58 protein-coding genes, 1 tRNA gene and 2 pseudogenes (1 of these 61 only partly in view) are annotated in these 54,204 nt (G+C 73.9%); 30 read left to right on the top strand and 31 right to left on the bottom strand.

What is annotated here, in order from left to right; translation table 11 throughout:
* The first annotated feature begins 38 nt into the window (after window positions 1-38).
* Entirely contained in the window at window positions 39-932 is an 894-nt protein-coding gene (locus Q3W71_RS06870; protein WP_302918412.1) for a sterol desaturase family protein, read from the top strand.
* 6 nt (window positions 933-938) lie between these two features.
* On the opposite strand, the gene Q3W71_RS06875 is transcribed toward Q3W71_RS06870, so the two are convergent.
* Window positions 939-1,436, bottom strand: a complete 498-nt coding sequence (locus Q3W71_RS06875; protein WP_302918413.1) for an SRPBCC family protein — start codon at window positions 1,434-1,436, stop codon at window positions 939-941.
* A gap of 401 nt (window positions 1,437-1,837) precedes the next feature.
* Window positions 1,838-2,200 (bottom strand): annotated as a pseudogene (locus Q3W71_RS30940) (DivIVA domain-containing protein); the annotation flags it as partial.
* A 258-nt stretch (window positions 2,201-2,458) separates the two neighbouring features.
* On the opposite strand from Q3W71_RS30940, the gene folP reads away from it, so the two are divergent.
* Window positions 2,459-3,328, top strand: coding sequence for a dihydropteroate synthase (folP, locus tag Q3W71_RS06885; RefSeq protein WP_302918415.1), 870 nt, complete (start codon window positions 2,459-2,461; stop codon window positions 3,326-3,328).
* Window positions 3,329-3,343: 15 nt separating this feature from the next.
* Here folP and ndhC read toward each other — a convergent pair whose 3' ends face one another.
* On the bottom strand, window positions 3,344-3,718 hold the full coding sequence (ndhC, locus tag Q3W71_RS06890; protein WP_302918416.1) for an NADH-quinone oxidoreductase subunit A: 375 nt from the start codon (window positions 3,716-3,718) through the stop codon (window positions 3,344-3,346).
* A 129-nt stretch (window positions 3,719-3,847) separates the two neighbouring features.
* Here ndhC and Q3W71_RS06895 point away from each other — a divergent pair, with 129 nt between their 5' ends.
* The 3 genes from Q3W71_RS06895 (at window position 3,848) to Q3W71_RS06905 (ending at window position 8,442) form a co-directional block, all read left to right on the top strand.
* Window positions 3,848-5,251, top strand: a complete 1,404-nt coding sequence (locus Q3W71_RS06895) for a hypothetical protein (RefSeq protein ID WP_302918417.1) — start codon at window positions 3,848-3,850, stop codon at window positions 5,249-5,251.
* Window positions 5,252-5,567: 316 nt separating this feature from the next.
* A complete protein-coding gene (locus tag Q3W71_RS06900; protein WP_302918418.1) occupies window positions 5,568-7,415 on the top strand; it encodes a 2-oxoacid:acceptor oxidoreductase subunit alpha in 1,848 nt (615 codons plus the stop codon).
* The gene (locus Q3W71_RS06905; protein ID WP_302918419.1) at window positions 7,408-8,442 is read left to right on the top strand and encodes a 2-oxoacid:ferredoxin oxidoreductase subunit beta; all 1,035 of its coding nucleotides are present in this window, start codon (window positions 7,408-7,410) and stop codon (window positions 8,440-8,442) included. The genes Q3W71_RS06900 and Q3W71_RS06905 overlap by 8 nt, the downstream gene beginning before the upstream one ends.
* A gap of 80 nt (window positions 8,443-8,522) precedes the next feature.
* Here Q3W71_RS06905 and Q3W71_RS06910 read toward each other — a convergent pair whose 3' ends face one another.
* Window positions 8,523-9,167, bottom strand: a complete 645-nt coding sequence (locus tag Q3W71_RS06910; protein WP_302918420.1) for an FMN-dependent NADH-azoreductase — start codon at window positions 9,165-9,167, stop codon at window positions 8,523-8,525.
* Window positions 9,168-9,250: 83 nt separating this feature from the next.
* Here Q3W71_RS06910 and Q3W71_RS06915 point away from each other — a divergent pair, with 83 nt between their 5' ends.
* Entirely contained in the window at window positions 9,251-9,739 is a 489-nt protein-coding gene (locus tag Q3W71_RS06915; protein ID WP_302918421.1) for a MarR family winged helix-turn-helix transcriptional regulator, read from the top strand.
* Between the two features lie 12 nt (window positions 9,740-9,751).
* Here Q3W71_RS06915 and Q3W71_RS06920 read toward each other — a convergent pair whose 3' ends face one another.
* Window positions 9,752-10,765, bottom strand: a complete 1,014-nt coding sequence (locus tag Q3W71_RS06920) for a TrkA family potassium uptake protein (RefSeq protein ID WP_302918422.1) — start codon at window positions 10,763-10,765, stop codon at window positions 9,752-9,754.
* Window positions 10,766-10,932: 167 nt separating this feature from the next.
* Between Q3W71_RS06920 and Q3W71_RS06925 the strand changes: the two genes are divergently transcribed.
* From Q3W71_RS06925 to Q3W71_RS06935, 3 genes are all read left to right on the top strand, one after another.
* Window positions 10,933-11,544 carry a helix-turn-helix domain-containing protein gene (locus Q3W71_RS06925; RefSeq protein WP_302918423.1) on the top strand — a complete coding sequence of 204 codons (612 nt, stop codon included), beginning with the start codon at window positions 10,933-10,935 and terminating at the stop codon, window positions 11,542-11,544.
* 134 nt (window positions 11,545-11,678) lie between these two features.
* Window positions 11,679-12,278, top strand: a complete 600-nt coding sequence (locus Q3W71_RS06930; RefSeq protein ID WP_302918424.1) for a ClpP family protease — start codon at window positions 11,679-11,681, stop codon at window positions 12,276-12,278.
* A gap of 429 nt (window positions 12,279-12,707) precedes the next feature.
* Window positions 12,708-13,373 carry a class I SAM-dependent methyltransferase gene (locus tag Q3W71_RS06935; RefSeq protein WP_302918425.1) on the top strand — a complete coding sequence of 222 codons (666 nt, stop codon included), beginning with the start codon at window positions 12,708-12,710 and terminating at the stop codon, window positions 13,371-13,373.
* Window positions 13,374-13,424: 51 nt separating this feature from the next.
* Here Q3W71_RS06935 and Q3W71_RS06940 read toward each other — a convergent pair whose 3' ends face one another.
* A complete protein-coding gene (locus Q3W71_RS06940; protein WP_302918426.1) occupies window positions 13,425-14,396 on the bottom strand; it encodes a zinc-binding dehydrogenase in 972 nt (323 codons plus the stop codon).
* Window positions 14,397-14,513: 117 nt separating this feature from the next.
* Here Q3W71_RS06940 and Q3W71_RS06945 point away from each other — a divergent pair, with 117 nt between their 5' ends.
* Entirely contained in the window at window positions 14,514-14,963 is a 450-nt protein-coding gene (locus Q3W71_RS06945) for an SRPBCC family protein (RefSeq protein ID WP_302918427.1), read from the top strand.
* Here the strand turns inward: Q3W71_RS06945 and Q3W71_RS06950 are convergent.
* The 3 genes from Q3W71_RS06950 to Q3W71_RS06960 all read right to left on the bottom strand — a co-directional run bounded on the left by Q3W71_RS06950 (window position 14,960) and on the right by Q3W71_RS06960 (window position 17,396).
* A complete protein-coding gene (locus Q3W71_RS06950) occupies window positions 14,960-15,367 on the bottom strand; it encodes an STAS domain-containing protein (protein ID WP_302918428.1) in 408 nt (135 codons plus the stop codon). The two genes, Q3W71_RS06945 and Q3W71_RS06950, sit on opposite strands and share 4 nt — an antisense overlap.
* 242 nt (window positions 15,368-15,609) lie before the next feature.
* Entirely contained in the window at window positions 15,610-16,890 is a 1,281-nt protein-coding gene (locus Q3W71_RS06955; RefSeq protein WP_302918429.1) for a low temperature requirement protein A, read from the bottom strand.
* A 119-nt stretch (window positions 16,891-17,009) separates the two neighbouring features.
* Window positions 17,010-17,396, bottom strand: coding sequence for a helix-turn-helix domain-containing protein (locus Q3W71_RS06960; protein WP_302918430.1), 387 nt, complete (start codon window positions 17,394-17,396; stop codon window positions 17,010-17,012).
* Window positions 17,397-17,499: 103 nt separating this feature from the next.
* Between Q3W71_RS06960 and Q3W71_RS06965 the strand changes: the two genes are divergently transcribed.
* Window positions 17,500-18,123: an NAD(P)-dependent oxidoreductase gene (locus Q3W71_RS06965; protein WP_302918431.1), complete on the top strand. Its 624-nt coding sequence runs from the start codon at window positions 17,500-17,502 to the stop codon at window positions 18,121-18,123.
* A complete protein-coding gene (locus Q3W71_RS06970) occupies window positions 18,120-18,590 on the top strand; it encodes a nitroreductase family deazaflavin-dependent oxidoreductase (RefSeq protein WP_302918432.1) in 471 nt (156 codons plus the stop codon). Before Q3W71_RS06965 ends, Q3W71_RS06970 begins: the two co-directional genes overlap by 4 nt.
* A 1,374-nt stretch (window positions 18,591-19,964) precedes the next feature.
* Here the strand turns inward: Q3W71_RS06970 and Q3W71_RS06975 are convergent.
* Window positions 19,965-20,234, bottom strand: a complete 270-nt coding sequence (locus Q3W71_RS06975) for a hypothetical protein (protein ID WP_302918433.1) — start codon at window positions 20,232-20,234, stop codon at window positions 19,965-19,967.
* Between the two features lie 51 nt (window positions 20,235-20,285).
* Between Q3W71_RS06975 and Q3W71_RS06980 the strand changes: the two genes are divergently transcribed.
* On the top strand, window positions 20,286-21,296 hold the full coding sequence (locus tag Q3W71_RS06980) for a site-specific integrase (RefSeq protein ID WP_302918434.1): 1,011 nt from the start codon (window positions 20,286-20,288) through the stop codon (window positions 21,294-21,296).
* A gap of 21 nt (window positions 21,297-21,317) precedes the next feature.
* On the opposite strand, the gene Q3W71_RS06985 is transcribed toward Q3W71_RS06980, so the two are convergent.
* Window positions 21,318-21,393: transfer RNA gene (locus Q3W71_RS06985), tRNA-Arg, on the bottom strand.
* 325 nt (window positions 21,394-21,718) lie between these two features.
* On the opposite strand from Q3W71_RS06985, the gene Q3W71_RS06990 reads away from it, so the two are divergent.
* Window positions 21,719-22,432 carry a GAF and ANTAR domain-containing protein gene (locus tag Q3W71_RS06990; protein ID WP_302918435.1) on the top strand — a complete coding sequence of 238 codons (714 nt, stop codon included), beginning with the start codon at window positions 21,719-21,721 and terminating at the stop codon, window positions 22,430-22,432.
* Between the two features lie 262 nt (window positions 22,433-22,694).
* Window positions 22,695-23,102, top strand: a complete 408-nt coding sequence (locus Q3W71_RS06995) for an STAS domain-containing protein (protein WP_302918436.1) — start codon at window positions 22,695-22,697, stop codon at window positions 23,100-23,102.
* A 184-nt stretch (window positions 23,103-23,286) separates the two neighbouring features.
* On the opposite strand, the gene Q3W71_RS07000 is transcribed toward Q3W71_RS06995, so the two are convergent.
* Both Q3W71_RS07000 and Q3W71_RS07005 read right to left on the bottom strand, forming a co-directional pair.
* A complete protein-coding gene (locus tag Q3W71_RS07000) occupies window positions 23,287-23,997 on the bottom strand; it encodes a GAF and ANTAR domain-containing protein (protein WP_302918742.1) in 711 nt (236 codons plus the stop codon).
* Window positions 23,998-24,166: 169 nt separating this feature from the next.
* Window positions 24,167-24,616 carry an STAS domain-containing protein gene (locus Q3W71_RS07005; RefSeq protein ID WP_302918437.1) on the bottom strand — a complete coding sequence of 150 codons (450 nt, stop codon included), beginning with the start codon at window positions 24,614-24,616 and terminating at the stop codon, window positions 24,167-24,169.
* A 335-nt stretch (window positions 24,617-24,951) separates the two neighbouring features.
* On the opposite strand from Q3W71_RS07005, the pseudogene Q3W71_RS07010 reads away from it, so the two are divergent.
* Window positions 24,952-25,137 (top strand): annotated as a pseudogene (locus tag Q3W71_RS07010) (ANTAR domain-containing protein); the annotation flags it as partial.
* Window positions 25,138-25,211: 74 nt separating this feature from the next.
* On the opposite strand, the gene Q3W71_RS07015 reads toward Q3W71_RS07010, so the two are convergent.
* Window positions 25,212-25,643 carry an SRPBCC domain-containing protein gene (locus Q3W71_RS07015; protein ID WP_302918438.1) on the bottom strand — a complete coding sequence of 144 codons (432 nt, stop codon included), beginning with the start codon at window positions 25,641-25,643 and terminating at the stop codon, window positions 25,212-25,214.
* Complete coding sequence (locus Q3W71_RS07020; RefSeq protein ID WP_302918439.1) at window positions 25,640-26,035, bottom strand: RidA family protein; 396 nt, start codon at window positions 26,033-26,035, stop codon at window positions 25,640-25,642. Before Q3W71_RS07020 ends, Q3W71_RS07015 begins: the two co-directional genes overlap by 4 nt.
* 62 nt (window positions 26,036-26,097) lie before the next feature.
* Between Q3W71_RS07020 and Q3W71_RS07025 the strand changes: the two genes are divergently transcribed.
* A complete protein-coding gene (locus Q3W71_RS07025; protein WP_302918440.1) occupies window positions 26,098-27,036 on the top strand; it encodes a YafY family protein in 939 nt (312 codons plus the stop codon).
* An 87-nt stretch (window positions 27,037-27,123) separates the two neighbouring features.
* Window positions 27,124-27,501: a membrane protein insertion efficiency factor YidD gene (gene yidD / locus Q3W71_RS07030; RefSeq protein ID WP_302918441.1), complete on the top strand. Its 378-nt coding sequence runs from the start codon at window positions 27,124-27,126 to the stop codon at window positions 27,499-27,501.
* Between the two features lie 40 nt (window positions 27,502-27,541).
* On the opposite strand, the gene Q3W71_RS07035 is transcribed toward yidD, so the two are convergent.
* Window positions 27,542-28,000 (bottom strand): hypothetical protein, encoded by a 459-nt coding sequence (locus Q3W71_RS07035; RefSeq protein WP_302918442.1) that lies wholly within the window; start codon window positions 27,998-28,000, stop codon window positions 27,542-27,544.
* A gap of 2 nt (window positions 28,001-28,002) precedes the next feature.
* Window positions 28,003-30,438 (bottom strand): molybdopterin oxidoreductase family protein, encoded by a 2,436-nt coding sequence (locus Q3W71_RS07040; RefSeq protein ID WP_302918443.1) that lies wholly within the window; start codon window positions 30,436-30,438, stop codon window positions 28,003-28,005.
* Window positions 30,439-30,745: 307 nt separating this feature from the next.
* On the opposite strand from Q3W71_RS07040, the gene Q3W71_RS07045 reads away from it, so the two are divergent.
* Window positions 30,746-30,904 carry a hypothetical protein gene (locus tag Q3W71_RS07045; protein WP_302918444.1) on the top strand — a complete coding sequence of 53 codons (159 nt, stop codon included), beginning with the start codon at window positions 30,746-30,748 and terminating at the stop codon, window positions 30,902-30,904.
* A gap of 74 nt (window positions 30,905-30,978) precedes the next feature.
* On the opposite strand, the gene Q3W71_RS07050 is transcribed toward Q3W71_RS07045, so the two are convergent.
* Entirely contained in the window at window positions 30,979-31,386 is a 408-nt protein-coding gene (locus Q3W71_RS07050; protein WP_302918445.1) for a four-helix bundle copper-binding protein, read from the bottom strand.
* A 154-nt stretch (window positions 31,387-31,540) separates the two neighbouring features.
* Between Q3W71_RS07050 and Q3W71_RS07055 the strand changes: the two genes are divergently transcribed.
* Together Q3W71_RS07055 and Q3W71_RS07060 are read left to right on the top strand one after the other, a co-directional pair.
* A complete protein-coding gene (locus Q3W71_RS07055; protein ID WP_302918446.1) occupies window positions 31,541-32,044 on the top strand; it encodes an ATP-binding protein in 504 nt (167 codons plus the stop codon).
* Window positions 32,045-32,089: 45 nt separating this feature from the next.
* Window positions 32,090-32,614 carry a DUF421 domain-containing protein gene (locus Q3W71_RS07060; RefSeq protein ID WP_302918447.1) on the top strand — a complete coding sequence of 175 codons (525 nt, stop codon included), beginning with the start codon at window positions 32,090-32,092 and terminating at the stop codon, window positions 32,612-32,614.
* Between the two features lie 25 nt (window positions 32,615-32,639).
* Here the strand turns inward: Q3W71_RS07060 and Q3W71_RS07065 are convergent, their stop codons facing one another.
* Window positions 32,640-33,548 carry an LLM class flavin-dependent oxidoreductase gene (locus tag Q3W71_RS07065; protein ID WP_302918448.1) on the bottom strand — a complete coding sequence of 303 codons (909 nt, stop codon included), beginning with the start codon at window positions 33,546-33,548 and terminating at the stop codon, window positions 32,640-32,642.
* A 223-nt stretch (window positions 33,549-33,771) separates the two neighbouring features.
* Between Q3W71_RS07065 and Q3W71_RS07070 the strand changes: the two genes are divergently transcribed.
* The 3 genes from Q3W71_RS07070 (at window position 33,772) to Q3W71_RS07080 (ending at window position 36,769) form a co-directional block, all read left to right on the top strand.
* Window positions 33,772-34,872 carry an L-dopachrome tautomerase-related protein gene (locus tag Q3W71_RS07070; RefSeq protein WP_302918449.1) on the top strand — a complete coding sequence of 367 codons (1,101 nt, stop codon included), beginning with the start codon at window positions 33,772-33,774 and terminating at the stop codon, window positions 34,870-34,872.
* Window positions 34,873-34,976: 104 nt separating this feature from the next.
* Window positions 34,977-35,810 (top strand): MEDS domain-containing protein, encoded by an 834-nt coding sequence (locus Q3W71_RS07075; RefSeq protein WP_302918450.1) that lies wholly within the window; start codon window positions 34,977-34,979, stop codon window positions 35,808-35,810.
* Entirely contained in the window at window positions 35,807-36,769 is a 963-nt protein-coding gene (locus tag Q3W71_RS07080) for a sensor histidine kinase (protein ID WP_302918451.1), read from the top strand. Before Q3W71_RS07075 ends, Q3W71_RS07080 begins: the two co-directional genes overlap by 4 nt.
* Before the next feature lie 113 nt (window positions 36,770-36,882).
* On the opposite strand, the gene Q3W71_RS07085 is transcribed toward Q3W71_RS07080, so the two are convergent.
* Window positions 36,883-37,329 (bottom strand): DUF4383 domain-containing protein, encoded by a 447-nt coding sequence (locus Q3W71_RS07085; RefSeq protein ID WP_302918452.1) that lies wholly within the window; start codon window positions 37,327-37,329, stop codon window positions 36,883-36,885.
* Window positions 37,330-37,601: 272 nt separating this feature from the next.
* On the opposite strand from Q3W71_RS07085, the gene Q3W71_RS07090 reads away from it, so the two are divergent.
* Window positions 37,602-38,489, top strand: coding sequence for an NAD(P)-dependent oxidoreductase (locus tag Q3W71_RS07090; RefSeq protein ID WP_302918453.1), 888 nt, complete (start codon window positions 37,602-37,604; stop codon window positions 38,487-38,489).
* Between the two features lie 233 nt (window positions 38,490-38,722).
* Here Q3W71_RS07090 and Q3W71_RS07095 read toward each other — a convergent pair whose 3' ends face one another.
* From Q3W71_RS07095 to hflX, 3 genes are all read right to left on the bottom strand, one after another.
* Entirely contained in the window at window positions 38,723-39,043 is a 321-nt protein-coding gene (locus Q3W71_RS07095; RefSeq protein ID WP_302918454.1) for a TraR/DksA family transcriptional regulator, read from the bottom strand.
* A 515-nt stretch (window positions 39,044-39,558) separates the two neighbouring features.
* Window positions 39,559-40,806 carry a CdaR family transcriptional regulator gene (locus tag Q3W71_RS07100; protein ID WP_302918455.1) on the bottom strand — a complete coding sequence of 416 codons (1,248 nt, stop codon included), beginning with the start codon at window positions 40,804-40,806 and terminating at the stop codon, window positions 39,559-39,561.
* A gap of 79 nt (window positions 40,807-40,885) precedes the next feature.
* A complete protein-coding gene (gene hflX, locus Q3W71_RS07105; protein ID WP_302918456.1) occupies window positions 40,886-42,037 on the bottom strand; it encodes a GTPase HflX in 1,152 nt (383 codons plus the stop codon).
* 190 nt (window positions 42,038-42,227) lie between these two features.
* Here hflX and Q3W71_RS07110 point away from each other — a divergent pair, with 190 nt between their 5' ends.
* From Q3W71_RS07110 to Q3W71_RS07125, 4 genes are all read left to right on the top strand, one after another.
* Window positions 42,228-43,469, top strand: coding sequence for a DUF2786 domain-containing protein (locus Q3W71_RS07110; protein WP_302918457.1), 1,242 nt, complete (start codon window positions 42,228-42,230; stop codon window positions 43,467-43,469).
* 103 nt (window positions 43,470-43,572) lie between these two features.
* On the top strand, window positions 43,573-43,938 hold the full coding sequence (locus Q3W71_RS07115) for a YciI family protein (protein ID WP_302918458.1): 366 nt from the start codon (window positions 43,573-43,575) through the stop codon (window positions 43,936-43,938).
* Window positions 43,935-45,200, top strand: coding sequence for an RNA polymerase sigma factor (locus Q3W71_RS07120; protein ID WP_302918459.1), 1,266 nt, complete (start codon window positions 43,935-43,937; stop codon window positions 45,198-45,200). Before Q3W71_RS07115 ends, Q3W71_RS07120 begins: the two co-directional genes overlap by 4 nt.
* Window positions 45,197-45,805, top strand: a complete 609-nt coding sequence (locus tag Q3W71_RS07125; RefSeq protein ID WP_302918460.1) for a dihydrofolate reductase family protein — start codon at window positions 45,197-45,199, stop codon at window positions 45,803-45,805. The genes Q3W71_RS07120 and Q3W71_RS07125 overlap by 4 nt, the downstream gene beginning before the upstream one ends.
* Window positions 45,806-45,853: 48 nt before the next feature.
* Here the strand turns inward: Q3W71_RS07125 and Q3W71_RS07130 are convergent, their stop codons facing one another.
* The 7 genes from Q3W71_RS07130 to Q3W71_RS07160 form a co-directional block, all read right to left on the bottom strand.
* Window positions 45,854-47,398: an alpha/beta hydrolase gene (locus Q3W71_RS07130; RefSeq protein WP_302918461.1), complete on the bottom strand. Its 1,545-nt coding sequence runs from the start codon at window positions 47,396-47,398 to the stop codon at window positions 45,854-45,856.
* Window positions 47,399-47,516: 118 nt separating this feature from the next.
* The gene (locus Q3W71_RS07135) at window positions 47,517-47,786 is read right to left on the bottom strand and encodes a hypothetical protein (RefSeq protein WP_302918462.1); all 270 of its coding nucleotides are present in this window, start codon (window positions 47,784-47,786) and stop codon (window positions 47,517-47,519) included.
* A gap of 6 nt (window positions 47,787-47,792) precedes the next feature.
* Window positions 47,793-48,137, bottom strand: coding sequence for an ArsR family transcriptional regulator (locus Q3W71_RS07140; protein WP_302918463.1), 345 nt, complete (start codon window positions 48,135-48,137; stop codon window positions 47,793-47,795).
* Window positions 48,138-48,332: 195 nt separating this feature from the next.
* Window positions 48,333-48,506, bottom strand: a complete 174-nt coding sequence (locus Q3W71_RS07145; RefSeq protein ID WP_109899906.1) for a CsbD family protein — start codon at window positions 48,504-48,506, stop codon at window positions 48,333-48,335.
* 158 nt (window positions 48,507-48,664) lie between these two features.
* Window positions 48,665-50,920, bottom strand: a complete 2,256-nt coding sequence (locus Q3W71_RS07150) for a cation-translocating P-type ATPase (protein WP_302918464.1) — start codon at window positions 50,918-50,920, stop codon at window positions 48,665-48,667.
* Between the two features lie 10 nt (window positions 50,921-50,930).
* On the bottom strand, window positions 50,931-51,926 hold the full coding sequence (locus Q3W71_RS07155) for a hypothetical protein (protein ID WP_302918465.1): 996 nt from the start codon (window positions 51,924-51,926) through the stop codon (window positions 50,931-50,933).
* A 34-nt stretch (window positions 51,927-51,960) separates the two neighbouring features.
* Window positions 51,961-52,170 carry a heavy-metal-associated domain-containing protein gene (locus Q3W71_RS07160; protein WP_302918467.1) on the bottom strand — a complete coding sequence of 70 codons (210 nt, stop codon included), beginning with the start codon at window positions 52,168-52,170 and terminating at the stop codon, window positions 51,961-51,963.
* Between the two features lie 148 nt (window positions 52,171-52,318).
* On the opposite strand from Q3W71_RS07160, the gene Q3W71_RS07165 reads away from it, so the two are divergent.
* Window positions 52,319-52,615 (top strand): metal-sensitive transcriptional regulator, encoded by a 297-nt coding sequence (locus tag Q3W71_RS07165; protein ID WP_088997186.1) that lies wholly within the window; start codon window positions 52,319-52,321, stop codon window positions 52,613-52,615.
* Here the strand turns inward: Q3W71_RS07165 and Q3W71_RS07170 are convergent.
* A protein-coding gene (locus tag Q3W71_RS07170) for a heavy metal translocating P-type ATPase (RefSeq protein ID WP_302918468.1) crosses the window boundary here: on the bottom strand, window positions 52,599-54,204 show its 3' portion. Its footprint extends 554 nt past the window's final position; only the last 1,606 of its 2,160 coding nucleotides appear in the window; the start codon falls outside the window, past its right edge; it ends in the stop codon at window positions 52,599-52,601. The two genes, Q3W71_RS07165 and Q3W71_RS07170, sit on opposite strands and share 17 nt — an antisense overlap.

Below are 54,204 nucleotides of genomic sequence, written 5' to 3' on the forward strand. Positions count from 1 at the left end.
CCGGCGCACCGGCGGCACCGAGAGCGGGAGGCGGCACCGTGAAGGATTTCCCCGACATCATCGCCTGGTCGATCCCGGCCTTCCTGCTGCTCGTCGTGCTGGAACGGGTCTCCTACCTGCTGCACCGCGACGACGACGAGGTCGGCTACGGGGCGGCCGACACCGCCACCAGCCTGGCCATGGGGCTGGGCAGCGTCTTCACCGACCTGCTCTGGAAGATCCCGATCGCCGCCGCGTACGCGCTGCTCTATGCGCTCACCCCGCTGCGGGTCGCCGAGGTGTGGTGGAGCTGGCCGCTGATCGTGCTCGCCCAGGACTTCTGCTACTACTGGTCGCACCGGGGCCACCACGTGATCCGGATCCTCTGGGCCACCCACGTGGTGCACCACTCGTCCCAGCGCTTCAACCTCTCCACCGCGCTGCGCCAGCCGTGGACCAGCGTGACCGGCTGGGTGTTCTACATCCCGATGATCCTGCTCGGGGTGCACCCGGCGGTGGTGGCGTTCGCCGGCTCGGTCAACCTGCTCTACCAGTTCTGGATCCACACCGAGCGGATCGACAAGCTCCCCCGCTGGTACGAGGCGGTGTTCAACACCCCGTCGCACCACCGGGTGCACCACGCCTCGCAGGGCGGCTACCTGGACCGCAACTTCGGCGGCATCCTGATCGTCTGGGACCGGCTGTTCGGCACCTTCGCGCCCGAGCGGGAACGCTGCGTCTACGGGCTGACCAAGAACATCGAGACCTACAACCCGCTCCGGGTGGCCTTCCACGAGTACGTCTCGATCGCCCGGGACCTGCGGACCGCGGTGGGCTGGCGGCACCGGGCGGGGGTGCTGTTCCGCTCACCCGGTTGGCAGCCCGCCGCCGCGCCCGCGCCGGCCGCGCCGCCGGCCGCCCCGGCGCCGCCCGCCCCGGTCACCACCCGCTGAGCGGGGTCAGGGCAGGCGGCCCTGCTCGACCAGCCGGGCGAACTTCTTCAGCGCCTGGGTGAGGCCGAACTTCGAACCGGGCCAGAGCACCGGCCAGGCCACCCGGCCGGCGGTACCGCCCGGCAGGTGGAACCACTCGTGCCAGACCACCTGGGTGCGGTCCCGCTCCAACTGGGTGCAGCGCAGTACGCCGGGGCCGCGCAGCAGCCGCCCGCAGTGCACCACCCGCACCTCGTACGGCGGGTCCACCTGGACCACCCGCATCTCGTCCCGGACCAGGGCGGGGCCGACCGCGGTGACCGCCTCGACCAGGCTGCCCTCGCCGCCGTCGCCCTCGATCACCCGCACCCGGGTGAACGGGATCCACTCGGACTGCCGCTCCCACGCGGTCAGTGCCGCGAAGACCCGGCCGGCCGGCGCGTTGACGATCACCGTGGCGGTCACCTCGCCGGCGCCCGGAGAGGCCGCCTCGCGCAGGTCGTCCGCTCCGTCGGCTCCGCTCACACCGGCTCCGACCGGGCCACCGGCCCGTGCCGGCCGTCCTCCGGCTCGCCCGGCGCGTCCTCGGTGTCGGCCGGTGGCTGATGGACCCCTCCGGCCCCGTTCTCGCTCGGCGGCGCGGCCGCGGCAGCCGGCGTGCCGGTGGCCGCCGGACCCGCTGCGGTGACGGTCCCGGCCGGCTCGCTGGCCGGCGCGGGCCGGGCGAAATCCGATTCGGTCACGGGCCGGGCGGTGGTGGTCCCGGCCGACTCGCCGGCCGGCTCGGTGGCCGACGCCGGCCGGGCGAAGGCGTCCCGCCCGGTCGCCGCCGGCTCGGCGAACACGACGGGCTCGGAGACGGCGGGCCCGTCGGACCCGGTGGGCTCGGTGGCGCCGGCCGCCGGAGCGGGCTCGGGCTGACCGGCGCTGCCGGCGGCCTGCTCGCGGGCCCGGCGCAGGGCGTCGGCGTCCGCGATCCGCCCCTCGCGCAGCGCGGTGACCTCCGCCTCCAGCACCCCGATCAGCTCGGACTTGTAGCCGATGTCGTACGCCGCCCGCCGCATCGCCTGGTCGACCTGGGCCATCCGGTAGCCGCGCAGGGCGGTGTCGAACCGGACCTCGCCGACGTCCGACTCGCGCAGTGGTCGGGCGCCCGGCAGGGGTACCGCCCGGCCGTCCGGCTCGACCGGCACCAGGCCGGGATCCCGGCCGCTGACCAGCACCGTCACCCCGAACACCACCGCCGCGACGGTCAGCGCCACGACCAGCAGGAGCAGAACCTGACCCATGCACAGATCGTGGCATGTCGAACGGGCCGGAGCGACCCCACCACCCACCCCGCCGTCGGATCCACCGGTTCCGGCGGGTCGGCCGGCACCGGTCGAGCGCGACACCACCGACGTCGAGCAGGGCGAACGTGGAGGGCCCACGAACCGCCCACCCGGGGCGCCGTCCGTCCCGGGTGGGCGGAGGTGCCGGCCGGTGACCGGATAGCGTCGGGATCGGCCGGCGACGGGCGGTCGGCGGCGCGGAACTCGGGAGGCGGCATGGCCGGAGCGCTTCGGCTCGGTGCGCGGACGTTCGACGCCGGTGAGCTGGTGGTGATGGCGATCGTCAACCGCACCCCGGACTCGTTCTTCGACCGGGGCGCGACCTTCGCCGCCGACAGCGCGCTGCGGGCGGTGGAGCGGGCGGTCGAGGAGGGCGCCGAGATCATCGACATCGGCGGGGTCAAGGCCGGCCCGGGCGCCGAGGTCGACGTGACCGAGGAGATCCGCCGGACGGTGGACACCATCGCCGCGGTCCGGGCCGCCTTCCCGGAGGTGGTCATCTCGATCGACACCTGGCGGGCCGAGGTGGCGGTGGAGGCGGTGGCCGCCGGGGCCGACCTGCTCAACGACACCTGGTCCGGCGCCGACCCGGCGCTGGCCCAGGTGGCGGCCGACACCGGCGCCGGACTGGTCTGCTCGCACGCCGGCGGGCTGGCGCCGCGGACCCGGCCGCACCGCGCGGCCTTCGACGACGTGGTGGCCGACGTGCTCGCCACGGTGACCGGGCTCGCCGACCGGGCGGTCGCGCTCGGCGTACGCCGGGACGGCATCCTGATCGACCCGGCGCACGACTTCGGCAAGAACACCCGCCACTCGCTGGAGATCACCCGCCGGCTGGACGAGCTCACCCGCACCGGCTGGCCGTTGCTGGTCGCCCTGTCGAACAAGGACTTCGTCGGCGAGACGCTGGACCTGCCGGTGCCCGAGCGGCTGGAGGGCACGCTGGCGGCGACCGCCGTCTCCGCCTGGCTGGGCGCCCGGGTGTTCCGGGCCCACCAGGTGCGCCAGACCCGCCGGGTGCTCGACATGGTCGCCTCGATCCGGGGCGACCGGCCGCCCGCGGCGGCCCGCCGCGGCCTGGCCTGATCCCCGCCGCCCGGGTCAGGTCCAGCGCAGGATGTTCCGGCGCCAGGCGTAGAGGATGCCGAGCGCCAGCACCGCCACGAAGATCGCCATCTCCACCACGGTGACCATCCCGAACCCCGGCCGGTCGAAGACCACCGCCCAGGGGAAGAGGAAGACCGACTCCACCGCGAACAGCACGTACAGGTACGCGTACACGTAGTACCGGATCTGCATCTGCGCCCAGTCGGCACCGACCGGATCGAGGCCGCACTCGTAGGTGGCCCGCTTCCCGGGCGGATCAGCCGGACGGGCAGGACGTAACACCCGGTTGGCCGAGAACGCCATGACAAAGAAGAGGACGCTGGCGAGCAGCAGCAGCCCGAGCGTCGCGTACGAGCCCAGGTAGGTCACGCCCGGCAGCCTACCGCCCGACGCCGGCCGACCGTTCCGGACACGTTACGAATTTGTTTTCCGCTGGGACTAGTGCTCTGGGGCAAATGTCACGAATATTAAGCTCCAACCCTGGTCACCGGAGGACAGATGGCCCGCGCAGACGTATCGCCCGCCCGGCGGGCGCGCAGCCGGCGCCTCGTGCCGCTGCTGGCGGTTCCGCTCGCGCTCGGGCTGGCGCTCACCGTGCTGCCCGGCTGGGCGACCGCCGCCGCGCCGGCCGCCCTGGTGACCGCGCCCGGCACCGCGCCCGCCGACGAGCCGGACGACCAGACGCCGACCGCGGACCCGACCGACCCCGTGCCGACGACCGCGCCGCCGACCAGCCCGGAGACCACCCCGCCGGCGACGCCCACCGCCGATCCCGAGCCCACCGCCACCGACACCGGCGCTCCGACCACCGGGCCGCCGGCCACCGCCGGGCCCGCCACGCCCGTGCCGGTGCCGCCGCCGGTCCGGCCGTCCGCGCCCGGGCCGGGCACCCCGCCGGGCAGCCCGCTCGGCGTCCGGGTCAGCACCGGCGACATCCAGCTCTCCGGCCGGTACTGGAACGCCGCCAGCACGGTGGCCACGCTCCGGGTCAGCATCACCAACACCGGCACGGCGCGGGCCCGGATCCGACTCGGCTACACCCTGCCCGCCGGACTGTCCGACGCGGGCACCGCGGGCTGCGTCGCGACCGGGGGCGGCGAGCACCGGTGTGGCGAGTGGACCACCGCGCCGGGCGCGCGGTTCAGCACCCGACTGAAGGTCCGCGTCAGCGGCACCGCCTGGCGGAACATGCCGCTGAGCGGCTCGGTCCGGGTCACCGCGACCGCGCCCGGCACCGCCGGCCCGGTCACCGACAACGAGGGCTTCGCGGTGCTCTTCCCGCCCGGCCCGCCGGTGCCCGGCATCACGTTGCAGGCCGACGAGGTCGCCTTCGACATCAGCGGCGGGGCCGCTGAACTCGCGGTCCGGCTGGGCAACACCGGCCGGGTGGACGCCAGCGGCCGGATCGAGGTGGTCCTGCCGGACGGGGTGAGCGTGCCGACGCCCCCGGCGGGATGCGCGGCGGCGGCCGGCCGGACCCGGTGCGAGGTCGGCACCGTGCCGGCCGGGCGGAGCGCCGAGCTGCGCCTGCCGGTGGTCGCGACGCCGGAGGCGCAGCGCGCCGCCCCGCTCTCCGGCGCGGTGGTCGGGCACCTGGACCCGCGCCAGGGCCGGACCCGGCAGGTGCAGATGAGCTTCCGGATCACCGCCGCGGCCGCCCTGACCACACAGGTCGCCGCGGCACCCGGGCCGACCGGGTCGCAGGGGGTGGTGGCCGCCACCGCACCGGTGCTCGACCGCGCGAGCGCCGGGTTGAGTTCGGTGCAGCGCACCGCGATCCTGTTGATCGCCGTCTCCGCGCTGCTGGTGGTGCTCGCCCTGACGCTGGCCACCGTCTCGCTGCGCCGCCGGATGACGACGCCGGTGGCCGAGCCGGCGGCGACGCCCGCTACCCCGGAGTGACCCGCCCGGCCGACCCGCCAGGACCGGGCGACGGCGGCGGGGCCGGCCGCCAGCGGTGATCTGAATTACGGCGGGCAGGGCAAAATGCCGTATTGCCGGACAAACAGCGACCATTTCCGGTCCCAGTCGGCGGACCTCCCGGGAGGTTGGCCGGTCGATCCGACGTAGGCTCTCAGATGAGGAACGACAGCGGGCCGGACCAGTCACGGACGGCCGGTGCGGCGGTGCGTCAAGGAGGTCACGTGGCCGGGCAAGGCGAGGTCACCATCAGTTTCAGCCGCCCGCGCGACCGCGCTGAGCGAAGCGAGGTGCAGGCGTGACGAAGCAGATCCGTCAGCTGGACCGGGTGGTGATCCGGTTCGCCGGCGACTCGGGCGACGGCATGCAGCTGACCGGCGACCGGTTCACCTCGGAGACGGCGCAGCTCGGCAACGACATCTCCACCCTGCCGAACTTCCCGGCGGAGATCCGGGCCCCTGCCGGGACCCTGCCCGGGGTGTCCAGCTTCCAGGTGCACTTCGCCGACTACGACATCCTCACGCCCGGTGACGCGCCGAACGTGCTGGTGGCGATGAACCCGGCGGCGCTGAAGGCCAACCTGGCCGACCTGCCCCGCGGCGCGGACATCATCGTCAACACCGACGAGTTCACCAAGCGCAACCTGGCCAAGGTCGGCTACCAGGTGAACCCGCTGGACGACGACTCGCTGGCCGGCTACGTGGTGCACCCGGTGGCGCTGACGTCGATGACCATCGGTGCGCTGGCCGACCAGGCGGTGTCCAAGAAGGACGCCGAGCGGGCCAAGAACATGTTCGCACTCGGCCTGCTCTCCTGGATGTACTCCCGGCCGTACGAGTCGACGCTGCGGTTCCTGGAGCGCAAGTTCGCGGCCCGGCCGGAGCTGGTGGCCGCGAACGTCGCCGCCTTCCGGGCCGGCTGGAACTTCGGTGAGACGACCGAGGACTTCGCGGTCCGCTACGAGGTCAAGCCGGCGAAGATGCAGCCCGGCACGTACCGCAACATCACCGGCAACGCGGCCCTGTCGCTCGGCCTGGTGGCCGCGGGCGTCCGCTCCGGGCTGCCGGTCTTCCTGGGCGCCTACCCGATCACGCCGGCCTCGGACATCCTGCACGAGCTGAGCAAGCACAAGAAGTTCGGCGTGCTCACCATGCAGGCCGAGGACGAGATCGCGGCGGTCGGCGCGGCGCTGGGCGCCTCCTACGGCGGCTCGCTGGGCGTGACCACCACCTCCGGCCCAGGCGTGGCGCTCAAGAGCGAGACGATCTCCCTGGCGGTGGCGCTGGAGCTGCCGCTGGTCATCGTGGACGTGCAGCGCGCCGGGCCGTCGACCGGCATGCCGACCAAGACCGAGCAGGCCGACCTCAACATGGCCCTCTACGGGCGGCACGGCGAGGCGCCGGTCGCGGTGATCGCCCCGAAGTCGCCGTCCGACTGCTTCTACGCCGCCCTGGAGGCGGCCCGGATCGCGCTCACCTACCGCACGCCGGTGATCCTGCTGTCGGACAACTACGTGGCCAACGGCTCCGAGCCGTGGCTGCTGCCCGACGTGGAGTCCCTGCCCGACCTGCGGGTGGAGTTCGCCACCACGCCCAACGGCGAGGACGGCACCACCTTCCTGCCGTACCTGCGGGACCCGCAGACCCTGGCGCGGCCGTGGGCCATCCCCGGCACCCCGGGCCTGGAGCACCGGATCGGCGGGCTGGAGAAGGCCGACAAGACCGGTGACATCTCCTACGACCCGGCCAACCACGACTTCATGGTCCGCACCCGCGCCGCCCGGATCGAGACGATCCCGGTCCCCGACGTCGAGGTCGAGGACCCGGACGGCGACGCCCGCGTCCTGGTGCTCGGCTGGGGTTCGACGTACGGGCCGATCGGCGCGGCCTGCCGCGCCCTGCGCCAGCGCGGGCTGCCGGTCGCGCAGGCGCACCTGCGGCACCTGGCGCCCATGCCGGCCAACCTCGGTGAGGTGCTGCGCTCCTACGACCGGGTGGTCATCCCCGAGATGAACCTCGGCCAGCTGGCGCACGTGATCCGGGCGAAGTACCTGGTCGACGCGATCGGCTACAACCAGGTCCGCGGCCTGCCGTTCACCGCCGCGGAGCTGGAGACGATGCTGGAAGAGGTCCTGAAGAATGTCTGAGCCCGTCGCGCTGAAGCTCACCGCCAAGGACTTCAAGTCCGACCAGGAGGTGCGCTGGTGCCCCGGCTGCGGTGACTACGCCATCCTCGCCGCCGTGCAGCAGTTCATGCCCGAGCTGAACATCCCGCGCGAGCGGATCGTCTTCGTCTCCGGCATCGGCTGCTCGTCCCGCTTCCCGTACTACATGAACACCTACGGGATGCACTCCATCCACGGCCGCGCCCCGGCGATCGCCACCGGCCTGTCCGCCACCCGGCCGGACCTGTCCGTCTGGGTCGTCACCGGCGACGGCGACGCCCTCTCCATCGGCGGCAACCATCTCATCCACGCGCTGCGCCGCAACGTCAACCTGAAGATCCTGCTGTTCAACAACCGGATCTACGGCCTCACCAAGGGGCAGTACTCCCCGACCTCCGAGGTCGGCAAGATCACCAAGTCGACGCCGGTCGGGTCGGCGGACGCGCCGTTCAACCCGATCTCCCTGGCGCTCGGCGCCGAGGCGACCTTCGTCGGCCGCACCATCGACTCCGACCGCAAGCACCTGCAGTCCGTGCTGCGGGCGGCGGCGGAGCACCAGGGCTCGGCGTTCGTGGAGATCTACCAGAACTGCAACATCTTCAACGACGGCGCCTTCGACCAGCTCAAGGAGCCGGCCACCCGGGACGACTACCTGATCCGCCTGGAGCACGGGCAGCCGATCACCTTCGGCCGCGACGGCCAGTTCTGCGTCGTCCACCCGCCGGGCGGGTTCGGCCTGGAGGTACGGGAGACGGCGGCCACCAGCCCCGACGAGATCGTCGTGCACGACGCCACGGTCACCGACCCGGCGTACGCGTTCGCGCTGTCCCGGTTGCCCGGCCTCGACCTGCGCAACACCCCGATCGGCGTGTTCCGCTCGGTCCAGCGGCCCTCCTACGACAGCGTGGTGCAGGAGCAGCTCGCCACCGCCCGGGCGAAGGTCACCGACACCCCGGAACAGCAGCTCGCCGGCCTGCTCAACAGCGGCGACACCTGGACGATCCTCTGATCCGCCGCTGAGTCTCCACGGCAAAGGGTGGGCGTCCCCGCGCGGGGACGCCCACCCTTTCCGTTGTCCGGACGGGCACGTCAGCCGACCGAGGCCGGCACCCAGAGCTCGTCGATGGCGCGCTCGGCCGCCGCCAGGCTCTCCTCGTGCAGCGAGATCAGCTCGGCCATGGCCGGGACCACCGGGGCCAGGGTCAGCTCGGCGGTGATGAAGCGCGGTTGCATCCCGGTCTGCGACAGGCCGTGGGGCAGCCAGGGCTCGGCGTGGTCCCAGCCCTCCCGCGGGGTACCCGTGCCGTAGCCGCCACCCCGGCTGGCCAGCACGATGAACTCCCGGTCGCCCAGCAGTCCGGCGCCGGTCGCCGGGTCGTACGCGATGCCCGGCGCGATGAGGTGGTCGACCCAGGTCTTCACGCTGCTCGGGGCGCCGTAGTTGTAGAGCGGGAGCCCGAGCAGGACGGTGTCGGCCCGCTTCACCTCGTCCACCAGCCGCTCGGTCAGCTCCCAGGATGCGCGCTGCTCCGCGGTGTGCTGGTCGACCGGCACCAGCCGGGCCAGCCCGCCGGCCTCGTCCAGGTGCGGCAGCGGCTGCCGACCCAGGTCCCGGTAGGTCACCGTGCCGTCCGGGTGGGCGGCCCGCCAGGCCGCGGCCGCCCGGGCGGTGAGCCGGCGGCTGACCGACTGCTCGCCCCGGATGCTCGAGTCGATGTGCAACAGGTGTGGCATTTGGCTAACCCTTCACAGATGGTTTGTGTAGCACCAACCATTTATAGCAGGCCGATGTTCCTCCCGTAGGTAGACTGGGTCACATGTCTGCCCTGCCGGTCGGCCAGTCGGAGCGCCGGTCCGGGGCGCTCCTCGACTACCTGGCCCGGCGGATGCGGCTGCGGTCGGAGTCGGTGCTCGCGCCACTCGGCCTGCGCCCCCGGCACCTGGTCGCGCTCACCGTGCTGCGCGACGCGGGCGGCATCAGTCAGCAGGGGCTGGCCAGCACCCTCCAGATCGACAGCACGAACGTGGTCGGGCTGCTCAACGACCTGGAGGCGGCACACCTGGTGGAGCGGCGGCGCTCACCGGAGGACCGCCGCCGGCACGACGTGTTCCTCACCGAGACCGGCGCGATCCGGCTCGGCGAGGCCGAATGCGCCCTGGCCAGCGCCGAGGAAGAGGTGCTGGGCGCGCTGGAACCGGCGGAGCGCGACCTGCTCTACGAGCTGCTCAAGCGGGCGACCAGCGGAGCGCCGGCCAACTGCGCGGCGGCGGTCACCGACGACGCGGGGCTCGACGCCAACTGCTGAGCCGCCGGCGGGTCAGCCGGTCGGCGCCGCCTGCGGCCGGTCGTCGCGGACGTGCACCAGCATGTCGCCGGTCTCGATGACCGCCCCGGCCCGGTCGGCCAGGGTGACCACCTTGCCCCGCCGGACCAGCGCGATGACCAGCGAGTCCAGCTCGCGGGGGGAGCGCCCGACCTCGTGCCGTTCGGCCGATCGCATGGCCAGCGCCATCCCCTGCCCGGGCGTGAGCAGGTCCTCCACCACGTCGATCAGCGGCGGGGCGGAGGTGGAGAGCCCCAGCAGCCGGCCGGCGGTCGCCGACGAGACGATCACGTGGTGCGCACCGCTCTGCTTGAGCAGCGGCGCGTTCTCGGCCTCCCGGGCGGCGGCGATGATCCGCACCTGCCCCGCGGTGAGCTGGCGTACGGTCAGCGCCACCAGGACGGACGCGTCGTCACTGTCGGTCGCGATGATGACCGCCTTGGCGTGCCGGACGTGCGCCTCGTTGAGCACCGAGGAACGGGTCGCCGAGCCCTCGATCGCGACCAGCCCGGCCGAGGTGGCCTGCCGCAGCGCCGCGCCGTTGCGCTCCACCACCACGATCCGGGACTTCTCCAGACCGTTCTCCAGCAGGGCGGAGACCGCGCTACGGCCCTTGGTGCCGTAGCCGCAGATGATGACGTGGTCCTTCACGGTTCTCCTCCACCGCGACAGGCGACGGCCGGTGCGGTACTGCTCGGTCAGGACTTCCAGCGTGGTGCCGACCAGGATGATCAGGAAGAGCACCCGGGCGGGGGTGATGTACAGGACGTTCACCAGCCGAGCGCTCTGGCTGACCGGGGTGATGTCGCCGTAGCCGGTGGTGGAGAGCGACACCACCACGTAGTAGAAGCAGTCGAGGAGGGTCAGCCCGTCCTCGTTGACGTCCCGGTAGCCGTCCCGGTCGAGGTAGACCACCCCGACGGTGGCGAGCACCAGCCCGACCGCGGCGGCCAGGCGCAAACTCAGCGCGCTCAGCGGCCCCCGCCGCTGTGCGGGAAAATGGATCACCGGGCGACCTGCTCCACCGACGCCTGCACGCCCACAACATAGCGGTTTCCCCGGCGATCGCACGCCCGGGTGGAGATCGCGGGCAACCGGGCCGGGCCGGGCCGACCGGGACGGCGCTGAGCGGGCATGATGGAGGTGTCCCGGACGACCGCGAGAGTGAGGCCCGCATGTCGTTGCTGCGACGAGTGATCGGCGGCGTGCTGCGCCGGCTCCGGCTGCGCCAGGGCCGCACGCTGCGCGAGGTGGCGGTGGCCGCCGGGGTGTCGGTGCCCTACCTGTCGGAGATCGAGCGGGGCCGCAAGGAGGCCTCGTCGGAGGTGCTCGCGGCGATCTGCCGGGCGCTCGGCATCCGCCTCTCCGACCTGCTGGAGGAGGCGCGGGACGACCTGCGCCGGGTGGAGCCGCGCATCCCCACCGCGCCGCGGGCGGCGCTGGCGCGGCTGGAGCGGGTGCCGGTCTCCCGCCACGAGGAGAGCGCCCCGCGCCTGACGGTCGCGCCGCGGGCCGGCCGTACCCGGGTCGGCTTCGGCCCCGGCGCCGGCGAGCCGCGGCCGCACCTCGCGGAGCGGCCCCACACCGGCGGGTCCGTGCTGCTCACCGTGGGTGTGCCGGCGTACGTCGGCAACCAACTGCCGGTGCTCGGCTCGACCGTGGGCGGGGCGGGGCTGCGGGTGCGGCTGATCCCCTCCGCCCCGGCCGGGCGCCCCCGTCCGCGTACCGCGAAGGTGCTGGCCAGGAGGCGGGGGCGGGCAGGCCGGCGGCGGCTGACCCCGGCGTAGCCCGGCCCGGTTCTGCCCACGGCGGATCTGCCCCGGGCAGAAACCCTGGGTTCCACCGGCCGGCCGCCGGAGGCTGGAAGCGCCGGTCCCCCGGGCGGTTCCGCCGCCCGCCGGCACGGTGGAAGGCGGACACGATGATCTCCAACGGCGTACGGATGCTGGACAACGGGCAGCCGACCTTCGGCGACCAGGTCTTCGAGCGGCTGCTCAAGGAGCGGATCGTCTTTCTCGGCACCGAGGTGACCGACGCGTCGGCGAACCAGATCTGCGCCCAGATCCTGCTGCTCGCCGCCGAGGACCCCGAGCGCGACATCTTCCTCTACATCAACTCGCCGGGCGGCTCGGTGACCGCCGGCATGGCCGTCTACGACACCATGCGGTACGTCCGCAACGACGTGGCCACCCTGGCGCTCGGCTTCGCCGGCTCGATGGGGCAGTTCCTGCTCTGCGCGGGCGCCGCCGGGAAGCGCTACGCCCTGCCGCACTCGCGGATCATGATGCACCAGCCGTCCGGTGGGATGGGCGGCACCGCCGCGGACATCACCATCCAGGCCGAGAACATGCTGCACGTGAAGCGGACCATGCAGGAGCTGATCGCCCGGCACAGCGGGCGCACGCTGGACGAGATCCAGACCGACTGGGACCGGGACCGCTGGTTCACCGCCGAGCAGGCCCGCGAGTACGGCCTGATCGACCGGGTGCTCACCACCGTCGACCAGCTTCCGGCGGGCTGACGGCCCGGGCCGCCACGGGGGCCCGGGCGGGAACGCGCGACGGCGGCCGGCGATGGTCCCGCCGGCCGCCGTCGCGTGCCCGGTCGGCGGCCGCCGGCCGCCGGCCCCTCCGTCAGGGAGTGCGGGCGGCGCGGAGCGCCGCGGTGGTCCGGGTGGCGACGAGCGCGGTACGGCGCACGCGGTCCTCCCCGGATGGGGCGAACCGGCACGGCGCCGGACGCGCCCCCTCGATCGCGTCCGACACCCAACGTGGGAATGTCGTCACGTGCCGATCCCCCGGTAGGGCGGAGCCTATGTCGGGTGGGAACGGCGTGCGCGGGCTCACGGCGCAGCGTCTTGATGGCAATATTCGTTACATCGACCCCGGTCCCGCACCTGTCGACGGCCGCGCCGACCGTGGCCGTTGCAGTGGCCCGGTAGCGTGCCGGGATGATCGGAGCCGATTTCCTGCGCGACACCCGCACGTCCTACGACACCGTGGCCACCAGCTACGCCGAGCATCTCCGGGACGAACTGGCGAACAAGCCGTGGGACCGGGCCGTGCTCACCTGCTTCGCCGAGCTGGTCCGCGCCGACGGCAACCGGCCCGTCGCCGACCTGGGCTGCGGACCGGGCCGGATCGCCGGATACCTGCACGGGCTCGGGCTGGACGTCTCCGGTGTCGACCTGTCCCCGGGGATGATCGAGACGGCCCGGGCGGCCCACCCCGGGCTGCGCTTCACGGTGGGCTCGATGACCGACCTCGACCTGCCCGACGCCACCCTCGGCGGCGTCGTGGCCTGGTACTCGACCATCCACCTGCCGGACGAGCTGCTCCCGGCCACCTTCGCCGAGTTCCGCCGGGTGCTGGCGCCGGGCGGTCACCTGGTGCTGGCGTTCCAGGTCGGTGACGAGCCGCTGCACCTGACCGAGGCGCTCGGCCACCCGGTCTCGTTGACCTTCCGGCGCCGGCAGCCGGACCGGGTCGCCGAGTTGCTGATCGGGGCCGGGTTCGAGCTGCGGACGCGGTCGGTACGCGACCCCGAGACGTTCGCGGGCCGCACCGAGCGCACACCGCACGCGTACCTGCTGGCCCGCCGGCCGGCCGACTCCTGACGGCAGCCGCCTGCCGGGTGGGGAGACGGCCCGTCCCCACCCGGCCGGCGGTCAGACCGTCAGGACCACCTTGCCCAGCGCCCGGCGCCCCTCCAGGTCGGCGTGCGCGGTGGCCGCGTCGGCGAGCGGGTACGTGGACACCCGCGGCCGCCACCAGCCCCGGCCGGCGAGTTCCAGCGACCGGCCGGCCAGGCCCGGGATGCCGCCGGGCAGGGCGCGCATCCGGTGGCCGAGCCACCCCACGGTGATGCCCCGCTCGACCAGGTCCGCCGTCTCGATACGGGTGGCCTCGCCGGAGGACCAACCGAACATCATGAACCGGCCGCCCGGCCGCAGCAGTTCCAGCGCGGCCCGGCCGACCGCGCCGCCCACCCCGTCCCAGACCAGGGTGGGGCCGCCGACCTGCTCCCGGACCCGGTCCGCCCAGTCGGGCAGCCCGTAGTCGACCACGAGGTGCGCGCCCAGGTCGTGCAGCGCCGCCGTCCGGTCGGCGCCCCGCGCGGCCGCGACCACGGTCGCCCCGGTGGACCGGGCGGCCTGGACCAGCAGCCAGCCCATGCCACCGGCCGCCGAGGGCACCAGGACCACGTCGTCCGCGCCCGGGCGCTCCAGCTCGAAGACGCCGAGCGCGGTCCGGCCGGTGCCGACCGCGGCCACCGCTTCGGGAAAGCTCAACCGCTCCGGTACGGCGAACAGCGACTCGACAGCGGTCACCGCCTGCTCGGCGTACCCGCCCGGAACCATGCCGAGGTGGGCGACGACCCGCCGGCCGAGCCAGGACCCGTCGACGCCGGCGCCCACCTGGTCGACCACCCCGGCGACCTCCCGGCCGGGAATGGTGGGCAGCTCGGGCAGCGGCATCGGGCCGCCGGCCTCACCCCGGCGCAGGGTGGTGTCGAGCAGGTGCACCCCGCTGGCCCGGACGGCGATCCGCACCTGACCGGGGCCGGGTGAGAGGTCCGGCAGCTCGTCGAGGACCAGGTTGCCGGGCGGACCGAACTCGTGAAGCTGAATCGCACGCATGAGACGATCCGACAACCTCAAGGCCGGTTGAAGTCAAGCCCCGCCAGCCGATCCGGGCTCGTTTGTCCCTGCCCGGACCGGGAAGGCGGACAGCCCGGCCGGAGGCGAGGAGTCGTGATGATCGAGGTCTGCCGGACCATCCCCACCCCACCCGAGCGGATCTTCGCGGTGCTCGCGGACGGGTGGAGCTACGCCAGTTGGGTCGTCGGCGCCGCCCACATCCGGGCCGTCGACGACGGCTGGCCCGCGGTGGGCACCCGGGTCCAGCACCGGGTGGGGCCGTGGCCGTTGCAGATCGAGGACCAGACAGTGGTCCGCGCGATGGAGCCGAACCGGTTGCTCGAACTGGACGCGCACGCCGGGCGCCTCGGCGTCGCTCGCGTCCGCCTGGCCTTGGAGCCCGTCTCGGAGAGCGCGACCAGGGTACGGATGGGCTGGATGGCGGCCGCGGGGCCCGTCCGCTTCGTCCCGGAGGCCGTACTGGCGCTGATGCTGCGCGCGCGCAACTCGGAAACCCTGCACCGGGTGGACGACCTCGCCATCCATCGGCAACTCCGGGCAGCCTAGGCGAGGCTGCGGAACCGGCCGGCCGTGTTGTGCGGCGCGGTCGGTTCCCGGCGGTCTCCGTGCAACGGCTGCGGACAGCCGAAGAGTCCGCCCACCCCGCTGAGCGTCAGGACCCGCGCCGGCGTGCCGGCGGCGGCGGTGATGGTCACCCGCTGGCCGTGCGCCAGGGCGGTTTCCCGGACGGCCAGCAGTGCGGAGAGCGCGGCGCAGTCGAGGTGGCGCAGCGCTGTCAGGTCGAGGACGAGACGGGTCACCCCGGCGGAAGTCAGCAGGAGCCGCAGGTCGTGCTCGAGTTGGTCGGCGGTGGCCAAGTCGGCCTCACCGCTCAGGATGACGTACCGGGTGCCCGGCCTGACGTCGTGATAGTCGCACCGCAGCGCGCCGCGACAGGTGGCAGTGTCCATCGGAAGCTCAGTCCCCGCCCGGCGAAGGGCGATCGAGGGCCGGTCGACGTTGCCACCACCGATCCGGCGCCGAAGAGGACAGAGCTTGTGTGCGGCGGTGCCGACCTCGACGTGGCGCTTCGGGCGCCGTCTCGAACGCTACCCGCGACCACCGTAACCCGCCAGGTGAGGCGAACCATGCGGGTGGCGGCTGGACGTCCGCGATGTCAAACGCAGCCGGGGTGGACGGCCGGTCTGCCGGGTCAGGTTCTCGTGGACCGGGTGACGGCTGGTGAGGGGGCTTCCGGTGGTCGGCCCCAGGACTGGCGGGCGTCGGCCAGTGCCATGCCGAGGATTATCGCCACGGCGCCGGTGGCCGTGATCAACGGTGTGGTGAAGGCCAGCGGCAGTGCGGCGGCGGCCAGGGCGGCGATGCCGATGAGCCGGCGCCGGGAGAGCCGGTTGAAGACCACCCGTTCCAGGACGATCCGGCCTGCGACGTAGACGACCGGCCCGCCGAGGATCGCGACCAGCCAGGCCGGCCGCATCGGGTCGTCCGGGTGGGGCAGGACTATCTCGTAGCCGATGGCCACGAGCACGATGCCCAGGACCATCAGCATGTGGGCGCGCCCCGTGTTCCGACCGGCTCTGACCTGGTCTCCGGCCGAGTCGACGGCTTCGGGCAGCACCTGCCCGGCCCGGTAGTAGTAGATCCGCCACAGCAGCACCGTGGTGGCGAAGCCGACCAGGAGCGCCAGCGTCGAGGCCAGTGACACCGGTGTCTCGGTGTAGGTGATCCCCAGCGACAGCACGCTCTCGCCGAGCGCGATCAGCAGGAGCTGCTCGTACCGGTCGGCGAGGTGGTGGGTCTTGCTGGGTGCCCAGGCGCTGTCCAGTGTCCGCCTCATACCGGGCACCGGCCAGGAGGAGCGGGCGGCCAGGAGGTCGATCGTGATGGCCAGCGCCCACAGGCCCACCCGTTTCCAGTCCTCGACCACGACGCCGGCCAGCCACGGCACGGCTGAGACGGTGAACCAGATCGCCGACCGAACGTTGAGGCTCCGCTGCGCACGAGCCCGCAGGAGGCTGATGAGCAGCAACGGTCGGCCCACCTGAAGGACCACGTACGGGACGGCGAAGGCGTAGCCGCGCTCGAAGAACGCGTACGGCAGGGACGACGCCATGAACACCACGCCCAACGCGGTGAGCAGCACCATCACCTGGATGACGGGCCGGCGCGGGTCGAAGCGGCTGGTGATGTGGGCGGTGGTGGTCCACAGCCACATGATCGGCAGGACCAGCACCAGGACGTACAGCAGCCCGGCCCACCGCTGGCCGATGCTGTCGGCGGACAGGTCCGGCGCCACCCGGGAGACGACGCCGGACAGGGCGAAGACCAGCACCAGGTCGAAGAAGAGCTCCAGGAAGTTGGCCCGCCGGCCGTCTCGCGCGGCGCTCGCCGGCTCCGCCGGCTCCTGGCCGGGTGGTGCGTCACGTCGCCGGGCACGCCCCTTCCGCCGGCCACCGGCCCCACCCTCGGTCACCGGTCCAGTCTTGGGCCCGCCGACGCCACGCAGGGTCAAAAGCGCTGGTTGTCGATGCGGAAGACGGCGGTGCCCCCGGCAGGGTTCTCGGCAGTGACCTGATCAGCTTGGGATTTGTGTCATCCGGCGCGATCGAGGCGGGCGGCGTTGTCGTACGACTCGCGGGCGTCGAGCAGTTCGTTCCAGTGCTGCTCGGCCCACGCGCAGGCGACCGCCATCGGTTCGAGCATGCTGCGACCCACCGGCGTCAGCTCGTACTCGACGTGCGGGGTGAGCTCGGCGTAGACGGTGCGCTTGACCAGACCGTCGCGTTCGAGGGAGCGCAGCGACTGGGTGAGGACCTTGGGGGTGACGCGGCGCAGCGGCACGCGCAGCTCGGAGAACCGGCGCGGCCCGTGCTCGAGGCAGCGGATGATGAGCGCCGCCCACTTGTCGCCGAATCGGATCGGATTGAGCGACGACGGGCACAGCTCGTCGAACATGTCGGCGGGCAGGGGTTGCCTCATGGGCCTCACGATAGCTGGTATCCCGGTGGTAACCGCTGCCCTCGATAGCGTCGGCGAACCGGCCGGGCGCACGGGCTCCGGCCCTGGTGAGAGGCGTTCACTCATGAACATCGTGATCTTCGGTGCGGGCGGCCGGGCCGGGCGGCAGGCCGTCGCCGAGGCACGTCGGCGCGGCCACCAGGTCACTGCCGTGGTGCGCGACCCGGCACGCCACAGTGAGCTGGCCGACGTGCGGGTGGTGGCGGGCGACGTCACGGACGCGGTGAGCATCGCGGAGGCGGCCGCCGGGCATGACGCCGCCATCAGCGCGGCCGTGGACCTGTCCGGGTCACCGCACGACTTCTTCACCGCGTCATCACGCGCCCTGGCCACCGGGCTGGCGAAGGCGGGCGTGCGCCGCCTGGTGGTGGTCGGCCTCGCATCGATCATGCCCGGGGCGTCCGGTGCCGCGCTGATGGACGAGCCCGGCTACCCGAACGAGTACCGCTCCTTCTACCTCGGCCACGCGGCAGGCCTTGAAGAGCTCCGTACCTGCGATCTCGACTGGGCGTACGTGGCTCCCGCGGGCGACTTCGACCATGACGGCACGCGCACCGGCCGCTACCGGCTCGCCGACCACGGCGATGCGGCCAGCCGGATCAGCTACGCGGACTTCGCGATCGCGCTGCTCGACGACATCGACGCACCCCGCCACCACCGCGCCGCCGTGAGTGTCCGGGAGGCATGATGACCAAGGTCCACGACAGCCCGAACGCCTGGGTCGCCGAGCACATCCGCCGTTTCGAGGAGACCGGAGGCCGACCCCGGCCCGGCGTGAACGACCTGCTCTTGACGACCCGAGGCCGGAAGACCGGCGAGCTGCGCCGCACCGCACTGGTCTACGCGCGCGACGGCGACCGCTACGTGCTGGCCGCCTCCAACCGCGGCTCGGACCACCATCCCGCGTGGTACCTCAACCTGCTCGCCGACCCGTACGTCACGGTGCAGGTCGGTACGGAGACCTTCACCGCACGCGCGCGCCCTGCCACCGCGGACGAGCGTCCACACCTATGGCGGCTGATGGTTTCCACCATGTCGGAGTACGCGGCCTACCAGCAGCGGATCACACGGGAGATCCCCGTGGTTGTCCTGGAACGTGTCCAAGACCTGAACGACGCTCGGGGCGACGGCAGCGCGTTTCGGGGTGGGACCTGATCTCCTCGTCGGTTCGGGGGCGCAGCCGCGAGGTCTTCACGATCGTGTGTCTCCTCAGCGTGGCCGGCCGGCCCGGCCGATGCCGGCGGTAGGTCGCCGGCAGGCCGGGGCCGGACCGGCGCGGCCCGCTCGCGGGGCGCCTTGAAGATGACGAGACGATCGGGCACGCAAGCCCGGAAGGCCGACCATTGATCGTTGATCAAGGCTGTGACCTGGTGCCCCCGGCAGGATTCGAACCTGCGACACACGGTTTAGGAAGTGTGGATACGGCCGCATGTCGCACGGCAGCGACCTGGCTCGACCTGCGCAGCCACGTCGGCAGGCACCTCCAGGAGCTGACCGCCGTTGACCGTCGTCTCCCATCCCAACGGGCACGCAAGGGGCACGCGGGCACGGGCCGACTGTCAGCTTGGGAATTGTCGATCTCCGGCAGGCCACGGGCATGACGGCCTGGTCTCGGCGGTCTCGCGTGGCCTCGGCTGGCCCCTGTTGTCCTCGCGCAATGGCACGCTAATGGCACGCCGGGTTGCTCCCTCGACGGCCAGCCATGACCGATTGAGGCACCCAGGTACTGGCAGCCGGAGGCGAGAGTAGACGCCGGTGCCCCATACTTAGATCACATGACCACCGATAATGGTGCCCTTCCGGTGCTGGTCATCGACGGGGCCTCCTTCTCCGATCTCGACGGCTTCGCCCGCGAGTTCTCGCGGCTGCTCTGCCACTGGACGTGGAACGGAAATTTGGACGCCTTCAATGACATTCTGCGAGGGGGGTTCGGGACGCCTGAAGACGGATGGGTACTGAGGTGGGTCAACTCCGATCTGTCTCGGGTCGCACTCGGCTACGACGCCACCGTCAGATGGTTGGAGCAGATGCTCCAGCCTGCCACCCGTCGCACCGGGCGAGTATCACGGCCAGGATCAGCAACGCGCGACGCGGCGAGGGGCCGACGCTGTTCGACGAAATCGTCGAGATCATCCGTGACCACGGCGCAGGCGGCGACGAGTCCGAAGACGGCATCGTCCTTGAGCTGGTTTAGCCTCCGGGCTGGACATCGTGACGCAGCCGCAGCGGCAGCCTACGAGGGCTACCGCCCGGTCAGCGATGCTGACGAACGCTAGAGGTCAATGCCTGAGTAGCCATACGGGCCTCGCTGGAAAGCGGCGGATCTCCTCGTCGGGCAGTCGCAGACCGTCCAGCCTCCCCGGACGGGGACCAGGTGGAGCGCCCTACCGGACGAACGACCTGGTCCCCGTCCGGGGAGGCTGGTAGCCCTTGTGGTGCCCGGCGAGGTGATCCGCGGCGGCATCTCTGAGGAGGGTCGGGGTTCGGGGCGGAGCCCCGAGGTCTTCCAGGTCTTGTCGTCCAGGTCTTTCAGGTCTTGTCGTCCCCAAGTGTGGCCGGCCGGCCCGGCCGATGCCGGCCGGAGGTCGCCAGCAGGCCGGGGCCGGGCCGGCGCGGCCCGCTTTGCGGGCCGCTCTTGATCGACGCCGGCACGATCGAACCGATGCGGGCACCGATCTGGCGTGATGGTCGGGTGGTGGCCTGATGGCACCCGCCAAAAAGCGACGCTTCGGCCGCGTTCGGCAACTGCCCTCCGGGCGCTGGCAGGCTCGCTACCGGGGTCCGGACGGGTTGGATCACGCCGCGCCTCGCACCTTCGGTACCCGCCGCGAGGCTGATCAGTTTCTCGCAATGGTGGAGGCGGACATTGCCCGTGATCAGTGGGTGCTGCCCGATGCCCGGCGGACGACAGTCAGTGCGTGGGCGGAGCAGTGGTTTGTTTCGGCAAACCGGTCGTGGAAGCCCAAGACCCGACACACCTACCGGTCGGTCCTCGACCGGATCGTCCTGCCGGCGTTCGGCGCGATGCCGCTGACCTCGTTGCGGCCGATCACGGTGGCGCGGTGGGTGGGTGAGCTGTCCGACCGGCTCAGTGCCTCGCAGGTGCGGCAGGCGTATCGGTTGCTGGCGCAGATCATGCGGGCTGCCGTGGACAACGAAATCATCGGGTCGAGTCCGTGCCGGTCGGTGCGTCTGCCTCGGCTGCCGGAGTCTGATCCGGCCATCCTGACTGTCGCCCAGGTCGACAAGCTCGCCGCTACGTGCGAGGTTCCGGATCGGGTCCTGGTGCTGCTGCTGGCCTACGGCGGTCTGCGCATCGGGGAAGCACTGGCCCTACGCCGTCGCCACGTCGACATCCGGGCGGGCCGGGTGACCGTCGCCCAGGCGGTGGCGCAGTTGCCCGGCGGCCCGGTCATCGACACGCCGAAGAATCACCAGCGGCGGGAGCTGGCAGTGCCGGCGTTCGTGGTGCAGTTGCTCAGGGAGCACCTGGCGACGCTGCCTGAGGGGCCGGACGTGTTCGTGTTCCCCGGTCGGCAATCGCACACCGCCAACCCGCAGCAGAGCTACCACGGCTTCTGGCGCCGGTTCCTGGCCGCCGTCCGGTCGGCTGGGCTGGGCGACGTGACGCCTCACGACCTGCGGGCCACGCACGCGAGCTGGGTCGCAGACTCGCACGGCGTTCTGGTGGCCGCTCGTCGCCTCGGGCACGCCAATGCCAGCGTGACGACGCGCCACTACGCCCGCGCCGTTGATGGGCGGGACGCTGAGGTTGCTCAGCACCTGGACGCGAGCCGCGCGAAGGTGGCGAGGCGATCGGGCACGCAGCGGGCACGCAAGCCCCGGAAGGCCGACCATTGATCGTTGGTCAAGGCTGTGACCTGGTGCCCCCGGCAGGATTCGAACCTGCGACACACGGTTTAGGAAACCGTTGCTCTATCCCCTGAGCTACGAGGGCGCGAGCCGTCAGTCTAGCGACCCTGCGAATGGACCCGCGTTGGGCGGGGAGTGATCAACATTCACCTCCACCCACCCCGGCCGCCCCGCCCGCGGCCACCCGGGACCGCGGCCACCCCGCCGGCGAGCGGGAGCGGAGTATCCTGGTGGGTCTGTAGCTCACATCCGCCTCGTCGGGTGTGACGAACCCGCGTTTAGCAACCGGCGCGGGTCCCGGCTCCGCCCCGGTGGGTCCGTGCAGCGGTCCGCGGCGCGCGGACCTGCCATCCGCGCCCACCCGGTTCCGACTGCTGCGGCGGGTGCGCCGGCCGTGAGGACTTGGCGCGATGACCCGACCACCGACGGACCCCGCCGACGCCTTCGCCGAGCTCGGCCGCATCAAGCTCGGCGAGGTCGGCCTCGAGGACGTGCTGCAACGCGTCGCGGAACTGGCCAAACGGGTGCTGCCCATGCCGGTGGAGGTGTCCGTGACGCTCGTCCGCGGCGGCACGGGGCACACCGCGGCGTTCACCGACGACCTGGCCCGCGACCTCGACGAGCGGCAGTACGCCCAGGGGCGGGGCCCCTGTCTGGACGCCTCCACCAGCGGCGACGTCATGTCCATACCCGACCTCAGCGCCGAGGACCGGTGGCCGGACTGGGCCGCGCGCGGGGCGAAGGCGGGGGTGGGCAGCTCGGTGTCCATCGGCCTGCCCATCCAGGAGGCGGTCGTCGGAGCGCTCAACGTCTACGCCCGTGCCCCGCACGCCTTCGACGACGACACGGTCACCGTGCTGCAGACCTTCGCCGCGTACGCCGGCGTCGCTCTGGCCAACGCGCAGCTCTACGACAGCACCGCCACCCTCGCCCGGCAGATGCAGGAGGCGATGGCCAGCCGCGCGGTGATCGAGCAGGCCAAGGGCATCGTCATGGCCGAACGCCGCTGCACCCCCGACGAGGCGTTCGCGATCCTCGCCAAGGTGTCCCAAGACTCCAACCGCAAGGTCCGGGACGTGGCCCAGGCCCTCGTCGACCGGGCAGCCGAGGCGCCCGGGGTCTGACGTGGCCCGGACGGTCATCGCTCGCCTTGGCAGCCGTCCGTCCGGCCCATTGAGCGGCGACACCAGCAGGTGTGGCACCGACTCCTGGGGGTAGGGACACGTCACGGGTCAAGACATGTGCCCTCCAGTGCTCTCCTCTGCCGCGTCTTCCGGTACGGGTGGGCCCCCGCTGGATCACGGAGGTGCCATGTCAGGAAACGGAACCCCCCGTACGCGCGGCGACCGGCCCACTCGGGAGACCGATCGGCCCGGTGAGCCCGTCGTGTCGTTGGCGCTGACCAGCGACGGTTCGGCGAAGCTGGTCACCGTCTCGGGTGAGATGGACAGCAGCAACGCCCACCTGCTCACCGAGTTGGTGGAGTGCGTCTGCCGCCCGCCGGTGTCTGTGATCGCGGTGGATCTCGCCGCAGTGCGGTTCTTCAGCACCTACGGGGTGACCGCGTTGCTGGAGGCGCAGCACATCGCGGCGACCGCCGGGGCCGTGCTCCTCCTGCGCGACCCCGCGCCGTGCGTCACCCACCTCCTGGCCACGGCCGGCGCTTTGGGTCGCTTTCCGCTCGGCCGGGGTGACGGACGCCCTCCCCGCCCGCGATCGACGACCGCTGACCCGGTTACTCCGCCGCGGCGCGCCACTGACGACGGGTTGCCTTCGTGGTCACCACACCACTAGCCCGGGAAGCCGCCGTTCCGCCCGCCGGCGGTCTTCCGCCGACGCTGGCGTGGCGGAGGAGTTCCTCCTCATCGGTCCGTGCCCGTGGCCGGCACGGTGGCCGGCGCCCCGGCGGCGGCGCCGCGGAGTCAGGCCCGACCCGACGCAGGCCGGCGGGAGCTGGCCGCCGACCGCGGTGCGGCGGTCAGTCGCGGCCGCCGTTCACCGCCCGGTCGACCAGTTGCTCGGCGACCTCCCGCAGCTTCCGGTTGGAATCCTGGGACACCCGGGCCAGGATGGCGAACGCCTCGTCGGCCGAACACCGGCGCTGACCCATGATCATGCCCTTGGCCTGCTCGATCACCGCCCGGCTCTGCATCGCCTCCTGCATCTGCTGAGCCAGGGTGGCGGTGCTCTCGTAGAGGTGGACGTTGGCCAACGCGATGGCGGCGTACCCGGCCAGCGTCTGGGCGAGTTCGACCTGGTCGTCGAAGACCCCCGGTGCCGCGCCGTAGATGTTGAGCGCGCCCACCATCGCCTCCTGGATGGGCAGGCCGATCGACAGGGAACTCGCGGCCCCCGCCTCGTGGGCCCGGCCCGCCCACTCGGGCCAGCGGCTCTCCGCCGTCATGTCCGGCACCAGCATCGCGGCCCCGGTCGTCGCGGCGTCCAGGCACGGGCCGCGGCCATGCTCGTACTGCCACTGGTCCAGCGTCAACGCCAGATCGCCGGTGTACGCGGCGGTGTACGCCTCGGCACCCTGGACCAGGGTGACGGAGACCTCGGTGGTGCCGGGGATGGTGTCCTTGGCGACCTGGGCGATGGGCGACAGAACCACGTCGAGGTCGACCTCGTCGTACTTGATCCGTCCGAGTCTGATCAGGGCTTCGGCGAGGTCGGGGTGGGCCTGCGGCAGGAGCTGGGACGTCCTTGTGCGAAGCGCCGTCGCCCCAGGGGGTGGGACGGCGGGTGGCGGGACGGCCCGCAGTCACGGACCGATGTCCCGATCCGACGGATCGGGGCCGGCGCCGCTTCTTGACGCTCGTTCGTGACGCCCCGGCCGGGACGTCAGTTTCGGGACAACTCTACGACCCGGTACCGATCGGGATGACGGGACGGGCCAGCCCTCGGCCGGCGGCACCGACCGGCGTACGTTCGACGACCTCGAACGCGGTGAGCGTGCCCGTCACGTCGAGCACCCGGCGGACCACCGGCGAGAGCTGGCAGAGGGTCAACCGCCCGCCCCGCTCGGTCAGCTGCCGCTGCGCCCGCAGCAGTGCGCTGATGCCGTACGCCCCGAAGAAGGTGACCGCCGAGAGGTCCACCGCCACCAGCGGGGCCCTCACCACGACGATGCTCTCCAGCAGCTCCGCCACCAGGTGAGCGTTACTCAGGTCGATCTCACCGGCGACCGTGACCCGGGCGACGTCGCCGCGGACCTCGCAGCTCAGCCACATGATCGGCTCGTCCGGCGGCGACGAACCGGAGGCGGTCGGGCCGGGGCGGCAGCCGACACCCGGCGGCTCCTGCGACATGGCACCCCCACCTCACGGTTCGAGGACGCTTCCCGGCCGTTGTCGCCGGGTGCGAAGGGGCGCATGTCTTGACCCGGACCAAAGATACGCCGATCGGGTGGGCGGCGCACGCCAGGTTGCCTACCGACCCGCCGGCCCTGGGTACCGTGGGCGGACGACAACTCCGCCGACCGGGACCCGACGAGGACCCGCGCATGGAAGCCCCGCGGATGGACCCCGGCGCAGCCCTCGCCGAGTTGGGCCGGATCCGGCTCGACGAGGTAGAGCTCGACGACGTGGTCAAGCGCGTCGCCGAGTTGGCCAACCGCGCCGTCCCGGGCAGTGCCGCCGTCCCGGCCCGGCAGATGCAGGAGGCGATGCGCAGCCGGGCGGTGATCGAGCAGGCCAAGGGCATCATCATGGACGAGCGGCGGTGCTCGGCCGACGAGGCGTTCACGCTGCTGGCGAAGATCTCCCAGGACACCAACCGCAAGCTGCGCGAGGTGGCCGAGGCCCTGGTGGCCAACGCCGCCGACCGCTGACTCGGAGTCCGCCCGCCGGGATCGCGCTGCCCGCGGCGTCCCCGACCCTCGCCCGGATTGGTACCCGCCGGGCGTCAGTGGTCCGCCAGTGCGGCCACTATCGCGTTGACCACGCCCTGCCAGTGCCGGCGCTGCTGCTCGCGTTCGGCGGCGTCGGCCAGCCGTTCCTGGTGGACCGTCAGCCGGGCCCGCCCCTCGCCGGCGGACGTCACCGTCAGTTGCAGCGTGGTGTCGTGGGTCCAGTCGGGCGGCCGCCAGGTGAGCCGCACCCGGTCGAGTTCGCGGAAGCTGCGGGTCTCGCCGCGTACCCCGGCCGCGGTCTGGTAGCCGGCGCCCCGCTCCGACAGCACGGTGACCCCGTCGCCCAGCCAGATCGCGATACCGGCCGGCGACGTGATGAAGGTCCACACGTCCTCGACCGGGTGGCCGATCGTCTTCGACACCCCGATCTGCCAGCCGGCGTCGCGGGTACGCCCGACCTCGGCCCGCCGCCACTGCCCGCTCACCGGGTCACCGCCGCGACCGCGCTGACCTCGACCAGCGCTCCCGGTACGGCCAGCCCGGCCACCCGCGCGACCACGACCGGCGGGGCGGCTCCCGCCAACTCGGCGGCCGCCACCGGATAGGCCGCGGCGAGGTCGACGCCGTCGACCAGCAGGATCGTCATCATCACCAGATCGTGGACCGTCGCGCCGGCGGCGGCCAGCGCGACGTGCAGGTTGCCCATCGTCCGGCGGACCTGGGCGGCCAGGTCGCCGTCGACGAGTCGACCGTCGCCGTCGACGGCGTTCTGGCCGCCGACGTGGATCGTGGTCGCGCCGGGCGGCACGACCGCGACGTGGCTGAAGGCGGGCGACTGGACGAGTCCGGCGGGACGGAGCAGCGACTTCTCGGTCATGCGTCCAGCCTGGCCCACTACCCGGACGGATACTGTCAGGGTATGTCCGGGATCCTCGACGGATGAGCACGACCAACCGGCGTCTCGAGACGCTCGCCCTGCTCCAGGCGTACCCGGGCATCTCCGCCACCCAGCTCGCGACCCGGCTCGGCGTCACCGAGCGCACCGCCCGGCGCGACGTCGCCCACCTGCGCGAACTCGGCTACCGGATCGACGCCGAGGCCGGCCGGACCGGCGGCTACCGGATCGCGTCCGGCCGCACCATGCCGCCCCTGCTGCTCGACGCGGACGAGGTGACCGCCGTCGCCCTCGGCCTGCGCGCGGCGGTCGCCGTCGACGGCTTCGACGCCGCCGCGACCACCGCCCTGGCCAAGCTCGTCCAGGTGGTGCCGGCGCGCTGGCGTACCCGGCTGAACGCGCTCGCCGACGTGCAGGCGCCGCCGGCGCGGTCCCGCCGCCGCGCCGGCCGCGGCGTGCTCGTCCCGGCCGCCCTCGCCTGCCGGGCCGGTGAGGCCCTCCGGATCCGGCACCGCCGCCACGACACCGCGCCGGCCACCCCGGTCGAGGTGCAGCCGCACCGGCTCGTCACGCTGAACCGCCACTGGTACCTCGTGGCCTGCCCGCGCGGTACCGAGCGCTGGCGGGTCTACGCCCTCGACCGGATCGACCACGTCCAGCCGCTCGGCACCCGGTTCCCGGTGCCCGAGCCGCCCGCCGACGCCGCCGCGTTCGTCGCCGACACGCTCGCCCACGGGCCGTGGCGCCACCGCGTCCGGGTGCGGGTGCACACGTCGGCCGACCTGGTCCGCGAGCTCGTCGACCCGAGCGTCGCCACCGTGGTCGACGACGGCGACGGGTGCGAACTCCACTTCGGCACCGACGACCTCGACTGGGCCGCCCGCTGGCTCACCTACCTCAACCTGGACCTCGACGTCGTCGAACCGGCCGCCCTCACCGACCGGTTACGCGCGCTCGGCCGCTGGCTGCTCGACCGGTACTGAGCACGCGCGGGTGCGCGGAGCGCCACCGGAGCGGCCGGCCACGGGGCGCGGATGCCGGACTGGCCACCGTGACCGATCATGGGACGCATGTTCAGGCGCATCCGGGAGCAGGCCCGGGAGAACCGCAGGCAGTCCGCGAAGATGTCGAGGTCGAAGAACCCCGACGGCTGCTGTGACTGCTGCGACCTGGGGCTGTTCTCCACCCTGTTGACCGTCGGCTCGCTCGCCGCGACGGCGACCCGGGCCCCGGTGCTGGACCGGGCGGGCGTGGCGGCGATCCAGGGCTACCGCCGGTGGCTGTCGCCGCACTGGCCCGGGCAGTGCCGGTTCACGCCCACCTGCGGCGCGTACGGGTTGACGGCCGTGCAGCGATACGGGCTGGCGGTGGGTGGCCGGATGGCCGCCGACCGGATCCGCCGCTGCCGGCCGGGGGTGCCGCGCGGCACCCACGACCCGGTGCGCTGAGCCGCGACGGGCGGCGGCCCGCCGGCCGCGTCCCGCGCGGTCACTCCGCGACGACGAGCGCCTGCGGGGCGGCCTGCTTCATCCGGGTACGCAGCCACTTCAGCTGGATCGCCGTCTCGCCCTCGCACCGCTTCACCACGCCGAGCAGGTCCTCGTCCCGGGCGCCGTAGGCGGCCTGGCCGACGACCGTCCAGCTGATGTCGCACTGGGCGGCCATCAGGTAGAGATCCTGGAGGTCGCGCAGCAGGCCGATGCCGCCGGTACGGGTGCCGGTGAACAACTCGGAGTGCAGCCGGTCCGGTTCCGCGGGCGCCTCCTCCGAGTAGCGTTCCGCGAACGGCCGCAGGCGCTCGGCGTGCTCGTCGCAGCGCTTCGCCTGCTGCTGGCACAGGTGGTGGACGTCGGGCTCTTCGGCGTGCGCGTCGGCGACCTGGCGGAACGCGTCCGCGAGGTTGCACTGGGCGCGGTGCAGCAGGCCGAGGTAGTGGGCGAGGTGCACGGTCACTCCTTCCCGCTGACGGCCTCGGCGGCCGGCCCGCCGACGGTCGCCGGGACGTCGGCGCCGGGCACCGGCTCGCTGCCGCCGACCGTGGGCGCCGGGGCGGGTACGCCGTCGCCGTCGGCGAGCTTCGCCACCGCCACCGCGGCGACCTTGAACAGCGGCTGCTTGGAGATCGGGTCCCAGGCGGTGACGGTCAGCTCGTTCGCGGCGCGCGGCGTGCGCTCGTTCGGGTCCTGGTCGAAGTAGCCGTAGTGGAACGGCAGGAACACCACCCCGGGCCGGATGCCGCAGAGCCGGGCCCGGGCCTGCACGGCGCCGCGCGGCGAGGCGATGCCCACCAGGTCGCCCTCGGCGATGCCGAGCCGCTCGGCGTCGGCCGGGTTGAGTTCCACCCACACCTGCGGCGCGGCGGCGTCGAGCTGCGCGGCCCGGCCGGTCTTCGTGCGGGTGTGGAACTGGTAGACGGTCCGGCCGGTGGTGAGCAGCAGCGGGTGCTCGTCGTCGGGCACCTCGGGTGAGGGCTGGTAGTCGACGGCGGGCAGGAACGCCCGCCCGTTCGGCTCCCTGGCCCGGTACTCCGACTGGGTGAACTCGGCGCCGGTGGAGAGGTCCTGCCCGAAGGTCTCGCAGTAGTCGGGACCGGTGTTGAACACCCCGTCGGTGTAGAGCCGCTCGGTGCCGTCGGGGTGTTCCTCGGTGCACGGCCACTGCACGCCGGACCCGCCGCGCAGCTTGTCGTAGCTGATGCCGGTGTAGTCGCACGGCCGCCCGCGGGAGCACTCCTTCCAGGCCTCGAAGACCTCCTCCGGGCCGGTCCACGGGATCAGCGGGCCGCCGTCGCGGTCGCGGAAGTCCATCCGGCGGGCGTAGTCGAGAAAGATGTCCAAATCGGAGCGGGCCTCACCGGGCGGGTCGACCGCCTTCTCGCTGAGGTGCACGGTCCGGTCGACGCTGGTGAACGTGCCGGTCTTCTCCCCCCAGGTGGCGGCGGGCAGCACCACGTCGGCGAGTTCGCCGGTCTCGGTCAGGAAGAGGTCCTGCACCACCACGAACAGCTCCGGCCGGGCCAGGATGCGCCGGATCCGCGACAGGTCGGGCAGGGAGACCGCCGGGTTGGTGGCGCTGATCCAGAGCAGCTTGATCGAGCCCTGCTCGGCGTACCGGAAGATCTGCATGGCGTGCGTCGGCGGCGCCCAGTGCGGGATGGTGTCGACCTCGACGTTCCACAGCCGGGCCAGCTCCGCGATGTGCTGGTCGTTGTCCCAGTTGCGCAGGCCGGGCAGGTCGCCGTCGGCGCCGGTCTCCCGGGTGTTCTGCGCGGTCGGCTGGCCGTTCATCTGGTAGATCCCGGCCCCCGGCCGGCCGATCATGCCCCGGATCAGGTGCAGGTTGTTCACCTGGCAGGCCGCCGCGGTGGCCTGGTTGGACTGGTAGAAGCCCTGCAACACGGTGGAGAGCAGCCGCTGCGCGCCGCCGAGCAGCTCGGCGGCGCGCTCCACGTCGGCGGCCGGCACGTCGCAGATCTCGGCCACCCGGCGGGGCGGGTAGCCGTCGACGATCCGGCACAGCTCGTCGAAGCCGAGGGTGTGCGCGTCGACGTAGTCCCGGTCGTACCAGCCGCGCCGGATGATCTCGCGGAGCAGGCCGTTCATCAGGGCCATGTTGGTGCCGCTGCGGACGGCCAGGTGCAGGTCGGCCTCCCGGGCCACCGGGGTGGCCCGCGGGTCGACCGCGAGCATCGCCGGCGGGTTGGGCCCGCGCCGGCGGTCGAGCATCCGCATCCAGAGCACCGTCTGGGTCTCCGCGACGTTGTGCCCCCAGAGCGCTATCGCGTCGCAGTGGTCCACGTCGGTGTACGAGCCGGGCTGCCCGTCGGTGCCGAAGCTGGCCTTCAGCGCGGCCGCGGCCGTCGCCGTGCACAACCGGGTGTTGCCGTCCATGTGCGGGGTGCCGAGGCCGGCCTTGCCGATCACGCCGAGCGCGTAGTACTCCTCCAGGAACAACTGGCCGGAGGTGTAGAAGCCGAAGTGGCCCCAGCCGCCGGGGCCGTCGAGGAGTTCCTTCGACCGGGCGACGATCCGGCCCATCGCGGTGTCCCAGTCGGTCTCCACCAGCCGGTCGCCGTCGCGGACCAGCGGCCGGGTGAGCCGGTCGCGGCTGTTGTTCGCCTGCCAGCCGTAGAGGTCCTTCGGGTCCAGCCGGCCCCGGTTGACCCGGTCCACCGCCCGGCCGCGGACGCCGACGATCCGGCCACCGGAGACGGCGATGTCCATCGCGTCGCCGTTGGAGTGCAGCACCGACGCGGACTGCACCCACCGGTCCACGTCCGCCTCGGTCAGGTCACCGTCGAGGAACTCGTCCACCCGCACCGGCCACGGCTCTCCCGGCCCGTACGGGGTCCTCGGCCCCCACGGATCGGCGATCCGGTCAACCACGGTCCGCTCCCTCCCGCCGGGCCGCCACCGCCGGGGCGAGGGCACTGCCCGCGAAGGCGTGGGCAGGTTCCCTTCCCGCCATCCCCGGACGTCCTCTCGTCGGCGGCGCGCGTCCCGAGCCCGATCGTCACACCCTGCCCCGCGCACCGGGTCTGAAACCGGGTAAGGCCCACCGGGACGGGACGTCCGGCGCGTCGGGTACGCCGACCGGCCGGGCCGGCCCCGGTTTGTGCCGGCCGAGGCCGGGAAGGCAGCGGGTTCGGACGGCGCGCGGACATTCCCGTGCCGTGCTCACAGGGAGGTTGACATGGCTGACCGGACCCGGCTTCACGACCTGCGTCAGCAGGCCCACGACAAGGGCATCCCCGGCAACTCGAAGATGACCGAGAGCCAGTTGCGCCAGGCCATGAAGAAGGTCGACAAGGGCGCGTCGCCGCAGGCCGCCAAGCGGGAGGCCCGGGGCTGACCCCAGCAGCACGGGCGCCAGCACCCACGGGTGCTGGCGCCGTGTCATGCCCGAACGCGCGGCGCGCGGGCCGCTCAGCTCATGGTGGCGAGCAGGTCCCGGCACGCCTGCTCGCAGGCGCGGCAGGCGTCCGCGCAGACCCGGCAGTGCTCGTGCATGTCGGCGTGCCGGGCGCACTCGTCGCCGCAGGATTTGCACGCGGCGGCGCACGCCTCCAGCAGGCTGCGGCTGAGGTTGGCGTCGTAGCCGGTGTGCCGGGAAAGCACCCGGGACGTGGTGGTGCAGATGTCCGCGCAGTCCAGGTTCGTCCGTACGCACTTGGCCAGTTCGGCGACCATGTCCTCGCTCAGGCAGGCGTCGGCGCAGGCGGTGCACGCCTGGGCACAGGCGTTGAGGGTGTCGATCGCGGCGGCCAACCTGGTCCGGTCCAGGTTGATCGACTTCGGGTACGTCTCCAGCATCGGCATGGTGGTCGAGGACACGCGCCTCTCCTCTCGGTGGGGTACCCGTGAGCCGTACCCGTCGCGCCGGCCGGCATGCCGCCCCACCACCCTGCCCGGCCCACCGCCGTACCGTCCGCGCTACTTGCTGTGGCGCAAGGGTCGCGCCCTCGGAGAACCCCCGTATCCTGCCCGTATGCGGCCTGGTCAGGCGGAAGGCGCCGAGCTGACGGACGGCGCCCCGGTGGGGGACCGGTCGGTGTCGCTGTGGGCGCATGCGTTCACCGCCGCGACGGCGACCGAGGTACGCCACGCGCTGGCCCGCCACGTGCTGGCCGCCGGGCTCGCCGGCGACGACGCCGAGGACTTCGTCCTGGCCGTGCACGAGCTGGTGACCAACGCGGTACGGCACGGCGGCGGGTCGGGTCGGGTCGAGCTGCTCCGCCAGGACGACGTGCTGGTGTGCGAGGTGCACGACCACGGCACCGGCACGGATGCCGAATCGGTGCAGCTGCCCGCGGCGGACGTGCCCGGTGGGCGCGGGCTGTGGCTGGCCCGTGAGCTGACCGGCGGGCTGATGCTGACCCGCCGCCCGGACGGCCTGACCGCCACGGTGAGCGTCTGCCTGACCGGTGCGGACCGCTCCGCGCGCCCGGCCGAACCCGCCGGCGTCGACCCGGCCGGCCCGGTGCAGCCCTGACCGTACGCCGAGGATTGGCGTACCGGTCGGCGGGTAGGCGCCGCCGTGACCGACTGGGAAAGCGTGTTCCGCCCGGACACGCCGCTGCTGGAGATCTTCGCCCGGGGCAGCGTCATGTACCTGTCGCTGTTCGTCCTGCTCCGGGTGATCCTCAAGCGGGAGAGCGGCACCACCGGCGTGACCAACCTGCTGGTCATCGTGCTGCTCGCCGACGCCGCGCAGAACGGCATGGCGGACGACTACCGGTCCGTCACCGACGGGGTGCTCCTGGTCGCGGTGATCATCGGTTGGTCGTACCTGCTGGACGTGCTCGCCTACTGGTCGCCGGCCGCCGCCCGGCTGATCCGGCCGAACTCGCTGGTGCTCGTGCGGGACGGCCGGATCCTGCGCCGCAACCTGCGCCGGGAGTTCATCACCGACGACGAGCTCCACGCCGAGCTGCGGGAGCAGGGCTTCGCCGACCTCAGCGAGGTACGCGAGGTCCGGATGGAGCCGGACGGCCAGTTCAGCGTCATCCCCGCCGCCGGCGACAAGCCCCGGAAGAAGCCCCGGCGGGGCCCGGCGGGGTGAGGCGGGACCGAGGGCCGGGGTCGGGTCAGCCGGCGCGGCGGGCGCGCTCCTCGGCGACCAGTTCCCGGGTGGCCGGCACCACCTCGGCGGCGAACCGCTCGGTGGTGGCGGCATCGTCGGTGGCCAGGATGAAGGCGCTGACCCCGTGCTCCAGGGTCAGGCCGGCGAGCTCCTCCGCCCACTGCTCGGGCGGCCCGTCGAGCAGGGCCCGGCCGGTGTCGGCGAACCGCCCGGCGATGTTCAGCAACCGGCGTACCGCGGTGGGCTCGCGGCCGGCGGCGGCCGCGGCGTCGTCGATGACCCGGTTCGCCTCGGCCAGGTCGGCCGCCCCGCCCGGCAGGTACGCCAGGCTGGGCAGCCAGCCGTCCGCCAGCCGACCGGTCAACCGCAGCATCCGCGGCTTGTACGCGCCCAGCCAGACGCCGATCCGGTGCGCCGGCGCCGGGCCCCGCTTGGCGCCGTTGACCTGGTAGTACTCCCCCTTGACCCGGACCGCGCCGGGCTGGTCGGCGGCCCAGGTCGCGCGGATGACCTCGATCGCCTCGGCCAGCGCGCCGATCGCCTCGCCCGGGCTGAGTCGACGGCCGCCCATCGCCTCGATGGCCTCCCAGAACGCGCCCGCCCCGATACCCAGCTCGAACCGGCCGCCGCTGAGCAGGTCGAGGCTCGCCGCGCTGCGGGCGAGCACCGCCGGCTGGCGCAACGGCAGGTTGATCACGTTGCCGCTGAGGTGGACCCGCTCGGTCCGGGCCGCCACGTAGCTCAGCAGGGTCCAGGTGTCGTGGAACCGGGGCTGGTACGGGTGGTCCTGGAAGGTGACCAGGTCGAGCCCGGCGCGGTCGGCCAGCACGGCCAGGTCGACGGCCTGCCGGGCCGGTTGGGCGGTGGGCGTGACGAAGGTGCCGAACATCAACTCGTGCCCGTAGTCGGTCATGACGCCATCCTCGCTCGCGGCCCGGCGCGCCGGGCCGGCACGTCGCCACGGCCCGATGGGGTTCCCTCTCGCGCTCGGCCCCCCGCATCCGGCGGCGGGTTTCGCCCGGATGGCACCGGGAAGTCGGGCAGGAAGGGCGGTCGGGCACCGGGAGGGACACCATGCGGATCGGGCACCACGGCGCGGGACCCGCCGCGGCGGGCCGGCGGCCGGGCGGTACGGCGTGAACGGCCCGGTCGGAGACGAGCCGGTCGGCGAGCTGGAACTGGTGCACACGTTCACCGGGCCGATGCCGACCGGGGTGACCGTCTCGCACACCGGCCGGATCTTCGTGAACTTCCCCAAGTGGGGCGACGAGGTGCCGGCCACGGTGGTGGAGCTGCGCGGCGGCCGGGAGGTGCCCTTCCCGGACCAGCGGTGGAACAGTCCGGCCGGTACCTCCGACACCGAGGCGTTCGTCTCGGTGCAGAGCGTCGTGGTCGACCCGGCCGACCGGCTCTGGGTGCTCGACACCGGCAGCCCGATGTTCCAGCCGACCGAACCGGGCGGGCCGAAGCTGGTCCGGGTGGACCTGGACACCGACACCGTCGCCCAGGTGATCACCTTCCCGACCGACGTGGCGCTGACCACCACCTACCTCAACGACGTGCGGTTCGACCTGCGCCGCTCGGACGGCGGGGTCGCGTACATCACCGACTCGTCGGACTCGGGGCCGAACGGGATCATCGTGGTCGACCTGGCCAGCGGCGCGTCCTGGCGGCGGCTGCACGACCACCCCTCCACGAAGGCGGAGCCGCTGGCGACGTTCCGCCCGGTGGTCGAGGGGCGCCCCTTCCTGCAACGACCGCCGGACGGCCCGCCGCAGCCGGTGGCGATGGGCTCGGACGGCATCGCCATCTCGGCCGACGGCGCCCGGCTCTACTACTGCCCGCTCGCGTCGCGCGACTGGTACAGCGTGGCGACCGACGCGCTGGCGGACCGGACGGTCACCGACGCCGACGTGGCCGCCACCGTGGTCCACGAGGGGGACAAGGGCGGCGGTTCGGACGGCCTGGAGACCGACGACGCCGGCCGCTTCTACCTCACCTCGTACGAGCACAACGCGGTGCTGCGCCGCCACCCGGACGGCCGGTTCGAGACCCTCGTGCACGATCCCCGGCTGCTCTGGCCGGACACCATGTCGGTGGCCGGCGACGGGTACCTGTACGTGACCGCCAACCAACTGCACCGCCAGCCGACCTACCAGCGGGGCGAGGACCTGCGCCGCCGCCCGTACGCGCTGTTCCGCACCCGGATCGACGCCGGACCGGTCCGGCTGCGGTGACCGTCGCGGCAGCACGGCCCGGGCCGGTCACCGGTCCGCCCCGCCCGCGGGCCGGTGGCGACCGTCGCAGGTCGGCCTACACTGGGCCGCGTGGGGCGACCAGCATGATCGATGAGCAGCGGCCGGACGGGTCGTCCGGCCACGTGTGCTGGGCCTACGACGATCCCGCCACCTTCCGCAGGTCCGCCGAGGCGTACCTCACCGCTGGCCTCGCGGCGGGCGAGCGGGTCTGGTACATCTCCCCCGACGAGCCCGAGTCGGTGCTGGCCCGGCTGCGCGGGGTCCCGGCGATCGCCGACGCGCTGCGCCGTGGTGCCGCCGAGGTGGTCCCGCTCGGCTCGACCTACGCCAGCGACTGGACAGTGGACCCGGCGGCACAGGTGGCCGCCTACGCCGCCGCCACCGAGCAGGCTCTGGCCGCCGGGCACACCGGGCTGCGGGTCGTCGCCGAGGCCACCGCCCTGGTGCGCACCCCGGCGCAGCTCGACGCGTTCGCCCGCTACGAGCACCAGGTCGACCGCTACATGCGGAGCCGACCGTTCCGCGCGATGTGCGCCTACCACCGGCCCGAGCTGGGCGCCCGGGCGGTCGCCGAGCTGGCCAGCCTGCACCCCGAGAGCAATGTCGAGGAGCTGCTCTTCCGGCTGTACGCGGTCGCCCCGGGCGACGGGCACGCCGCCCTCGCCGGTGAGTTGGACCCGTCCCAGCACGAGTTGTTCGGCACCGCCCTGGCCCGGGCCGACCTGCGCCCGACCGGCGGCGAGCTGGTGCTGCGGGCGACCGGCCTGCGGTTCCTCGACCACCGCTCGCTGGTGCACCTCGACGAGTACGCGCACCGCCGCGCGGCGACGGCGGTGCTGCGGACCGGCCGCCCCGCCCTGGCCCGGCTGGTCGACCTGCTGGACCTGCCCCGGGTACGGGTGGAGGTGGCCCGATGAGGACCGGAGCCGCCGCCGGCCACCAGGGCTACTACCACGAGGCGATCCGCTACGACAGCGACGACGAGCTGCTCGCCGTCCTGCTGCCCTTCCTGATCGGCGGCGTCGAGGCGGGCGAGCCGACCTTCGTCGCGCTGGGCGAGCGCACCGGCGGGCTGGTCCGGTCGGCGTTGCCCCCCGGGCTGAAGGTCGAGTTCCTGCCCGGCGGCGACGTGTACGCCCGGCCGACCGCCGCGATCCGCTCCTACCGGCGGCTGCTGGCCGACCGGGTGGCCGAGGGCGCCGGCCAGATCCGCATCGTCGGCGAGCTGCCGCGGCTGGCGTTCGGCCCGACGTGGGACTGGTGGGCCCGGTACGAGGCGGCGATCAACCACGCGTACGACGAGTTCCCGCTGTGGAGCATGTGCGCGTACGACACCCGGATCACCCCGGCGGCGGTGCTGGCCGACGTGGCCCGGACCCACCCCCGGTTCGCCACGCCCGACGGCGGGCACCTGCCCAGCCCCACCTACACCCCGCCGGCGGAGTACCTGCTGGAAAACCACCCGGTGGTGCCGGATCCGCTCCAGGCGGCGACACCGGCGGTCGAGCTGACCGACCCGACGGCGGCCCAGGCGCGTGCCGCCGTGCACGCCGTCGACCGGGGCCTGCTGCCGGCCGACGACGTCGACGACCTGGTGGTGGCGGTCAGCGAGACGGTCACCAACGCGCAGCGGTACGGGGTTCCCCCGGTCCGCGTCCGGCTCTGGCCGGGCCACGACCGGATCGTGGTGACGGTCAGCGACGGCGGCGCCGGGCCCCGTGATCCCTTCGCCGGCCTGCTGCCGGTCGGCGACGGCGACCCCGGCGGGCTCGGCCTGTGGATCACCTACCAGTCCTGCAACCACGTCACCCTGCGCCGCGACGAGGCCGGCTTCACGCTGCGGCTGACCGCCGGCAACCCGCACCACGGCGGCTGACCCCGAGCGCCCGGCCGACCCGCGGGGCGGTGGGGACGCCGACCCACCACGGCCACGACCCCGGAGCCGAAGCAGCGCCGCGGCGGACGGCCACGGCGCTGCTTCGACGGCGGTCAGCGGCGATCCGCCGGCCGGCGGGTGAGCGCCACGCCGAGACCGATCATGCCCAGGCCGAGGAACAGGTGCAGCCAGTTGTCGGCCGTGTTGAGCGGCACGAAGTTGGCGCCGCTGTCGTGGTCGACGACCAGACCGTAGAGCCAGAGCACCAGGTAGACGGCGCCACCGGCGATCAGGTACATCCGGGCTCCGGAGACCGAACGGGCCAGCGCCAGGCCGGCGAGACCGAAGGCGACGTGCACCAGGTTGTGCAGGATCGACACCTGGAAGAGCCCGAGCAGCTTCGCCTCGGACTCGTGCCCAGCGAACGTCATCGTGCCGTAGTCGGTGGTGATGCCCGGGATGAAGCCCAGCACCCCGACCAGTAGGAAGACCGCGCCGACGGCCAGGGCGGCGGTGCGCACCGGGTGGCGGGCGGTGGTGGTGCCGGACGTGCCAACCATGTCTTCTACCTCCGTCGATGAAACAGGTGAGGCCGATGTGCCCCGACCGGTGCGGTCGAAACACCTCGGCGCGGTGTGGACGGTGGTTCCGCGGGTACCGGCCCGGCGGCAGCGGTAGCCGGTTGGCGTCCACCTCTCGGCGGTCGCGGCCGGCCGGGGTCGCTCCCCGCACTTACCAAAAGGTAAGTACCGCACCAAATAGTTGGTACTGGTCAATGCTGCCGTGATGGCACAGGCTCGCATAAGGCAACGACAGCGAGGAGAGCAGCACCATGACCCAGCGGAACGACCCCGGCGTGAGCGTGCTCGGGCTCGGCGCGATGGGCCGCGCACTGGCGGCAGCCGTGCTCGGGGCCGGGCACCCGACCACTGTGTGGAACCGCAGCCCGGGCCGGGCGGGCGACCTCGTCGCGGCCGGTGCGACCGAGGCGGGCTCGGCGAAGGAGGCGGTACGGGCGGCCGGTCTCGTCGTGGTCTGCCTGTTCGACCACGCGTCGGTCCATGACGTCCTCGATCCGGTCGCCGCCGACCTGCCGGGGCGAACCATCGTCAACGTCACCACGACCACTCCGGCCCAGGCCCGTGAGCTGGCCGCCTGGGCCGAGGGCGCGGGTGCCGCCTACGTCGACGGCGGCATCATGGCGGTACCGGAGATGATCGGCGGCCCCGGCTCCCTGATCCTCTACAGCGGTGCGCGGGACGCCTTCGACCGGCATCGGCACGTCCTCGACCACTGGGGCGAGAGCAGGTTCCAGGGCACCGACGCCGGCCTGGCCTCGCTGGTCGACCTCGCGCTGCTCGCCGGCATGTACGTGATGTTCGCCGGCTTCCTGCACGGCGCGGCGATGGTGGCCCCGGCCGGCATTCCCGCGCGCCGGTTCGCCGCGCTGGCGGCGCCCTGGCTGACCGCGATGACCACCGCGTTCGACGGCTACGCCGAGGTCGTCGACGGCGGCGACTACACAGTGCCGGGCCAGCAGAGTCTCACCTTCTCCGACCTGGGCGACATCATCGACGCGAGCGTCGCGCAGGGCGTCGACCCGGCCTGCGTCGCGATGGTCCAGCGACTCATCCAGCGGCAGGTCGACGCGGGGCACGGCACGGAGGGCTTCGCCCGGATCTACGAGAGCCTGCGCATCGCCGGCGTCGCGGTCCACTGAGCGCGGTACCCGCCCGTCGTACTCGGCGGCCGCCGCACCCGCTCCGACCCGCGCGAGCCATGGCGCGAGGGCGGGCCGGAGCTGCGTACGACCGCCGTGCCGCGGGCCGGCCCCACCGCGCCGGCCCCGCGGCGAGGACGGCTGCACGCAGCGGCCGACCGCCGCCAACCCGCACCACGGCGACTGACCCGCCGTCGGCGCCCCGCCGTACCGCGGCGGTCAGCGGGGCGCGGTCAGCTGCCCTGGCGCTCCTGGCAGGGCACGCAGAAGCGGGCCCAGGGCAGGATCTCCAGGCGGGCGACCGGAATCTCGCCCCCGCACCGCTCGCAGAGGCCGTAGCCGCCCTCGGACATCCGCTGCAACGCCTGCGCGGTGTCCGCGACCCCCTGCCGGGCGGTCTCCATCAGGCCGCGGAGCGTGTCCGGGTCGTGCCCACCCTGCTCCGGCTGCCGGCTGTGGATGGTGAGTTCCGCGAGCTGGTCGGTGTAGCTCTGGAACTGCCGCTCCAGAAGGTCACGCAGGGCCTCGGTGCGGTTGCTGACGGTGTCCGTCATGATCGTGTCTTCCTCTCGGTGGTGCGCGGGATCCCCGGGATCGCCGGGGTGGATGCGGGGCGGCCGCCGCGCCGGGCGGCCTGCGGGGTGGGATCGGATGCGACGGGACCGGCGAACGCCGGGCCGGGGACGAAACTGCGCGTCGGCCGCCGCGGCAACAGCGCGGCGGCCGGGAAGGGCTGGTCAGTCCGGCGGAGCGTCAGGTCCCGGATCGGCGAGGCGATCCCGTGGCCGCGGTCGGCGGACACCCGCCCGGACCGGCGATCACGCTTTTCCGGCGGCCGGCGGCCGGGACCGGCGGCCGACCGGGTGGCGAGGGTGGCACAGCCACCACGCTGGTCGTCATCACCGCCTCCTCGCCGGTCGGGAACACCTCGGACCTCCAGAGTCGGCCGAAATCGGCGGCCGGACAGTGCCCACGGCCGGCCAACAACCGGCCCCCAGATTGCCGGCCGCCGGACAGGTCGGCGCCCCGTCCGGTCCCTGGTGGGCCGCCCGGGCCGCGCCCCGGCGGGTCAGGACGCGGGGCCGGGCAGCGGCTGGGCCGGCCAGTCCAGCGCCCGGGCGCCGAAGACCGCCGCCTGGAGGGTGAACCGGTCACCGGGGTCGGTCGGGTCGTGGCCGGTCAGCGAGCGGACCCGGGCCAGCCGGTAGGTCACCGTACGGACCGACACGTGCAGCCGGCGGGCCGCCTCGGTGGACACCCCGCCGGTGGCGAAGTACGCGTCGAGGGTGTCCAGCAGCGGCTCGGCGCCGCCCCGGCTGCGGCTCAGCGGGCTGAGCACCGCCCGCACCAGGTCGACCATGGCCGGCTGGTCGCGCAGCAGGACGCGGTAGATGAGCAGGTCGTGGGCGTCGATGACGGCGGTGTCGGCGTGCAGCCGCCGCGCCATGGCCAGCGCCTCCCGGGCCTCCTCGTAGGAGCGGGCGATGCCGTACAGCCCGGGGTGCGGGCGGCCGACCGCCACCTGCCAGGGCCGGCCCCTGGGCAGCCGGTCCAGCTCGGCGTGCATCAACCGGCCCAGGTCACCGACCGGGGCGCCGCCCCCGGCCGCCCGGTCGGGGGCCACCGCGTCGGCCGGGGCGATCACCACCAGCAGCCCCTCCTTGGTGGCGACCAGCACGTCCCGGTCGCCCAGCCGGTCGAAGATGACCGCCTCCAGGGCGCTGATCGCCGCGTCGGTGTCGGGCAGCCGGCGGCGCGGCGCGGCCAGCGCCACCTGGTGCACCCGCGCCAGGTCCAGCCCGAACGGCTCGGCGCGCTCCACCAGGCCACCGAGATCGGAGTCGCCGCGCAGCAGGTCGTCGACGAGTTCCCGGCGCAGCGCCTCCTCCCGGCGGACCAGTTCCCGCCGGGCCACCGCGAAGCCCTCGGCCAGGGTGGCCACCGCGGCGTCGACGACGTGCAGCACCGCCTCGGCCGCGGCCCGTACCACCTCGCTGTCGGTGGCCCGCGCCAGCTGCGGCGACTGCTGCCACAGCCGCCGCGCCGCGGACAGGTAGAGCTGCACCGCGCGCCCCGCCGACACGCCCTGTTCGGCGGCCCGCCGGCCCAGTGCGCCGACCGCGTCGAGTTCACCGCGCCGGGGCCGGCGCCCGGTCAGCGCCGCCTCCGCCAGCAGCGGCAGGTAGTCGCCGAGCAGCTCCACCGGCACCCCACCGGCGTCCGCGCTGGCACCCCGCGCTACCTCCGCCAGCCAGGCGTCGTCGTGACCCGCGCCGGCCCACCGTCCCGGGCCGGGCCGCCGGACTGCGCCGGTCATCCACCGACTCCCTCGGACCTGGTCTCGGCGCCCACCGCCGATCCGGCACACCCTAACCCGGCGGCCACCCCACCCGGGCTCAGCGCCGGGCCAGCCGGCGGGCCAGCGTGGCCCGCAGCTCGTCCATGCCGGCGCCGGTGAGCGCGGAGACCGCGATCGCGCCCTGGTGCACCCGCAGCAGCGCGTCCAGCCACTCGACCGGCGTCACGTCGATCTTGTTGAGCACCAGCAGCTCCGGTACGTCACCGGCGCCGATCTCGTGCAGCACCCCGTGCACCGTGGTGATCTGGTCCAGCGCGTCCGGCGCCGACGCGTCGACCACGTGCAGGGCCAGGTCGGCCCGGCTGACCTCGTCCAGCGTCGAGCGGAACGCGTCCACCAGCTGGTGCGGCAGGTGCCGGACGAAGCCCACCGTGTCGGTGACGGTGAACAGCACGTCGTCGGCGCGTACCCGGCGCACCGTCGGGTCGAGGGTGGCGAAGAGCACGTCCTGCACCTGCGCGTCGGCGCCGGTGAGGCGGTTGAGCAGCGCCGACTTGCCGGCGTTGGTGTAGCCGGTGATGGCCACCGAGGGCACCTGGTTGCGGGCCCGCCGCTCCCGGTTGCGCTCCCGCCGGCGGGTCAGCTCGGAGGCGTTGCGGCGCAGCCGGGTGGCGCGCTGGCGCAGCCGGCGGCGCTGGGTCTCCAACCGCATCTCACCGGGACCGCGGACACCCATGCCGGCGCCGCCGGCCATCCGGCCACCACCGACCCGGGACATCGAGCGCCCGTCGCCGCGCAGCCGGGGCAGTTGGTACGCGATCTGCGCCAGCTCCACCTGGACCCGGCCCTCGCTGGTGCGGGCGTGCTCGGCGAAGATGTCCAGGATCAGCGCGGTCCGGTCGACCACCCGCACCCCGACCCGCTCCTCCAGGTTGCGCACCTGGCCCGGGGTCAGCTCGCCGTCGGCGATCACCAGGTCGGCGCCGGTCCGCTCGGCCAGGGCGGCCAACTCGTCGACCTTGCCGGAACCGACGAAGGTGGCCGGATCGGGGCGCGGCCGGTTCTGCACGACCTCGTCGACCACGGCCAGCCCGTCGGTGTCCGCGAGCCGCCGCAGCTCGGTCAGCGACACCTCCGTACCGGGGCCGGTGTCGCCCGCCTCGTCCTCGCGGTGCACCGCGACGAGCACGGCCGTCGGCCGCCGCGCCGTCGTGCCGGCGCCGTTGCCCAGCAACCACGATCCCGCCATCGCGCACCTCGCCTCGCTCCCGTCGGCCACCGATCTACCCGGGAGCGGGCGAAGCATGCCGGAGCCGGCCGGGCGCCGGTGTCGCCGGTCACGACCGCCGGACGCCGGCCCCGCGCGGCGGTACGTTCGGCGGGCGGGCGACGGTCACTTCCTTCGCACCCGGAGCACAGCGACGAGGAGGGGCGCGGCCGTGCCGGACGCCGAGGAACTGATCACCGAAGCGGTGGCGGCGGCGCGCGGCACCGACGTACGCCTGGCCGAACGGCAGCTGGACCGGCTGGTGGTCGGCGCCGGCGCCCCGGACGTCGACGCGGTGCTGCTGCGCCGCCTGGTCCGCCGGTTCGGGCTGCTCGCGGCGCGCGGCTGGCAGCCGGTCGACCTGGCCCGGATCGTCACCCGCCGGCTCGGCGCCCGGCCGGCCCGGCTGGCGGTGGACGTGCTCGCCGCCCACCGGCGCGACCAGGCCGGCCCGGTGCCGGGCTGGTGGGACGCCCAGCTCGCCGAGCTGGGGGCCCGGGTGTGGTGGCCGGAGGACGGCCGCTACCTGCCCGACTGGGCGGGCCGGGAGGGGCTGGACCGGATCACCGCGCTCCGCGCGGCGGTGGACGTGCTGGCCCTGGCCGAGGGGTTGCCCCCGATCGCGGTGCTCCGCCCGCCGCCCGGCGCGGCCACCGCCCCGGCGGCCCCGGCCCGCGGCCGCGGCGATGCCGCCTCCCGGATGCTGGAACGGGTCCGGGCGCTGCTGGCCAAGGCCGAGTCGACCACCTTCCCGGCCGAGGCCGAGGCGTTGACCGGCAAGGCCCAGGAGCTGATCGCCCGGCACAGCGTCGACCAGGCGCTGCTGTCCGCCGGCGCGGACCGCGACGACCAGCCCGGCGGCGTACGACTGAGCACCGACCCCCCGTACGCGGGCGCGAAGGCGCTGCTGGTGCAGGAGGTGGCGGCGGCCAACCGGTGCGAGGCGGTCTGGTCCGACGATCTGGGCTTCACCACCGTGCTGGGCTGGCCGGCCGACCTGGAGGCGGTCGAACTGCTCTACACCTCGCTGCTCGTCCAGGCCACCGCGGCGATGCTGCGGGGCCGGGGCGAGCGCCAGCGGCGTACCGCCGGGCGGCGGACCCGCGGCTACGACGAGTCCTTCCTGAACGCCTTCGCCCTGCGGATCGGCGAGCGGCTGCGGGCCGCCACCGAGGACGCGGACCGGCGGGCCGCCGAGACGGCCGGGCCGGACCGGCTGCTGCCGGTGCTCGCCGCCCGTTCCGAGGCGGTGCGGGAGCGCCTCGACACGCTCTTCCCCGGGGTCACCCGGCACCGGCTCAGCGTCCGGGACGCCGAGGGCTGGCACTCGGGCACCTCCGCCGCCGACCGCGCGTCGCTCGACCCGGGCCCGCCGGCCCGCTCCGCCCGCCAGGTACCCGGCCGCCGGCGCTGACGCCGAAAATTTCCTCGTCCGGGTTGTCGGGTGCGGGGAGTCGGCTCCGACCTACCGGCGAGAAGCGCCACGATGGGCGCGACGTCGACGCGAGGAGCACCTGATGAAGTACATGCTGCTGATCTGGAACCGTCCCGGGTTCGCCGAGTCGCTCTCCGAGTCCGAGCGCACCGCGCTCTTCGGCGAGGTCGACGAGATCATGAAGGAGCTGACCGAGTCCGGTGAGCTGGTCGGCGGCCAGGCGCTGGCCGACCCGTCGCAGACCCGTACCGTCCGGCTCGGCGGCGGCCGGCCGGAGGTCACCGACGGCCCGTTCATGGAGAGCAAGGAGCAGTTCGCCGGCTACCTGATGGTGGACTGCGACAGCGTCGAGCGGGCCGTCGAGATCGCCCAGCGCTGGCCGGACGTGCGGCTGGGTGGCGCGCTGGAGGTCCGCCCGGTGATGGACGAGGCCGGGACGGAGATGTGACGGACCGGGCCGTCGAGGACCTGCTGCGTACCGTCGCGCCGCAGGTCCTCGGCCTCCTGGTGCGCCGGCACGGCCAGTTCGACCGGTGCGAGGACGCCGTCCAGGAGGCGCTGCTCGCCGCCGCGACGCAGTGGCCCGAGCAGGGCGTGCCGGACAATCCCCGCGCCTGGTTGCTCACCGTCGCCACCCGGCGGCTCACCGACGAGTGGCGCAGCGAGCGGGCCCGCCGGGAGCGCGAGGTCGCGGTGGCGATCCGCGAGCCGGCGTACGCCGCGGTCGCCCCGCCGGCCGACGCGGAGCCGCCGGCCGAGGACGACACGCTGACCCTGCTCTTCCTCTGCTGCCACCCGGCGCTGGCCCGCTCGGCCCAGGTGGCGCTGACGCTGCGCGCGGTCGGCGGCCTGACCACGGCGCAGATCGCCCGCGCCCACCTGGTGCCCGAGGCCACCATGAGCCAGCGCATCCGGCGGGCAAAGCAGCGGGTCGAGGCCGCCGGGGCGACGTTCACCATGCCGTCGGCGGCGGAGCGGGACGAACGGCTGCGCACCGTGCTCCAGGTGCTCTACCTGATCTTCAACGAGGGCTACACCGCGTCCAGCGGCCCGGACCTGCACCGGGCCGAGCTGACCAGCGAGGCGATCCGGCTCACCCGGATCCTGCACCGGCTGCTGCCCGACGACGGCGAGGTGGCCGGGTTGCTGGCGCTGATGCTGCTCACCGACGCGCACCGGGCGGCGCGTACCGGGCCGGACGGGGAACTGGTCCCGCTCGCCGAGCAGGACCGCAGCCGGTGGGACCGGGCCGCCATCGAGGAGGGGATCGCCCTGGTCACCGCCGCGCTGACCTGGTCGCCGCCGGGGCCGTACCAGGTGCAGGCGGCGATCGCCGCGGTGCACGCCGAGGCACCGTCGGCCGAGCGGACCGACTGGGCGCAGATCCTGGCGCTCTACCGGCTGCTGGCCCGGCTCGCGCCGAACCCGATGATCACGCTGAACCAGGCGGTGGCGGTGGCCATGGTGGACGGGCCCCGGGCCGGGCTGGCCCTGCTCGCCCCGCTCGACGCCGACGAGCGCACCGCCGGGCACCACCGGCTCGCCGCCGTCCGTGCCCACCTGCTGGAACTGGCCGGCGAGCCGGCCGCCGCGCGGGAGGCGTACCGGGCGGCGGCGCGGGCGACCACCAGCCGCCCGGAACAGCGCTACCTGGAGCTGCGCGCGGCCCGGCTGGCCGCGCCGCCCGACCCGACGAAGGAGCCACGATGAGCACGGTGACCTGCCATATCTCGATGTCCCTGGACGGCTACGTGGCGGGACCCGGGCAGAGCGTCCAGGATCCGCTCGGCAGGGGCGGCATGCGGCTGCACGACTGGGCCTTCCCCGCCGACGGCGAACGGTCCGAGGTGGACGCCCGGGTGCTCGACGAGGTGACCCGCGACGTCGGGGCGTACGTGATGGGGCGGCGGATGTTCGGCGGCGGTGACGGGCCGTGGGACGAGTCCTGGCGCGGCTGGTGGGGCGAGGACCCGCCGTTCCACGCCCCGGTGTTCGTGCTGACCCACCACCCGCGCGACCCGCTGCCGATGGCCGGCGGCACGGAGTTCCGGTTCGTCACCGACGGCGTCGACTCGGCGCTGGCGCAGGCCCGGCGGGCGGCCGGGGACCGCGAGGTGGCGGTCGCCGGTGGCGCCAGCGTCGTGCGGCAGTTCCTGGCGGCTGGCCTGCTCGACACGCTGCACCTGCACATCGTGCCGATCGTGCTGGGCGCCGGCGAACGGATCTTCGACGGTGTGGGCGACCCCCGGCTGGAGCAGGTGGCCGTGGTCGCCGGCCCCACTGTCACCCACGTCCGCTACCGGGTGCTGCGCTGAGGTGGCCGGCCGGCGGGCGGCGGAAGGGGGCCCGCCGGCCGGCTCCGGTCAGCTCCCGGCCGGCGCGACGGCCGGGCAGCGGGTGCCCCGGGCGGGCACCTCGATCGAGATCAGGTACCGGTCGACGGCACTCTGGACGCACGCGCTGCGCGAGTAGTTGCCGTGCCCCCAGCCCTGGTAGGTCAGCAGCACGCCGCTGCGGCCGAGCTGCCGCGACACGTTCCGCGCCCAGTCGTACCCGCTCGCCGGATCGTGCCGGGTGCTGGCCAGCAGCAGCGGCACGTCGGTGCGGACCCGCAGCCGGTGCTGGGGGTTGGCGACCGGTGCCGGGGTGCCCAGGCAGGTCGCCACCGCCGGCAGGGCCTGCGGGTAGCGCAGGTCGGGCGCGATCCGGGCCATCCGGCGCAGGTGGGCGGCGTACTCGGAGTGGTCGCGCACCGGCAGGTGCCAGTCCGCGCAGAAGACCGCGAAGGGATGCGGCTGGCTCGCGTCCTCGTGCTGGCCACCGGCGCTGGCCGCGGTGGTGCCGACCGGCGGGGCCGCCCGCAGCGCGACGATCTGCCGGGCCAGCCCGGCCCAGTCCGGGCCGTAGAGCTTGCGCTGGGCGAACCGGCTCAGGCCGTACGGCGACAAGCCGACGCCGGGACGGTCCGGGTCGGCCAGCTCACCCCGCTCCGCCCGGACGAAGAGACCGGCCCAGACGGCCCGGACGTCCTCCCGGTGCAGAGGACAGCTCGTGGAGCGGGCGCACCAGGAGACGAACTCGTCGAAGGAGTCCTGCGCGGCGGCGGCCTGGGTGTCCAGGAACGCCCGGGTGCCGAGGCTGTGGTCGACCGCGCTCTCCAGCACCATGGCCCGGACCCGGTGCGGGAACTGCTCGGCGTACTGGGCGCCGAGCAGGGTGCCGTACGAGCTGCCGTGGAAGGTGAGCCGCCGCTCGCCGAGGGCGGCCCGGATCGCGTCCAGGTCCCGTACGGCGCTGCCGGTGTCGACGTGGTCGAAGAGCGGCCCGGTCCGTTCCCGGCAGTCCGCCCGCAGCGCCTCGTTGCCGGCCAGGGTGGCGGCGAACTGGGCCTGGTCCGCGATCACCTGGGGCTGCCGGGCGAGCAGCCGGGCCGAGCAGAGCACCGGATTGCTCCGCCCGATGCCGCGCGGGTCGAAGCTGACGATGTCGAACCGGCGACGCAGGTCGTCGCTGAACCGGTCGTTGGCGATGATCCGGTGCACGCCGGAGTCGCCCGGCCCGCCCGGGCCGAAGACCAGCGAGCCGAGCCGGGCGGTCGGGTCGGTGGCGGTACGGCGGGCCAGGTGGAGGTCGAACCGGTCGCCGTCCGGCCGGTCCCAGTCGACCGGGAGCGACAGGGTGCCGCACTCGGCGGTGGCGTCCGCCTCGCACGGCTGCCAGGCGATCGCCGGCGCCCGGTCGGGTGGTGGCGTCGCGGCCGGCGCGGGCGACGGCGCGCCCGTCACCAGCAGCGCGACGGCCACGCCGGCGGCCAGCGCCCGGAGGCTGCCCGGGCGGCCGCCGCCGGTGCGGGCCCGCCCAGCGACCAGGTGGCCGCGATGAGCGGCGGATTTGCGTACGCACAGCACGAGATGCTGTCCTCTCCGTCGAAGGAGCATTGCGGTGAGAACTCGCCCAGGGCGAGGTGATGCTGCTTCACCCGGACCGTCGAGTTGCCGCTCGGCGGTCCGGGACCAGCCGGCTCCGCTACTCGACGTCCTTGAGGACGCGCTCCAGCGAGCCGAGCCGGGTCTCCATCCCGTTGAGCCGGCCGTCGAGCGCGGCCAGCATCCGGGCGTTCGACTCCTGCGCCTGTACGGCGGAGTCGACCAGCCGCCGGTACTCCTCCTCGCGGACCCCGGCCGTCCGGGCCCGGCGGGTCTTGGCGGCCTGCACGATCGTCACCGTGATCACACTGACCAGCAGGGTGAAGATGCCGATCGCGCCGACCACCTCGGTCCAGTCGTGTTCGCTCATGTCGGGTCAGCTCTCTTCCTCGTCCGGCCGGGCGTCCGACCCGGCGGTCAGGGTGTCGGCGGCCGTCGCGATGGCGGCCGGGGTGAGCGTGAAGACGAACGGCCGCACCTCGTAGTACTTCATCGCCTTCCCGTCCTCCGACAACTCCAGGTGCGCCGACACCAGGCCGGCCGCCGCCAGCTTGCGCAGGTGGACCTGCACCAGCGCCCGGCTGATGCCGAGTTCGCGGGCGAGTTGGCTGACGTACGCCCGCCGCCGCGCCAGCACGGCGACCACCCGCATGCGGTGCGGGTTGGCCAGGGTGGCCAGCACGCGCACCAACTCGTCGCCGGGGGTCGCGGAGTCGCTCATGACTCGCCCTTGCACATGCCAACGAAAGTTAGCGGGTCTGCGCGGCGCTGTCAGCGCCGGACGGTGGAAGTCAGGGTCGAGTGGGGGGATCCCCTGGCGCGTATCGGAACGCCGGGCGAGCGCGGCCGACGGGCGGACGACACGGGACCGCCGGGCCGGCTGGCGCCGGCCCGGCGGTCCCGGGCGTACCTGAACTCAGCTCTTGAACGCGTCCTTGACCTTCTCGCCGGCCTGCTTCAGGTTGGCGGCCGCCTGGTCGTTGCGGCCCTCGGCCTCGAGCCGCTCGTTGTCGGTGGCCCGGCCGGCGCCCTCCTTGAGCTTGCCGGCGGCGTCCTCGGTCGCGTTGTTGATCTTGTCCTCGACACCCATGTCAACCTCCGCTCAGCGTTCCGATACGTCCCGTGAAGTACCCGACGCCCTCACCGGTCAACCGTCGACCTCCGGACCATCACGCTGCACGCCGGTCAGGCGTGCGGGAACGCCGACGCCGCCGGTCCCGTGCGTACGGGGCCGGCGGCGCGCGTCGGTCAGGCCACCGGGCGGAAGCCGCGCAGCCGGAGGCTGTTGGCCACCACGAAGACCGAGGAGAAGGCCATCGCGGCGCCGGCGATCATCGGGTTGAGCAGCCCGGCGGCGGCCAGCGGCAGGGCTGCCACGTTGTAGGCGAAGGCCCAGAACAGGTTGCCCTTGATGATGCCGAGGGTGCGCCGGGAGAGCCGGATCGCGTCGACCGCGGCGGTCAGGTCGCCGCGGACCAGGGTCAGGTCGCTCGCCTCGATCGCCACGTCCGTGCCGGTCCCCATGGCCAGCCCGAGGTCGGCCCGGGCCAGCGCGGCGGCGTCGTTGACCCCGTCGCCGACCATCGCCACGACCTTCCCCTCGGCCTGGAGCCGGGCCACCACGTCCACCTTGTCGGCCGGCAGCACCTCGGCGATCACCTCGTCGATGCCCACCTCGGCGGCCACCGCCCGGGCGACCGTGGCGTTGTCGCCGGTCAGCAGCACCGGGGTCAGGCCGAGCGCGCGCAGCCCGGCGACGGCGGCCCGGCTGGTCGGCTTGACCACGTCGGCCACCGCGAGCACCCCGCGGGCCCGCCCGTCCCAGCCGGCCAGCACGGCCGTCCGACCGGCGGCCTCCGCCGCGCTCGCCGCCCGTTCGACCTCCTCCGGCACGTCGAACCCGCGCTCGCGCAGCAGCCGGAGCCGGCCGACGAGCACCTCGCGGCCCTCGACCGTGCCGGTCACGCCGAGCCCCTCGACGTTGGCGAAGCCGGTCACCGGGGGCAGCGCCCCGGCCTCGGCCGCGCCGGTGGCGACCGCCCGGGCGATCGGGTGCTCGGAGCCGGTCTCCAGGGCTCCGGCCAGCCGGAGCAGTTCCGCGCGCCCCTCGCCGGCCGCCGGCAGCACGTCCACCAGGGTCATCCGGCCGGTGGTGACCGTGCCGGTCTTGTCCAGCACCACGGTGTCGACCCGCCGGGTGGACTCCAGGATCTCCGGGCCCTTGATCAGGATGCCGAGCTGGGCGCCCCGGCCGGTGCCGACCAGCAGCGCGGTCGGCGTGGCCAGCCCGAGCGCGCACGGGCAGGCGATGATGAGCACGGCCACCGCGGCGGTGAACGCGGCGGTCGGGCCGGCCCCCGTGCCGAGCCACCAGCCCAGCGTGCCGGCGGCCAGCGCGATCACCACCGGGACGAAGAACCCGGAGATCCGGTCGGCCAGCCGCTGCACCGCCGCCTTGCCGGTCTGCGCCTCCTCGACCAGCCGGGCCATCTGGGCGAGCTGGGTGTCGCCGCCGATCCGGGTGGCGGTGACCACCAGCCGTCCGCCCGCGTTGATGGTGGCGCCGACCACGGTGTCGCCCGGGCCGACCTCGACCGGCACCGACTCGCCGGTCAGCATGCTGGCGTCGACGGCCGAGGTGCCCTCGTCGACCACGCCGTCGGTGGCGATCTTCTCGCCGGGGCGGACCACGAACCGGTCCCCCACCGCGAGCTGGTCCACCGGGATCCGGGTCTCGGTGCCGCCGCGCAGCACCGCGACGTCCCGGGCGCCGAGCTCCAGCAGGGCGCGCAGGGCGGCGCCGGCGGTCCGCTTCGAGCGGGCCTCGAAGTAGCGGCCGGCGAGGATGAAAACGGTCACCCCGGCCGCCGCCTCCAGGTAGATGTTGCCGGCGCCGTCGGTACGGCTGATGTCGAAGCTGAACGGGTGGGTCATCCCCGGCGTGCCGGCGGTGCCGAGGAAGAGCGCCCAGACCGACCAGCCGAACGCGGCCAGGGTGCCGAGCGAGACCAGGGTGTCCATGGTCGCCGCGCCGTGCCGCAGGTTGATCCAGGCCGCCCGGTGGAACGGCAGGCCGCCGTAGACCACGACCGGGGCGGCCAGGGTCAGCGACAGCCACTGCCAGTAGTCGAACTGCCAGGCCGGCACCATGGCCAGCAGGATCACCGGGACGGTCAGCACGACCGAGACCCAGAGCCGGGTCCGCAGGGCGCGCAGCTCGTCCACCGGCTCGGCGGCCGGTTCGGTACCGGCCGGCGCGGGCGGGGGCGGCACGGCGGCGGTGTAGCCGGTCTTCTCCACCGTGGCGATCAGGTCGGCCGGGGTGACCTCGTCCGCGTACTGGACGGTGGCCTTCTCGGTGGCGTAGTTGACGGTGGCGGTGACGCCGTCCATCCGGTTCAGCTTCTTCTCGATGCGGGCGGCGCAGGACGCGCAGGTCATCCCGCCGATCGCCAGCTCGATCCGGTTCGGTGCCATCGGTAGGGGCTTGCTCGTGGTGGTCATCACGGTCCCGTCAGTCGTGCCCGTGACCGGGGGTGCCGTGGTCGGCGCCGGCGGTCGGTGCGGGTGTGCTCGTGCCGGTGGGCGCGGGGGCGGCCGGCTCGTCGCCGGCCGGCGCGCCGGGGTCACCGGCCACGACGGTGAACTCGGCGGTGTGCACCGTGCCGCCGTGCTTGAAGTCCAGGTAGAGCCGGTAGGCGCCGGCCGACGGCACCTCGGCGAAGAAGCTCACCTCGGGGCCGGGGCGGGTCCGCCCGTCGCCGGGCGCGCCGTCCGGGTGCACGTGCAGGTACGCCAGGTCGCCCTGGCGCAGCGCCACCAGGTGCCCGTACGCGCCCAGGTAGGGCTCCAGGTCGGTGACCGGCGCGCCGTCGCGGCTCACGGTCAGGGTCAGCTCGGCGGTGCGGCCGGGCTGCGGGGTGCCGGCGAGGGTGACGGTGTAGCCGTCGACGGTGGTGCTGGTCGCCGGCGCCGGCAGCGGCGTCTCGGCCAGCACGCCGGGGACCGTCACGTCCAGGCCGAGCGTCAGCGGCTCGGCGCCGGTGGGCGTGAAGTCGGCGAACGCCCGCCAGACGCCCGGCCCGGCCAGCGGCGAGGCGACCCGCCAGGTGCCGTCCGGCGCCATCTCGGGGTGCACGTGCCGGAAGCCGGAGAGGTCGCGGCGGGCCACGATCAGGTGCATCCGCTTGTCGTGTGCCACGTCGTACCCGGTGACCGGCCGACCGTCCGGGCCGGTGACCCGGAAGGCGAACTCGTCCGCCGGGGCGGCGACCCGTTGCAGGGTGTAGCCGCGGTCGGAGACGAGCAGCCCACCGGGGAGGTGTTCCGCCGGCCCCGCCGGGTCGGCGTGCCCGGCCCCGTCGGCGCCCGCGTGGCCGCCGCCGCTGTCGTCGTGACTGGTCTCGGCGGCGGGGGCGACGGGACCGGCCACCTGGCCGATCCCGTACGCCGCGCCGAACACCGCCGCGAGGCCGAGGGCGAAGCCGCTCAGCTTCGTCGCCGTGTTCATCGTGGTTACCTCGGTTTCCTGTACCGCCGACCGGTCACGCGCCGACGAGGTCGTAACCGGCCTCGTCGACCGCGGCCCGCACGGCTTCGGTGTCCAACGGCTGCTCACTGGTGACGGTGACCTGGCCGGTGGCCAGGTCGACCTGGACGTCGGTGACGCCCGGCACGGCGCCCACCTCGGCGCTGACCGAGCTGACGCAGTGCCCGCAGGTCATGCCCTGCACCTGGTACGTCGTGGTGACCATCGGATCTCCTCTCGCCACCTCCACCATATACCCCAGGGGGGTAAGGAGGAGGCAGACTCGTGCCGTCCTTCATTACCGGTACCGGGTGGGGGTACCCGGACAACAGGGACCGTACCATACCCCCCAGGGGTACGCTATCCTTGGGCTCATGACCTCACCCACGCCCGTCCGGGGCTACACCGCCAGCAAGGACCAGCTGCTCGCGCGGCTGCGCCGCGTCGAGGGGCAGGTGCGCGGCATCGAGAAGATGGTCGACGAGGACCGCTACTGCATCGACGTGCTCACCCAGATCTCCGCCATCCAGGCGGCCCTGGACAAGGTCGCCCTCGGGCTGCTCGACGGGCACGCCCGGCACTGCATGCACGAGGGCGCCGCCGAGGGCCGCGCCGACGAGATGGCCACCGAGATGATGGCCGCCGTCGGCCGCCTCATGAAGCGCGGCTGACCGGTCCGGTTCCGGCGACGGGGCCGGCTCCGGCGACCGGGCCGAGGCGTACCCGGCGCAGCAGTTGGGCGTTGAGCGCCACCACGATGGTCGAGGCGGACATCAGCACCGCTGCCAGCGCCGGGCTCAGCGCCAGCCCCGCCCCGGCCAGCACCCCGGCGGCCAGCGGCAGCGCCACCACGTTGTAGCCGGCCGCCCAGGCCAGGTTCTGCAGCATCTTCCGGTACGACGCGCGGGAGAGCCGGATCACACCGGTCACCCCGCGCGGGTCGGACGAGGCGAGCACCACCCCGGCCGACTCGATCGCCACGTCGGTGCCCGCCCCGATCGCGATCCCGACGTCGGCCCGGGCCAGCGCCGGGGCGTCGTTCACCCCGTCACCGACCATCGCCACGGTCAGCCCGCGCCGCTGCAACTCGGTCACCTTGCCGTCCTTGTCGGCGGGCAGCACCTCGGCGAAGACCTCGTCGACGCCGGGGGTGAAGCCGAGGTCGGCGGCGACCGCCTCGGCCACCGGCCGGGCGTCTCCGGTGATCATGGCGATCGTCCGGACGCCCTGGGCGCGCAGCTCGGCGATCGCCTCCCGCGCCTCGGGGCGCACCTCGTCGGTGAGGGCGAAGGCCCCGAGCGCGGCGTCCGGCAGCCGCACCAGGTAGAGCACCGCCGCGCCCCGGGCGGACCACCGCTCGGTCGCCGTCGCCAGCTCGGCCGGCAGCCGTACGCCCAGCTCACGCAGCAGTGCCGGCCCGCCGACGGCGTACTCCCGCCCGGCGACGGTGGCCTGGACGCCGCGGCCCGGCAGGGAGCGGAACCCGGTGGCCGGGGCCGGGCCACCGCCCGGGCCGGCCGCGGCGACGATCGCCCGGGCCAGCGGGTGCTCGCTGTCGGACTCCACCCCGGCGGCGACCCGCAGCAGGTCGTCGGGGTCCGAGCCGGGCGCCGACGCCCGGTCGGTGAGCACGTGTTCGCCCCGGGTCAGCGTGCCGGTCTTGTCGAACAGCACAGCGTCGACGGTGCGCATCCGCTCCAGCGCGAGCCGGTCCTTGACCAGGATGCCGGACCTCGCGGCCAGCCCGGTGGAGAGCGCGATCACCAGCGGGATGGCCAGCCCCAGCGCGTGCGGGCAGGCGATCACCAGCACCGTGACGGTCCGGACCACCGCCTCGTCGGCGTCACCGAGCCCGGTCCAGACCAGCACGGTGACCACCGCGGTGGCGGTGGCGACGTAGAACAGCCCGGCGGCGAACCGGTCGGCCAGCACCTGCGCCCGCCCGCTGGACTGCTGGGCCTGGGCGACCATCCGCTGGATGCCGGCGAGCGTGGTCTCCTCGCCGAGCGCCTCGACCCGGACCCGCACCGCGGAGTCGGTGGCCACGGTCCCGGCCACCACCCGGTCGCCGGCCGACCGGGGCACCGGCCGGGACTCCCCGGTGATCATCGACTCGTCCAGTTCGGCGGCGCCCTCCACCACCCGGCCGTCCGCCGGCACCCGGCCGCCGGGCCGGACCAGCAGCACGTCGCCGACCCGCAGCTCGGCCACCGGAACCCGCTCCAGCCGCCCGTCCCCGGCGACCCGCTCGGCGTCGTCG

Source organism: Micromonospora sp. C28SCA-DRY-2, assembly GCF_030519475.1.
GTDB lineage: Bacteria > Actinomycetota > Actinomycetes > Mycobacteriales > Micromonosporaceae > Micromonospora.

Excerpts from the sequence above, each read along its gene's own strand:
- Q3W71_RS07025 (WP_302918440.1), top strand. The coding sequence starts at position 26,098 with ATGAGCACGACCAACCGGCGTCTCGAGACGCTCGCCCTGCTCCAGGCG.
- Q3W71_RS07085 (WP_302918452.1), bottom strand. The coding sequence starts at position 37,329 with ATGGTTGGCACGTCCGGCACCACCACCGCCCGCCACCCGGTGCGCACC.
- Q3W71_RS07115 (WP_302918458.1), top strand. The coding sequence starts at position 43,573 with ATGAAGTACATGCTGCTGATCTGGAACCGTCCCGGGTTCGCCGAGTCG.
- Q3W71_RS06910 (WP_302918420.1), bottom strand. The coding sequence starts at position 9,167 with ATGCCACACCTGTTGCACATCGACTCGAGCATCCGGGGCGAGCAGTCG.
- Q3W71_RS07140 (WP_302918463.1), bottom strand. The coding sequence starts at position 48,137 with ATGAGCGACTCCGCGACCCCCGGCGACGAGTTGGTGCGCGTGCTGGCC.
- Q3W71_RS07165 (WP_088997186.1), top strand. The coding sequence starts at position 52,319 with ATGACCTCACCCACGCCCGTCCGGGGCTACACCGCCAGCAAGGACCAG.
- Q3W71_RS07020 (WP_302918439.1), bottom strand. The coding sequence starts at position 26,035 with ATGACCGAGAAGTCGCTGCTCCGTCCCGCCGGACTCGTCCAGTCGCCC.
- Q3W71_RS07045 (WP_302918444.1), top strand. The coding sequence starts at position 30,746 with ATGGCTGACCGGACCCGGCTTCACGACCTGCGTCAGCAGGCCCACGAC.
- Q3W71_RS06945 (WP_302918427.1), top strand. The coding sequence starts at position 14,514 with ATGATCGAGGTCTGCCGGACCATCCCCACCCCACCCGAGCGGATCTTC.
- Q3W71_RS07135 (WP_302918462.1), bottom strand. The coding sequence starts at position 47,786 with ATGAGCGAACACGACTGGACCGAGGTGGTCGGCGCGATCGGCATCTTC.
- Q3W71_RS07100 (WP_302918455.1), bottom strand. The coding sequence starts at position 40,806 with ATGACCGGCGCAGTCCGGCGGCCCGGCCCGGGACGGTGGGCCGGCGCG.
- Q3W71_RS06930 (WP_302918424.1), top strand. The coding sequence starts at position 11,679 with ATGATCTCCAACGGCGTACGGATGCTGGACAACGGGCAGCCGACCTTC.
- Q3W71_RS06960 (WP_302918430.1), bottom strand. The coding sequence starts at position 17,396 with ATGAGGCAACCCCTGCCCGCCGACATGTTCGACGAGCTGTGCCCGTCG.
- Q3W71_RS07055 (WP_302918446.1), top strand. The coding sequence starts at position 31,541 with ATGCGGCCTGGTCAGGCGGAAGGCGCCGAGCTGACGGACGGCGCCCCG.
- Q3W71_RS06940 (WP_302918426.1), bottom strand. The coding sequence starts at position 14,396 with ATGCGTGCGATTCAGCTTCACGAGTTCGGTCCGCCCGGCAACCTGGTC.
- Q3W71_RS06915 (WP_302918421.1), top strand. The coding sequence starts at position 9,251 with ATGTCTGCCCTGCCGGTCGGCCAGTCGGAGCGCCGGTCCGGGGCGCTC.
- hflX (WP_302918456.1), bottom strand. The coding sequence starts at position 42,037 with ATGGCGGGATCGTGGTTGCTGGGCAACGGCGCCGGCACGACGGCGCGG.
- Q3W71_RS07160 (WP_302918467.1), bottom strand. The coding sequence starts at position 52,170 with ATGGTCACCACGACGTACCAGGTGCAGGGCATGACCTGCGGGCACTGC.
- Q3W71_RS06970 (WP_302918432.1), top strand. The coding sequence starts at position 18,120 with ATGATGACCAAGGTCCACGACAGCCCGAACGCCTGGGTCGCCGAGCAC.
- Q3W71_RS06895 (WP_302918417.1), top strand. The coding sequence starts at position 3,848 with ATGGCCCGCGCAGACGTATCGCCCGCCCGGCGGGCGCGCAGCCGGCGC.
- Q3W71_RS06980 (WP_302918434.1), top strand. The coding sequence starts at position 20,286 with ATGGTGGAGGCGGACATTGCCCGTGATCAGTGGGTGCTGCCCGATGCC.
- Q3W71_RS06905 (WP_302918419.1), top strand. The coding sequence starts at position 7,408 with ATGTCTGAGCCCGTCGCGCTGAAGCTCACCGCCAAGGACTTCAAGTCC.
- folP (WP_302918415.1), top strand. The coding sequence starts at position 2,459 with ATGGCCGGAGCGCTTCGGCTCGGTGCGCGGACGTTCGACGCCGGTGAG.
- Q3W71_RS07145 (WP_109899906.1), bottom strand. The coding sequence starts at position 48,506 with ATGGGTGTCGAGGACAAGATCAACAACGCGACCGAGGACGCCGCCGGC.
- Q3W71_RS07080 (WP_302918451.1), top strand. The coding sequence starts at position 35,807 with ATGAGGACCGGAGCCGCCGCCGGCCACCAGGGCTACTACCACGAGGCG.
- Q3W71_RS07090 (WP_302918453.1), top strand. The coding sequence starts at position 37,602 with ATGACCCAGCGGAACGACCCCGGCGTGAGCGTGCTCGGGCTCGGCGCG.
- Q3W71_RS06965 (WP_302918431.1), top strand. The coding sequence starts at position 17,500 with ATGAACATCGTGATCTTCGGTGCGGGCGGCCGGGCCGGGCGGCAGGCC.
- Q3W71_RS06935 (WP_302918425.1), top strand. The coding sequence starts at position 12,708 with ATGATCGGAGCCGATTTCCTGCGCGACACCCGCACGTCCTACGACACC.
- Q3W71_RS06950 (WP_302918428.1), bottom strand. The coding sequence starts at position 15,367 with ATGGACACTGCCACCTGTCGCGGCGCGCTGCGGTGCGACTATCACGAC.
- Q3W71_RS07005 (WP_302918437.1), bottom strand. The coding sequence starts at position 24,616 with ATGTCGCAGGAGCCGCCGGGTGTCGGCTGCCGCCCCGGCCCGACCGCC.
- Q3W71_RS07125 (WP_302918460.1), top strand. The coding sequence starts at position 45,197 with ATGAGCACGGTGACCTGCCATATCTCGATGTCCCTGGACGGCTACGTG.
- Q3W71_RS07150 (WP_302918464.1), bottom strand. The coding sequence starts at position 50,920 with ATGACCACCACGAGCAAGCCCCTACCGATGGCACCGAACCGGATCGAG.
- Q3W71_RS07065 (WP_302918448.1), bottom strand. The coding sequence starts at position 33,548 with ATGACCGACTACGGGCACGAGTTGATGTTCGGCACCTTCGTCACGCCC.
- Q3W71_RS07155 (WP_302918465.1), bottom strand. The coding sequence starts at position 51,926 with ATGAACACGGCGACGAAGCTGAGCGGCTTCGCCCTCGGCCTCGCGGCG.
- Q3W71_RS06925 (WP_302918423.1), top strand. The coding sequence starts at position 10,933 with ATGTCGTTGCTGCGACGAGTGATCGGCGGCGTGCTGCGCCGGCTCCGG.
- Q3W71_RS07095 (WP_302918454.1), bottom strand. The coding sequence starts at position 39,043 with ATGACGGACACCGTCAGCAACCGCACCGAGGCCCTGCGTGACCTTCTG.
- Q3W71_RS07075 (WP_302918450.1), top strand. The coding sequence starts at position 34,977 with ATGATCGATGAGCAGCGGCCGGACGGGTCGTCCGGCCACGTGTGCTGG.
- Q3W71_RS06990 (WP_302918435.1), top strand. The coding sequence starts at position 21,719 with ATGACCCGACCACCGACGGACCCCGCCGACGCCTTCGCCGAGCTCGGC.
- yidD (WP_302918441.1), top strand. The coding sequence starts at position 27,124 with ATGTTCAGGCGCATCCGGGAGCAGGCCCGGGAGAACCGCAGGCAGTCC.